57 protein-coding genes (1 of these 57 running past the window's edge) are annotated in these 55,076 nt (G+C 68.5%); 26 read left to right on the top strand and 31 right to left on the bottom strand.

All coding sequences use genetic code 11. The annotated features are described in order from the left end of the window. Window positions 1-122 precede the first annotated feature (122 nt). The 4 genes from C8P69_RS02170 to ndk all read right to left on the bottom strand — a co-directional run bounded on the left by C8P69_RS02170 (window position 123) and on the right by ndk (window position 4,903). Window positions 123-1,556, bottom strand: coding sequence for a S1C family serine protease (locus tag C8P69_RS02170; protein WP_108174210.1), 1,434 nt, complete (start codon window positions 1,554-1,556; stop codon window positions 123-125). Next, window positions 1,544-2,128, bottom strand: coding sequence for a hypothetical protein (locus C8P69_RS02165; RefSeq protein WP_108174209.1), 585 nt, complete (start codon window positions 2,126-2,128; stop codon window positions 1,544-1,546). Before C8P69_RS02165 ends, C8P69_RS02170 begins: the two co-directional genes overlap by 13 nt. A 104-nt stretch (window positions 2,129-2,232) precedes the next feature. After that, window positions 2,233-4,344, bottom strand: a complete 2,112-nt coding sequence (locus C8P69_RS02160) for a molybdopterin-containing oxidoreductase family protein (protein ID WP_108174208.1) — start codon at window positions 4,342-4,344, stop codon at window positions 2,233-2,235. A gap of 133 nt (window positions 4,345-4,477) precedes the next feature. Beyond that, on the bottom strand, window positions 4,478-4,903 hold the full coding sequence (gene ndk, locus C8P69_RS02155; protein WP_108174207.1) for a nucleoside-diphosphate kinase: 426 nt from the start codon (window positions 4,901-4,903) through the stop codon (window positions 4,478-4,480). A 246-nt stretch (window positions 4,904-5,149) separates the two neighbouring features. On the opposite strand from ndk, the gene C8P69_RS02150 reads away from it, so the two are divergent. Continuing rightward, entirely contained in the window at window positions 5,150-5,464 is a 315-nt protein-coding gene (locus C8P69_RS02150) for a hypothetical protein (RefSeq protein ID WP_108174206.1), read from the top strand. A 426-nt stretch (window positions 5,465-5,890) separates the two neighbouring features. Then, window positions 5,891-7,750: an ABC-F family ATP-binding cassette domain-containing protein gene (locus C8P69_RS02145; RefSeq protein ID WP_108174205.1), complete on the top strand. Its 1,860-nt coding sequence runs from the start codon at window positions 5,891-5,893 to the stop codon at window positions 7,748-7,750. Between the two features lies 1 nt (window position 7,751). Here the strand turns inward: C8P69_RS02145 and C8P69_RS02140 are convergent, their stop codons facing one another. The 4 genes from C8P69_RS02140 to C8P69_RS02125 form a co-directional block, all read right to left on the bottom strand. After that, window positions 7,752-8,435, bottom strand: coding sequence for a helix-turn-helix transcriptional regulator (locus C8P69_RS02140; protein WP_108174204.1), 684 nt, complete (start codon window positions 8,433-8,435; stop codon window positions 7,752-7,754). Between the two features lie 63 nt (window positions 8,436-8,498). Continuing rightward, window positions 8,499-9,686, bottom strand: coding sequence for an MFS transporter (locus tag C8P69_RS02135; protein ID WP_108174203.1), 1,188 nt, complete (start codon window positions 9,684-9,686; stop codon window positions 8,499-8,501). Further along, window positions 9,683-10,135: a DNA polymerase III subunit chi gene (locus tag C8P69_RS02130; protein WP_108174202.1), complete on the bottom strand. Its 453-nt coding sequence runs from the start codon at window positions 10,133-10,135 to the stop codon at window positions 9,683-9,685. The genes C8P69_RS02135 and C8P69_RS02130 overlap by 4 nt, the downstream gene beginning before the upstream one ends. A gap of 43 nt (window positions 10,136-10,178) precedes the next feature. Next, complete coding sequence (locus C8P69_RS02125) at window positions 10,179-11,675, bottom strand: leucyl aminopeptidase (protein WP_108174565.1); 1,497 nt, start codon at window positions 11,673-11,675, stop codon at window positions 10,179-10,181. Window positions 11,676-11,878: 203 nt separating this feature from the next. Here C8P69_RS02125 and lptF point away from each other — a divergent pair, with 203 nt between their 5' ends. The 6 genes from lptF (at window position 11,879) to rsmA (ending at window position 19,639) form a co-directional block, all read left to right on the top strand. Then, a complete protein-coding gene (gene lptF, locus C8P69_RS02120) occupies window positions 11,879-13,054 on the top strand; it encodes an LPS export ABC transporter permease LptF (protein WP_108174201.1) in 1,176 nt (391 codons plus the stop codon). Next, entirely contained in the window at window positions 13,054-14,136 is a 1,083-nt protein-coding gene (gene lptG, locus C8P69_RS02115; protein ID WP_108174200.1) for an LPS export ABC transporter permease LptG, read from the top strand. The genes lptF and lptG overlap by 1 nt, the downstream gene beginning before the upstream one ends. Next, entirely contained in the window at window positions 14,136-16,745 is a 2,610-nt protein-coding gene (locus C8P69_RS02110; RefSeq protein ID WP_108174199.1) for an LPS-assembly protein LptD, read from the top strand. The genes lptG and C8P69_RS02110 overlap by 1 nt, the downstream gene beginning before the upstream one ends. A gap of 79 nt (window positions 16,746-16,824) precedes the next feature. After that, a complete protein-coding gene (locus C8P69_RS02105; RefSeq protein ID WP_108174198.1) occupies window positions 16,825-17,790 on the top strand; it encodes a peptidylprolyl isomerase in 966 nt (321 codons plus the stop codon). A 5-nt stretch (window positions 17,791-17,795) separates the two neighbouring features. Further along, a complete protein-coding gene (pdxA, locus tag C8P69_RS02100) occupies window positions 17,796-18,806 on the top strand; it encodes a 4-hydroxythreonine-4-phosphate dehydrogenase PdxA (RefSeq protein ID WP_108174197.1) in 1,011 nt (336 codons plus the stop codon). Then, on the top strand, window positions 18,803-19,639 hold the full coding sequence (gene rsmA / locus C8P69_RS02095; RefSeq protein ID WP_108174196.1) for a 16S rRNA (adenine(1518)-N(6)/adenine(1519)-N(6))-dimethyltransferase RsmA: 837 nt from the start codon (window positions 18,803-18,805) through the stop codon (window positions 19,637-19,639). The genes pdxA and rsmA overlap by 4 nt, the downstream gene beginning before the upstream one ends. On the opposite strand, the gene C8P69_RS02090 is transcribed toward rsmA, so the two are convergent. The 8 genes from C8P69_RS02090 to fabD form a co-directional block, all read right to left on the bottom strand. Next, a complete protein-coding gene (locus tag C8P69_RS02090; RefSeq protein ID WP_108174195.1) occupies window positions 19,640-20,509 on the bottom strand; it encodes a translation factor GTPase family protein in 870 nt (289 codons plus the stop codon). It abuts the gene before it with no gap. 46 nt (window positions 20,510-20,555) lie between these two features. Further along, window positions 20,556-21,227, bottom strand: coding sequence for a guanylate kinase (gmk, locus tag C8P69_RS02085; protein ID WP_108174194.1), 672 nt, complete (start codon window positions 21,225-21,227; stop codon window positions 20,556-20,558). 2 nt (window positions 21,228-21,229) lie between these two features. Beyond that, window positions 21,230-22,117, bottom strand: coding sequence for a YicC/YloC family endoribonuclease (locus tag C8P69_RS02080; RefSeq protein ID WP_108174193.1), 888 nt, complete (start codon window positions 22,115-22,117; stop codon window positions 21,230-21,232). A gap of 71 nt (window positions 22,118-22,188) precedes the next feature. Next, on the bottom strand, window positions 22,189-23,394 hold the full coding sequence (gene mltG / locus C8P69_RS02075) for an endolytic transglycosylase MltG (protein ID WP_245901833.1): 1,206 nt from the start codon (window positions 23,392-23,394) through the stop codon (window positions 22,189-22,191). Window positions 23,395-23,473: 79 nt separating this feature from the next. Beyond that, the gene (fabF, locus tag C8P69_RS02070) at window positions 23,474-24,727 is read right to left on the bottom strand and encodes a beta-ketoacyl-ACP synthase II (RefSeq protein WP_108174563.1); all 1,254 of its coding nucleotides are present in this window, start codon (window positions 24,725-24,727) and stop codon (window positions 23,474-23,476) included. A 101-nt stretch (window positions 24,728-24,828) separates the two neighbouring features. Continuing rightward, window positions 24,829-25,068 carry an acyl carrier protein gene (locus C8P69_RS02065; protein WP_108174192.1) on the bottom strand — a complete coding sequence of 80 codons (240 nt, stop codon included), beginning with the start codon at window positions 25,066-25,068 and terminating at the stop codon, window positions 24,829-24,831. Between the two features lie 199 nt (window positions 25,069-25,267). Next, complete coding sequence (fabG, locus tag C8P69_RS02060; RefSeq protein ID WP_108174191.1) at window positions 25,268-26,005, bottom strand: 3-oxoacyl-[acyl-carrier-protein] reductase; 738 nt, start codon at window positions 26,003-26,005, stop codon at window positions 25,268-25,270. A gap of 23 nt (window positions 26,006-26,028) precedes the next feature. Continuing rightward, window positions 26,029-26,973: an ACP S-malonyltransferase gene (gene fabD / locus C8P69_RS02055; protein ID WP_108174190.1), complete on the bottom strand. Its 945-nt coding sequence runs from the start codon at window positions 26,971-26,973 to the stop codon at window positions 26,029-26,031. A gap of 177 nt (window positions 26,974-27,150) precedes the next feature. Here fabD and zigA point away from each other — a divergent pair, with 177 nt between their 5' ends. Continuing rightward, the gene (gene zigA / locus C8P69_RS02050) at window positions 27,151-28,374 is read left to right on the top strand and encodes a zinc metallochaperone GTPase ZigA (protein ID WP_108174189.1); all 1,224 of its coding nucleotides are present in this window, start codon (window positions 27,151-27,153) and stop codon (window positions 28,372-28,374) included. Window positions 28,375-28,388: 14 nt separating this feature from the next. Here the strand turns inward: zigA and C8P69_RS02045 are convergent, their stop codons facing one another. Further along, window positions 28,389-28,664: a hypothetical protein gene (locus tag C8P69_RS02045; protein WP_108174188.1), complete on the bottom strand. Its 276-nt coding sequence runs from the start codon at window positions 28,662-28,664 to the stop codon at window positions 28,389-28,391. 75 nt (window positions 28,665-28,739) lie between these two features. Further along, window positions 28,740-28,976: a hypothetical protein gene (locus tag C8P69_RS02040; RefSeq protein WP_108174187.1), complete on the bottom strand. Its 237-nt coding sequence runs from the start codon at window positions 28,974-28,976 to the stop codon at window positions 28,740-28,742. A gap of 264 nt (window positions 28,977-29,240) precedes the next feature. Between C8P69_RS02040 and rpsF the strand changes: the two genes are divergently transcribed. The 4 genes from rpsF (at window position 29,241) to rplI (ending at window position 31,641) form a co-directional block, all read left to right on the top strand. Then, window positions 29,241-29,738 (top strand): 30S ribosomal protein S6, encoded by a 498-nt coding sequence (gene rpsF / locus C8P69_RS02035; protein ID WP_108174186.1) that lies wholly within the window; start codon window positions 29,241-29,243, stop codon window positions 29,736-29,738. A 2-nt stretch (window positions 29,739-29,740) separates the two neighbouring features. Then, complete coding sequence (gene rpsR, locus C8P69_RS02030; RefSeq protein ID WP_106747850.1) at window positions 29,741-29,986, top strand: 30S ribosomal protein S18; 246 nt, start codon at window positions 29,741-29,743, stop codon at window positions 29,984-29,986. 133 nt (window positions 29,987-30,119) lie between these two features. After that, window positions 30,120-31,064, top strand: coding sequence for a DUF2232 domain-containing protein (locus C8P69_RS02025; protein WP_108174185.1), 945 nt, complete (start codon window positions 30,120-30,122; stop codon window positions 31,062-31,064). Between the two features lie 28 nt (window positions 31,065-31,092). Then, window positions 31,093-31,641, top strand: coding sequence for a 50S ribosomal protein L9 (gene rplI, locus C8P69_RS02020; RefSeq protein WP_108174184.1), 549 nt, complete (start codon window positions 31,093-31,095; stop codon window positions 31,639-31,641). Window positions 31,642-31,774: 133 nt separating this feature from the next. Here rplI and C8P69_RS02015 read toward each other — a convergent pair whose 3' ends face one another. Next, window positions 31,775-32,647 (bottom strand): outer membrane protein, encoded by an 873-nt coding sequence (locus C8P69_RS02015; RefSeq protein ID WP_170118093.1) that lies wholly within the window; start codon window positions 32,645-32,647, stop codon window positions 31,775-31,777. A 342-nt stretch (window positions 32,648-32,989) separates the two neighbouring features. Between C8P69_RS02015 and C8P69_RS02010 the strand changes: the two genes are divergently transcribed. The 7 genes from C8P69_RS02010 to C8P69_RS01980 all read left to right on the top strand — a co-directional run bounded on the left by C8P69_RS02010 (window position 32,990) and on the right by C8P69_RS01980 (window position 40,842). Further along, the gene (locus C8P69_RS02010) at window positions 32,990-34,483 is read left to right on the top strand and encodes a replicative DNA helicase (protein ID WP_108174182.1); all 1,494 of its coding nucleotides are present in this window, start codon (window positions 32,990-32,992) and stop codon (window positions 34,481-34,483) included. A 4-nt stretch (window positions 34,484-34,487) separates the two neighbouring features. Beyond that, window positions 34,488-35,591, top strand: coding sequence for an alanine racemase (alr, locus tag C8P69_RS02005; protein WP_108174181.1), 1,104 nt, complete (start codon window positions 34,488-34,490; stop codon window positions 35,589-35,591). Window positions 35,592-35,606: 15 nt separating this feature from the next. Next, a complete protein-coding gene (radA, locus tag C8P69_RS02000) occupies window positions 35,607-37,034 on the top strand; it encodes a DNA repair protein RadA (RefSeq protein ID WP_108174180.1) in 1,428 nt (475 codons plus the stop codon). A gap of 14 nt (window positions 37,035-37,048) precedes the next feature. Then, complete coding sequence (locus C8P69_RS01995) at window positions 37,049-37,705, top strand: DUF502 domain-containing protein (protein ID WP_108174179.1); 657 nt, start codon at window positions 37,049-37,051, stop codon at window positions 37,703-37,705. 129 nt (window positions 37,706-37,834) lie between these two features. Beyond that, complete coding sequence (locus C8P69_RS01990) at window positions 37,835-38,437, top strand: CvpA family protein (RefSeq protein WP_108174178.1); 603 nt, start codon at window positions 37,835-37,837, stop codon at window positions 38,435-38,437. Window positions 38,438-38,573: 136 nt separating this feature from the next. Next, the gene (purF, locus tag C8P69_RS01985) at window positions 38,574-40,076 is read left to right on the top strand and encodes an amidophosphoribosyltransferase (RefSeq protein WP_108174177.1); all 1,503 of its coding nucleotides are present in this window, start codon (window positions 38,574-38,576) and stop codon (window positions 40,074-40,076) included. A gap of 19 nt (window positions 40,077-40,095) precedes the next feature. Next, window positions 40,096-40,842 carry an SDR family NAD(P)-dependent oxidoreductase gene (locus C8P69_RS01980; RefSeq protein ID WP_108174176.1) on the top strand — a complete coding sequence of 249 codons (747 nt, stop codon included), beginning with the start codon at window positions 40,096-40,098 and terminating at the stop codon, window positions 40,840-40,842. Window positions 40,843-40,867: 25 nt separating this feature from the next. On the opposite strand, the gene C8P69_RS01975 is transcribed toward C8P69_RS01980, so the two are convergent. Further along, window positions 40,868-41,287, bottom strand: a complete 420-nt coding sequence (locus tag C8P69_RS01975) for a winged helix-turn-helix transcriptional regulator (protein ID WP_108174175.1) — start codon at window positions 41,285-41,287, stop codon at window positions 40,868-40,870. A 102-nt stretch (window positions 41,288-41,389) separates the two neighbouring features. Here C8P69_RS01975 and C8P69_RS01970 point away from each other — a divergent pair, with 102 nt between their 5' ends. After that, entirely contained in the window at window positions 41,390-42,001 is a 612-nt protein-coding gene (locus C8P69_RS01970; RefSeq protein ID WP_108174174.1) for an NAD(P)-dependent oxidoreductase, read from the top strand. A gap of 28 nt (window positions 42,002-42,029) precedes the next feature. Here the strand turns inward: C8P69_RS01970 and der are convergent, their stop codons facing one another. From der to C8P69_RS01955, 3 genes are read right to left on the bottom strand one after another with little or no spacing between them, the layout of a single operon-like run. Further along, on the bottom strand, window positions 42,030-43,433 hold the full coding sequence (gene der, locus C8P69_RS01965; protein WP_108174173.1) for a ribosome biogenesis GTPase Der: 1,404 nt from the start codon (window positions 43,431-43,433) through the stop codon (window positions 42,030-42,032). 10 nt (window positions 43,434-43,443) lie between these two features. Further along, window positions 43,444-43,704: a hypothetical protein gene (locus tag C8P69_RS01960; RefSeq protein WP_108174172.1), complete on the bottom strand. Its 261-nt coding sequence runs from the start codon at window positions 43,702-43,704 to the stop codon at window positions 43,444-43,446. 20 nt (window positions 43,705-43,724) lie between these two features. Next, window positions 43,725-44,372 carry a tetratricopeptide repeat protein gene (locus tag C8P69_RS01955; RefSeq protein WP_108174171.1) on the bottom strand — a complete coding sequence of 216 codons (648 nt, stop codon included), beginning with the start codon at window positions 44,370-44,372 and terminating at the stop codon, window positions 43,725-43,727. Between the two features lie 359 nt (window positions 44,373-44,731). Here C8P69_RS01955 and C8P69_RS01950 point away from each other — a divergent pair, with 359 nt between their 5' ends. Then, window positions 44,732-45,211: a hypothetical protein gene (locus C8P69_RS01950; protein WP_146167265.1), complete on the top strand. Its 480-nt coding sequence runs from the start codon at window positions 44,732-44,734 to the stop codon at window positions 45,209-45,211. A gap of 87 nt (window positions 45,212-45,298) precedes the next feature. After that, window positions 45,299-45,802, top strand: a complete 504-nt coding sequence (locus C8P69_RS01945) for a hypothetical protein (protein ID WP_108174169.1) — start codon at window positions 45,299-45,301, stop codon at window positions 45,800-45,802. Here the strand turns inward: C8P69_RS01945 and C8P69_RS01940 are convergent. The 6 genes from C8P69_RS01940 to C8P69_RS01915 form a co-directional block, all read right to left on the bottom strand. Then, complete coding sequence (locus C8P69_RS01940) at window positions 45,789-46,142, bottom strand: arsenate reductase (protein ID WP_108174168.1); 354 nt, start codon at window positions 46,140-46,142, stop codon at window positions 45,789-45,791. The two genes, C8P69_RS01945 and C8P69_RS01940, sit on opposite strands and share 14 nt — an antisense overlap. A gap of 10 nt (window positions 46,143-46,152) precedes the next feature. Next, entirely contained in the window at window positions 46,153-46,380 is a 228-nt protein-coding gene (locus tag C8P69_RS01935; RefSeq protein WP_108174167.1) for a hypothetical protein, read from the bottom strand. Window positions 46,381-46,402: 22 nt separating this feature from the next. Continuing rightward, the gene (gene guaA, locus C8P69_RS01930) at window positions 46,403-47,956 is read right to left on the bottom strand and encodes a glutamine-hydrolyzing GMP synthase (protein ID WP_108174166.1); all 1,554 of its coding nucleotides are present in this window, start codon (window positions 47,954-47,956) and stop codon (window positions 46,403-46,405) included. Between the two features lie 77 nt (window positions 47,957-48,033). Next, window positions 48,034-48,495 (bottom strand): CAP domain-containing protein, encoded by a 462-nt coding sequence (locus C8P69_RS01925; RefSeq protein ID WP_108174165.1) that lies wholly within the window; start codon window positions 48,493-48,495, stop codon window positions 48,034-48,036. Further along, window positions 48,492-49,796: an RsmB/NOP family class I SAM-dependent RNA methyltransferase gene (locus C8P69_RS01920; RefSeq protein WP_108174164.1), complete on the bottom strand. Its 1,305-nt coding sequence runs from the start codon at window positions 49,794-49,796 to the stop codon at window positions 48,492-48,494. Before C8P69_RS01920 ends, C8P69_RS01925 begins: the two co-directional genes overlap by 4 nt. 80 nt (window positions 49,797-49,876) lie before the next feature. Beyond that, complete coding sequence (locus C8P69_RS01915; RefSeq protein WP_108174163.1) at window positions 49,877-51,124, bottom strand: GGDEF domain-containing protein; 1,248 nt, start codon at window positions 51,122-51,124, stop codon at window positions 49,877-49,879. Between the two features lie 220 nt (window positions 51,125-51,344). Between C8P69_RS01915 and C8P69_RS01910 the strand changes: the two genes are divergently transcribed. Next, a complete protein-coding gene (locus C8P69_RS01910) occupies window positions 51,345-51,692 on the top strand; it encodes a hypothetical protein (protein WP_108174162.1) in 348 nt (115 codons plus the stop codon). A 52-nt stretch (window positions 51,693-51,744) separates the two neighbouring features. On the opposite strand, the gene C8P69_RS01905 is transcribed toward C8P69_RS01910, so the two are convergent. After that, window positions 51,745-52,173: an MAPEG family protein gene (locus C8P69_RS01905; protein WP_170118092.1), complete on the bottom strand. Its 429-nt coding sequence runs from the start codon at window positions 52,171-52,173 to the stop codon at window positions 51,745-51,747. A 183-nt stretch (window positions 52,174-52,356) separates the two neighbouring features. Between C8P69_RS01905 and C8P69_RS01900 the strand changes: the two genes are divergently transcribed. Continuing rightward, the gene (locus C8P69_RS01900; protein WP_108174160.1) at window positions 52,357-52,776 is read left to right on the top strand and encodes a hypothetical protein; all 420 of its coding nucleotides are present in this window, start codon (window positions 52,357-52,359) and stop codon (window positions 52,774-52,776) included. 60 nt (window positions 52,777-52,836) lie between these two features. Here the strand turns inward: C8P69_RS01900 and guaB are convergent, their stop codons facing one another. Continuing rightward, complete coding sequence (gene guaB / locus C8P69_RS01895) at window positions 52,837-54,330, bottom strand: IMP dehydrogenase (protein ID WP_108174159.1); 1,494 nt, start codon at window positions 54,328-54,330, stop codon at window positions 52,837-52,839. A 286-nt stretch (window positions 54,331-54,616) separates the two neighbouring features. Between guaB and C8P69_RS01890 the strand changes: the two genes are divergently transcribed. After that, window positions 54,617-55,076, top strand: partial view of a hypothetical protein gene (locus C8P69_RS01890; protein ID WP_108174158.1) — the 5' portion only. 2 nt of this gene lie beyond the right edge of the window; the window shows 460 of its 462 coding nt (coding positions 1-460); its start codon is at window positions 54,617-54,619; its stop codon straddles the right edge of the window (only 1 of its three bases is visible, at window position 55,076).

The following is a 55,076-nucleotide window of genomic DNA, read 5'->3' as shown; positions in this document are numbered from 1 at the left end:
ATCATACCGTCCGGCTCCCAACGGATGCTTAAGACCCAAATAAAACTTGAGTCGAAGCACCGGATTTCACGTAATCGCTGGTTACCCTAGCGTCATTTTATCCTGTGTTTATTGCCGCAGCGTCAGATCGGCGGCATGGTGGTGAGATGGGCCCCCAGGACCATCGCCGCCCAGAACCGCTTGAACTGGAAATAGCTTGTACAGTTTGGGACCTGCATCATTGCGGGCCCCAGATTGCGGCATTGAAACTCAAGTGTCGGATTCAGCGCATAGTTGTTGACCTCGATGGCACCGAAGGTTTCGCGGCGATGGATCACGGTGCGAAAACTCTCACCGAGGCCCATCGGCGCCGAGACACCTGCATGACGGTAGACTTCGGTACCGTCAGGCCGTGTCCGTGGCGCTGTGTAGGAGAAGGGGACATAAGGGACCCACTGCAGGTGTCGCGGTTGGAAACCCGGTGAGAACCTTTGATAGGCCGTTTGGTTATTGGGCGCACGCCCCACCATGACACGCAGGAAAATGCCTCCGTTGGGCACGAAGCTGGCAGAACAGCCCTGAGGGTCGGGAAACAGGATCGTGTTTTCCGGAACAACCAGCGACAAGCCAGAGCCAGGCTCCACATAGACCGTGAAGCGGAGTTGCTGGAGTTCGTCAGGCGCGTATCCAGCGAACTGGGCGAGATAATTCAAGCCAGCCGGATCATCGTTCGAAGCGACCAACTGGGCCAACGTCGCGGTGTGAGAGCGATAGACCGACAGATCGCCACAGGTCACCTGAGGAAAGCGCTGGTCGGGCGCTGGCGCCCGGAACCCGAAGCTGGTTGCGGCAATAGCCGGGGCGTCTCGACCGGCCAGACCGGACGGCAGCCCGTTCAGGTAACGGGACGATACCGCCCAGCCGACGCCGACCGCACCGGATTGCAGTCCCCCCGACCCTATCCCAACCACTTGCCCGACCCGATTCACGATCGGGCCGCCGGAATGACCGGGAAGAATGTTGCCGTCGATGCGAAGGATTTCGATGTCGAGCGAGGGAATGCCTGCACGCTCAATCTCACCGGCTGCGTCTGCCGGCAGCAAGGATCGTAGCCGTCGGGCGTTCGGAGTGGCGTGCACAATCCGGAGAAACCGGGAATCGGGGGTAGGCACGTTCAGAGGAAAGCCCAGAACGACGACTTCGTCGCCAGCGCTCGGAGAACTTGGCGCAGCGTTCAGCGGCGCCGCCGGGAGGGGAGATGCGAGGCGCAGCATGGCGAGGTCGGCATCGACGAGAACCCGGTCAAGTTGCGCTGGGACGGATCCAGCGCTGGTCCGCACCGACAGCGACTGGCAGTTGGTCACGACGTGGAATGCGGTCACCACAGTCGTCTGGTCGCGCCAGACAAAGCCGCTTCCGGCCTTGGCTCCCTGCGCGCTGGCACATTCGCGCGCTACCACGAGGACGACGCTCGACAGGGCTTGCTGGATGTCCTGCCCCCGAGTTGGCATTGGCAGCAGAACCAGCGCCAGGATGATCGCACGGAGCATGCGTGCCGAGGTCGTCAACGCGAACACGCGACCCTCCGTGCGGCCGAAAGAATTCGCACCTGCGCATCATCGGCCAGCGAAGCGACACTGTCGGCAAGGTCCTTGAACCCGCCGCCCTCGGCGGCGAATAGAGACCTCAGGGCCGTTGCGCCTTCGACGGCGGCCGGATTGGTGCGATCGCACTGTTCTAGCGAGGGGCCAGCGAACAAGAGGGAACTGCTCGGCGAGAGGCGAGGAGCGGCTGCGGCCGTGCGACCCGGCGGAACCAGGCCGAACTGTTGGAAGAGGTAGATGTCACGGGACATCTCCCACGAGCGCTCGTCCTTGCGGGTAAAGAGGCCATTCTCCAGCTTCTCGATCACCGTGCGCGGAGAAGGGCTCAACATGTCATGGGTTCGGACCAGCAAGCCCACCGCTAATGCGACAAGGGCTGCTGCCGAAAACGCGATGATCCTCACGGGGGAGGTGTCAACGATCCGGATGTCCTTGGCGAGGCCGAAGAAGGCCGCCAGCAATGCGACGAGGCCCGTGACAACAGCTCCCACCGCACCCTGCGATGCAAGCGCCACGATGAACCCCGTGAGCAGGCCAAGGGCCACTCCCGCCGTCACATCGGAGGGTGACGCTGATCCTGCCATGCATCCCCCCAATACCGGGTCGGGAGGGACTCAACTGCAGCAACCCATCAGCGTCAACAACAACCTTACGCCGCAGGACTCTTCCGTATCCACACTTTGTTGTCGTGAAATGCCGCGCCGCCGAACGGGGCAACGGCATCGGCGCCGGTGAGCATGTTGATGCCGCGCCCGCCCTCGTGGTCGGCATTGGCCCAGAGCCCCTCGGCAATGAGGGTGCCGGGCCTGGTCTGGTCGGTGACGCGGGCATGGAGGATCACCGTGCCGCGGGGCGAGCCGACCTGGACCTTCGCGCCGTGCTCGATGCCGAGGCGCGTCGCATCGGCGGGATTGATCATGACCTCCGGCCGACCCTCGCGCTTGCGCGACGACGGCGTCTCGGCAAAGGACGAGTTGAGGTAGCTGCGCGCCGGCGAGGTCGCGAGCTTGAACGGATAGGTGGCGTCCGGCTCCTCGGTCACGGCCCAGTGGTCGGGGAGCGAAGGCATGGTGTCCACCGGACCCATCGTGCCGATGCTGGCATAGGGCACGTTGGGCCAGTCCGGCTTGAAGCGGAACTTCCTGTCGCCATAGGCGAAGCCGTTGAGGTAGTGCGCCTCGTCGAATTTCGGCTGAACGTCGCGGAAGTTGGTCACTTCCAGCTCGGCCAGCGTGCCCCAGCCGGACTTCTGCAGGGTCCAGTCGATGATCTCGCGCGGGGTCATGGCGAAGCCGTCATGCTCAGCGCCGAGCCGTCCCGCCAGATCCGTGATGAGCTCGTGGTTGGAGCGGCACTCGCCGGGCGCGTCGACCAGCTTGAGGCCGAGCATGATGTGCTGGTGGCCACCGCCCTGGTAGAGGTCGTCGTGCTCCATGAACATGGTGGCGGGCAGGACGAGATCGGCCATCTTCGCCGTATCGGTCATGAACTGCTCGTGGACCACGGTGAAGAGGTCGTCGCGGGCAAAGCCCTCGATGACCTTGGTCTGGTCCGGGGCGACGTTCACCGGATTGGTGTTCTGGATGAGGAGCGCGGTGACCGGCGCGCCCTCGGACCCATCGGGCCGGCGCAGCGCCCTCGCCTCGCCGGTGAGGATCGCGCCGATGCGGGACTGGTCGAGCATCCTGACGCCCGGATCCTTGGCGTCGAGGCCCTCGATGAGGGACTTGCGCCAATGATAGATCGCGCCGTTGTTGTGGAAGGCGCCGCCCCCCTCGTGCTTCCAGGCGCCGGTGACGGCGGGAATGCAGGAGGCGGCGTGCATGTTCACCGCGCCATTGCGCTGGCGGCCGAAGCCGTAGCCGAGGCGGAAGAAGGTCTTCTTGTGCTCGCCGACAAGCTTGGCGAAGGCCTCGATCTCCTCGACCGTCAGGCCGGTGATGGCGGCGGCCCAGGCCGGCGTGCGGCTCTGCAAATGCGATTCAAGCTCGGCCGGCACGTCCGTGTAGGCATTGAGATAATCGCGGTCGGCATAGCCGTCGCGGAAGAGCACGTGCATGACGGCGCAGGCGAGCGCGCCGTCGGTGCCCGGCTTCACCACGAGGCCGAGATCGGCCTGCTTCACCGTGTCGGTGCGGTAGACGTCGACGACGACAATCTTAGCGCCGCGCTCCTTCCGCGCCTTCATGGCGTGGGTCATGACATTGACCTGGGTCGAGACGGGATTGGTGCCCCAGATCACCACCACGTCGGCCTTGGCCATCTCGCGCGGATCGACGCCGGCGAGGCGTCCCGTTCCGGCGATGAAGCCGGACCAGGCCATGTTGGTGCAGATGGTGGAGTAGAAGCCGGAATATTTCTTCACATGGCGCAGGCGGTTGATGCCGTCGCGCTGCACGAAGCCCATGGTGCCGGCATAGTAATAGGGCCAGACCGTCTCGGCGCCGTAGCGCTTCTCGGCCTCGAGGAACCGCTCGGCCGTCATGGCCAGCGCCTCGTCCCAGGAGATGCGCTGGAAGGTGCCTGAGCCCTTGGGGCCCTTGCGGATCAGCGGATGGAGCAACCGGTCAGGATGGTGGATGCGCTCGGCATAGCGCGCCACCTTGGCGCAGATGACGCCCGCCGTGTAGCTCTGGTCGGGATCGCCATGGACGCGGCCGATCGTCTTGCCGTCGATGACCTCCACCTCCAGCGAGCAGGCCGAGGGGCAGTCGTGCGGGCAGGTCGACTTCAGGCGATCGACGCGCAGCGGTGCGTTCATGCGGGCTCCGGGAGGCTCAGCGGCAGGCTGGAACGACGCCAGACTACAGAATGCGGAGCCAACGAAAAAGGCGGGCCTCAAGCCCGCCTTCCGCATAGCTGTGGACCATCCGGGGGTTGCCCGGACAACCGGATCAGGCCGGCAGGATCTCGTTCTCGGAGAAGAACTGGGCGATCTCGATCTTGGCGTTCTCGACCGAGTCGGAGCCGTGGACCGAGTTCTCGCCGACCGAGACGGCGTAGAGCTTGCGGATGGTGCCCTCGGCGGCCTGGGCCGGGTTGGTGGCGCCCATGATCTCGCGGTACTTGGCGACGGCGTTCTCGCCCTCGAGCACCTGCACGACGACCGGGGCCGAGACCATGAAGTCGACGAGCTCGCCGAAGAAGGGACGCTCCTTGTGGACGGCGTAGAACTTGCGGGCCTCGGGCAGCGACATGCGGATGCGCTTCTGGGCGACGATCTGCAGGCCGGCCTTCTCGATGACGGCATTCACGGCGCCGGTGAGGTTCCGCTTGGTGGCGTCCGGCTTGATGATGGAGAAGGTGCGCTCGATGGCCATGCTGGCTCCTTGGGAACGGGTCGGTGGGATGTGGGCGCGCTCATAGCAGCGGGCCGCTGCGCCCGCAACGGGCGAGCGGTGGCATCGTCGCGGCGGGCGTGGAGGCAGGGCGTCGCAGCTGAACGCTGGATGAAGGGAGGGATCAGAACCGGTTCAGCGGCAACAGGTCACAGTCCGTTCCATGGTCACCGCGGGGACGCCACCGGGCTCCCCGGACCGGGTGATCCGAGCCACTGGAGATGCACCATGCGCCGTCTGGTTCTGTCCGCCCTCGCCGGCCTCGCCGCCCTCGGCGCGGTCGCCGCCACGCCCAACGATGCCAAGGCCCAGGTCTCGATCGGCATCGGCTTCGGTGCCACGCCGGTCCAGTGGGGTGGCCCGCCCCCCTATTGGGGCCGCCCGGGCTGGGATCGCCCGCACTGGCACCGTCCGCCGCCGCCGCCCTACGGCTTCTATCGTCCCTACCGCCCCGCCTATGTGGCGCCGGCCTGCTGGCGGGAGCGCCGCTGGGTCGACACGCCCTGGGGCCCCGAGGTTCGCTGGGTCCGCATCTGCCGCTGACCCGCTTCGAGTAGTCGCGCGGGCCTTCCGACGCCCCACCCAACCCGGCTCGCGCGGGTACGGGCCCGTCACCGAGGATGTATCGGTGGCGGGCCTCGTCCGTTTCAGGGCGCGTCAGGCCTCCAGGATCGTCACGGCTCCAGGATGGTCACGCCTCCAGAATCTTGGCCTTGAACAGGGCGCCGGCCGCTGCCGCCGCGACTACACCTGGCCCCTCCCCCTTCCCTCTCCCCGCCAGCGGGGAGAGGGGGCAAAGGCGTTGCGTGTGCGGCGACCACGTGTGTGCCTGGCATGACGCCTCATGATGTGGCGCGACGTTGTGGCCCCCCTCTCCCCGCGTGCGGGGAGAGGGAAGGGTGAGGGGTCTATTCCCTACCCCGCCGTCTCGCCCTTGCATCGCATGGCCCGCTCGGCCAAAAGCCCTCCATGCTGCAGATCAACGACCTGACCGTGCGGGTGGCCGGCCGCGTGCTCATCGACAATGCCTCGGTGATGCTGCCGCCGGATGCGCGCATCGGCTTCCTCGGCCGCAACGGCACCGGCAAGTCGACGCTGTTCAAGGTCATCCAGGGCGAGCTCGGCGCCGATTCCGGCACGATCAAGCTGCCGTCGCGGGCGCGGATGGGCGGCGTGGCGCAGGAAGCGCCGGGCGGGCCGGATTCCCTTCTGGAGTTCGTGCTGAAGGCCGACAAGGAGCGCGCCGCGCTCCTGAAGGAGGCCGAGACCGCGACCGATCCGCAGCGCATCGCCGAGATCCAGACGCGGCTCGTCGACATCGACGCCCATTCGGCGCCGGCGCGAGCGGCCTCGATCCTCGCCGGCCTCGGCTTCGACACGGCGGCGCAGGCCCGCCCCTGCTCGGATTTCTCCGGCGGATGGCGGATGCGCGTCGCGCTCGCGGCCGTGCTTTTCACCGCGCCGGACCTGCTGCTGCTGGACGAACCGACGAACTATCTCGACCTCGAAGGCACGCTCTGGCTGCAGGACTATCTCGCGCGCTATCCGCACAGCGTCCTGCTCATCAGCCACGACCGTGACCTGCTGGACGCCTCCGTCGAGCACATCCTGCATCTCGACCAGGGCAAGCTGCAGCTCTGGAAGGGCTCCTACACGACCTTCGCCAAGTCCCGCGCCATCGAGATCGCGGTGCGCGAGAAGGCGGCGAAGAAGCAGGAGGACAAGCGCGCCCATCTCCAGAGCTTCGTCGACCGCTTCCGCGCCAAGGCGACCAAGGCACGGCAGGCGCAGTCGCGCCTGAAGATGCTGGAGAAGATGGAGACGGTCACGACCATCGTCGAAACCGACGTGCCGCCCTTCGTCATCCCGGAGCCGCAGCGCAAGGCCTCGCCGCCCATCATCACCATGGAGGGGGCGTCGGTCGGTTATGCCGAGGGACAGCCGATCCTCCGGCGGCTGGACCTGCGCATCGACGACGACGATCGGATCGGTCTGCTCGGCGCCAACGGCAACGGCAAGTCGACCTTCCTCAAGCTCATCTCCGACCGCCTGAAGCCGATGGCCGGGCGGCTGGTCCGCGCCGACAAGCTGAAGATCGCCTATTTCGCCCAGCACCAGCTCGACGAATTGCGCCCGGCCGAAAGCGTCTACCAGCACCTGCGCCGCCTCATGCCGGACGAGCCGGAGGCGAAGGTGCGGGCGGCCTGCGCCCGTGCCGGCTTTTCCGGCGAGCGCTCCGACACGAAGGTCTCGTCGCTCTCGGGTGGCGAGAAGGCGCGCCTGCTCTTCGCCATCGCCGTCTTCGACGGGCCGAACCTGCTCATCCTCGACGAGCCGACGAACCACCTGGACATCGACAGCCGCGCCGCCCTGGTCGAGGCGCTGAACGGCTATGCCGGCGCGGTGATGATCGTTTCGCACGATCGGCACCTGCTGGAGGCAACCGTCGACCGGCTCTGGCTGGTGCGCGACGGCACAGTGCAACCCTTCGACGGCGACCTCGACGACTACCGCAAGATCGTGCTGTCGGGCCCCGCCCCTGCCGGCGACAAGCCCGAGAAACCCGCCGCCCCGAAGCCGCAGGCCACACCGCGCGGCGAGACCAAGGCGCTGGCGAAACGCGTCGCCGAGGTCGAGGCGACGATGGAGAAGCTGCGGGCGGACATCGACAAGATCGACCGCATCCTCGCCCAGCCCGGCTATTTCGAGGCCCATCCCGACAGCGCCGCCCAGGCCGCGAAGACCCGCGGGCTTCGCGAAAAGCAGCTCGCCGAGGCCGAGGAGGCCTGGCTCGAGGCCAGCGCCGCGCTGGAGGCCGCGGGGGGCTGACCTAGTTCTCCTTGATCGTCTTGCGCCACCGGGCCCGGAGCACGCTCGGACGCTCGGGGTAGCGCTCCTCCAGGAAGGTCGCCGAGGCGATGCGGTCGGTGCGGAAGGAGCGGAAGTCGCGGCGCAGCTCGCACCAGGCGATGAGGTGGCGGACGCTGTCGAAATAGCCGACCGCCACCGGCCAGGTGATGCGCTCGGTCGCCCTGCCCTGCTCGTCATTGTAGCCGAGCGCGATCTTCTTGCCCTCGTGGATCCAGCCGCGGACCTTGGCGAGGTCGATGCGGTCCTCGGTCGGCTCCCAGGCCGGCCCGGTGCGGGAGACGGGATCGAGCGCCACGTCGCGCAGCTTTTCCGGCACGATGGCGGCGAGCTTGGCGATGAGATCGGCGGCGGCCCGCGACAAGGCCGGATCGCCGCGCGACTGCACCCAGCGGGCGCCGAGGGCCGCGGCCTCCAGTTCGTCCGATGTCAGCATGAGGGGCGGCAGGTCGAAGCCGCCCTCCAGGATGTAGCCAAGGCCGGCTTCGCCCCGGATCGGCACGCGCTGGCCGATCAGGGTCGAGATGTCGCGATAGATCGTGCGCTTCGATGTCTCGAGCTCGGCAGCGATGGCCTCGGCCGTCAGCGGCCGGCGCGAGCGGCGCAGGATCTGGATGATCTGGAAGAGTCGGTCAGACGGTCTCATGGCGTCAGGTTGCCGCAGGGCTGCTGACATCGTTGTGACAGCAGCCTGTCAGCAGCGCCAGCCCTACCTGCGAAAACGTCGGGACCAGGCGATGGCGAGGAGCGCCGCGAGCCCCAGGCTGGAGACCGACATCGTCACCATGACCGGGACATAGCCGACCTGGGCGATGGCGAGGCTCGCCGGCAGGGCGATGACCGTCATGGCGGCAAAGAAGGTGGCGTTGAACACCGCCATGGGCGTGGCGCGCTGTTCCGGGGGCGTGCCGTCGCAGATCCAGGCGGAAAGCACGGGAAAGCCGATGGAATGGCCGAGGCCGAAGACGAAACCGGCGGCGACGACGCCGGGCAGGCTTGTCGCCAGCGCCACCATGGTCAGTCCCGAGGCGAGGAGGACCGCCCCGCCCGCCACCACCAGCCGGCGGTCGACATTCTCGATGAGGGCGAGTCCGCCGAAGCGCACCGCGAAGATCGACACGGTGAAGGCGGTGAAGAAGGCGCCGACGACAATGCCGCGCTCCACCAGGAACGGGGCGGCATAGGCGCTGATGAAGCCGAACATGTAGCCGTAGACGATGGCGGCAATGAGTGGAGGCCAGATGCGGCGGCTGGCGAGCAGGCCGAGAATGCCGCCGACCGGCCCTTCCGTCTTGTCGACGGCACGAAAGGTCCAGAGCAGCGGCAAGCCGAGGAGCCCTGGCACGGCGCCGGCGAGGAAATAGCCGTAATGGCCGAGCCAGTGGTAGAGGAACTCGGCGAGGATGGGCCCGAAGGCATAGGGCAGCGGCGCCATGGCCGAGAGCAGGCCGAAGAGCCGCACGAAGCGCTCGCGGGTCAGGCGGGTCGAGCCATAGGTCATGACCGGCGCATGGAAGAGCGCGAAGCCGGTACCCTGGATGAGGCGCGAGACGAGCGAGCCGATGACGCTCTCATGGGTCAGGTAGAGGCTGACGAAGCCGAGGACGGTGAGCACCGCGCCGATCCTGACCGTCTGCAGGATGCCGATGCGGTTGGCGAGCGGGCCGGAGAATAGACTCATCGCCACCAGCGGCACGCCATAGATGGCGATGAGCAGGCCGATGTCGCGCGGCGAGAAGCCGACATCCTCCCAGACGACCGCCAGCAGCACCGATTGCTGGTTGGTCATGGCGGTCAGGAAGATCACCGCGGCCAGGCGGGCAAATTCGCTGCGGGCGGCAGCGTCGATGAAACCGGCGGGTGCGTCGGCATCGCCCGGCTTGACCTCGCCGGTCACGCCTTCTTGCTCCAGCGGCCGGTCTCGTCCTGCTGCCAGTAGGTGCAGGCATGACCGCCGGCGCGGGCGACCTTCCAGGCCTCGCGCGCGCGATCGACCGCGTCCGGATCATTGCCGTCGAACATCAGCACGATGCGCTCGTAGGACGCGGCATCCTCGGGGAGCGGCGCGCCGTCCACGAGGAAGCGCACGCTGGCGCCATTGGCGCGGCCGGGACCTGCCGTGATGAGGATGGGCTGCGCCGCGGCATCGGCCTCGCGGTCGGTGCCATGGGCGAGGAAGCTCGCATCGTCATAGGTCCAGAGCAGCGCATCGAGCGCCTCGACCCGCTCGGGCGAGGCGGCCTCGACGGCGACCTTCCAGCCGCGTTCCACCGATTTTTCGAGCAGCACCGGCAAGACCCTTTCGAGCGGCTGGTTCTGCAGATGGTAGAACAGGATGTCGGTCACGAGTCCCCGCGATTATGCATGGCTCACGGCCCGCCGGCCGGTCTCAGCGCTCGTAGCCCTCGGCGATCATCCGGTCGAGCAGACGCACGCCCCAGCCGCCACCCCAGGAGCGGTTGAGATCACCCTTGATCGAGTTCATCGCCGTTCCGGCGACGTCGAGATGGGCCCAGGGCGTGTCGCCGACGAAGCGCTGCAGGAACTGGGCGGCGGTGATGGCGCCGCCGTAGCGGCCCCCGGTGTTCTTCATGTCGGCGAACTGGCTATCGATGAGCTTGTCGTAGTCGGCGTTCAGCGGCATGCGCCAGACCTTCTCGCCGGTGGCAAGGCCGGCGGCGGAAAGCTTGCCGGCAAGGTCGTCGTCATTGGCGAAAAGGCCGGCATGTTCCTGGCCGAGCGCCACCATGATGGCGCCGGTAAGGGTCGCGAGATTGACCATCACCTTCGGCTTGAAGCGGTCCTTCGCGTACCAGAGCACGTCGGCAAGGACGAGGCGGCCCTCCGCGTCGGTGTTGATCATCTCGATGGTCTGGCCGGACATGGAGGTCAGGATGTCGCCGGGGCGGTAGGCATTGCCGTCCGGCATGTTCTCGACCAGGCCGATGAGGCCGACGACATTGACGCGCGCCTTGCGGGCGGCGAGCGCGTGCATGGCGCCGACCACGGCGGCGGCGCCGCCCATGTCGCCCTTCATGTCCTGCATGCCCTCGCCGGGCTTCAACGAAATGCCGCCGGTATCGAAGCAGACGCCCTTGCCGATCAGGCAGACCGGCGCTTCGCCGTCCTTGCCGCCATCCCACCGCATGACCACGACATGGCTTTCGCGCGCCGAGCCCTGGCCGACGGCGAGCAGCGCGCCCATGCCGAGCTTCTTCAATTCCTTCTCGCCGAGGATCTCGACATCGACGCCGAGTTTCGACAGGTCGCCGGCGCGCTTGGCGAAGGCGGTGGGGTAGAGCACGTTCGGCGGCTCGTTGACGAGGTCACGGGCGAGATCGACGCCGTCGGCGATGGCCTCGCGGGCCTTGAAGGCCTTGCGCGCCGCCTTCTCGTCGGCGACGAGGATGGTCACGGTCCGCTTGCGAACGCCCTCATCGCCCTCCTTCTTCTTCGTCTTGTAGCGATCGAAGGCGTAGAAGCGCAGGCGCAGGCCAAGCGCCAGATCGGCGGCCTGATCGGCCGAGAGCGGGCCCGCCGCGGTCTCGGCGATGATGGTTGCCTCGGTCGCCGCATCCGGCAGGCGCCCGCAGATCGCGCCGCCGAGCTTCACCACATCCAGTTCCGACCAGCTCTCGGCCTTGCCGACACCGGCGAAGAGGAGCCGGGGGGCCGCGACCTTCTCGGGTGCCAGGATGTCGAGGAAGCCGCCGGGCTTGCCCTTGAAGCCGTCGGCCTTCGCCGCCCGGTCGACGAGATCGCCCGCCTTGTCGAGAAGGCGCGCGGCATGTGGCGGCACGGCGAGGTCGGCCCCGACAAGGGCGACAACGACACCATCGGTCTCGGCGGAAAGGGAGGCGAACTGGATCTTCAGGCTATCTGGCATGGGCTCGAACTTGCTGATGCGACGAATCGGGCGCAATCCCGTCGCGTTCACACTATCGCGACGTTGTGGCCCAAGGGAGACGCGCGGCAGGGAATCGCCGTCATGCCTTCGGGCGACCTTGCCGGCGCCACGTTCGGGCTCTACTGGCTTTGGGCTTGAGTTCCAGCGGGGTTGGCGGTCCCCCGCGGCAGCATGGGCCGGGTATGGGATCCCTCGAACGCTACATTTTCCGCCAGGCGGCGCTCGCCTTTGTCGGCGGATTGTTCGTCCTGACGCTGGTCGTCTGGATCACCCAGGTGCTGCGCCAGCTCGACCTCGTGACGAACAGCGGCCAGACCATCGCGCTGTTCTTCCTGATGACCAGCCTCGGCATTCCCGTGCTTCTGGCGCTCATCGCGCCGATCTCGCTGTTCATCGCGGTGATGCAGACGCTGAACAAGCTGAACGGCGATTCCGAGCTGATCGTCATGTCGGCGGCGGGCGTGCCGCCCTGGCGGATCGCCAAGCCGCTGCTGATGCTCACGGCCATCGTCATGGTCTTCGTCGGCTCGCTGTCGCTGTGGCTGACCCCCTCCTCCATCCGCTATTTCCGCCTGCTGCTGACCCAGGTCCAGGCCAACATGCTCAGCGCCATCGTGCGGCCGGGCCAGTTCACCCAGGCGGACCGGGGCCTGACCTTCCACATCCGCGACCGCGCCCAGGGCGGCGTGCTGCTCGGCATCGTCGTGTCGGACACGCGCGACCCGCAGGTTCACATGACCTATGTCGCCGAGCGCGGGGTCATCACCGAGCAGCCGCAGGGCACCTTCTTCGTGCTGGAGACCGGCAACCTGCAGCGCCGCGACATGCGCGACGGGGCGACCGCCATCGTCGTCTTCGACCGGTACGCCTTCGACCTGTCGCAGCTCACCCAGGCGGCCGAAACCATTTATAGACCTTCCGAACGCTATACCTCGGAGCTCATGAGCCCGAACCCCGCCGATCCCATGCTGGAGCGGTGGCGGGGACGGTTCCGTCAGGAGCTGCACGACCGTTTCGCCGCGCCGCTCTACCCACTGGCCATGATGTGTATCGCGTTCGCCATGCTGGGACAGGCTCGCACCACGCGGCAAAGCCGCGGTGCCGCGATCGCCGGGGCGATCGCCATCATGGCTGCCGTTCGCGGCGGCGGCTTTGCTGTGTCCGGCCTCGTGGCGGCGCGCCCCGCCGCCGTGCCCTTCGTCTATCTCCTGCCGATGGCGACCATCCTGTTCTTCGGCGCCGTGTCGCTCGGCTGGATCCGCATCCGCACGCCGGAGGCGCTGAGCCGCCTGTCGAGCGAGCTGAGCGACCGCCTCATGCGCCTGGTGACGCCCCGCACGGCCGGGGGCGGCGCCTGATGGTCTCGACCTTCTCCCGCTACATGACCCGGAAGTTCCTCGGCTCGGTGGGCGGGACCTTCCTTGGCACGGCGGGCCTGGTGCTGATCGTCGATTTCGTCGAGCAGCTGCGCCGCGTCGAGGATCCGACGCGGGCGCCAACCCATCTCGTCGCCCTTCTCACCATCTACCGCGTGCCGGCCTTCATCGAGATCGTGCTGCCTTTCGCGGTGCTGGTCGGCGCAATGCTCTGTTTCCTCGGCCTGTCGAGGAAGCTCGAGCTGGTGGTGGCCCGCGCGGCCGGGCTCTCCGCCTGGCAGTTCCTCTCGCCGGCCATCGTCGTGGCGCTGCTGCTCGGCGTCTTCGCCGCCATGGTCTACAACCCCGTCGCCTCCGAGTTCCGGGAGCGCGGGGTGAGGCTCGAGTCGCAGCTCTTCGGCCGCAACCTCGTGTCGGAGCAGCGCACCAATTTCTGGCTCCGCCAGGCGACGCCTAGCGGCCAGGCCGTCATCAATGCCGCCTCGGCCATGGATCGCGGCCAGCGGCTCACCGGCGTCAGCATCCTCGTCTACGACACGGACGGCCATTTCAAGGAGCGCATCGACGCCGATGGCGCCGAACTCGGCGATGGCTACTGGCTGCTCAACCGGGCGCGCGTGACCTCGGTCGGCGCCGAACCGGTCCGGCACGACACCTACCGGCTGGCGACGCGGCTGACCGCCGAGCAGGTGCGGCAGAGCTTCGTGATGCCCGAGCAGGTGTCGTTCTGGGAGCTTCCACAGTTCATTGAGCTCGCCCGCCGATCGGGCCTGCCGGTGGCCCGTTTCGAGCTCCAGTACCAGCTTCTGCTCGCCCGCCCCCTGCTTCTGGTGGCCATGGTGCTGGTGGCTGCCGCAGCGTCCTTGCGGTTCGCGCGGCTCGGCGGATTGGGGCGGACAATTCTCGGTGGCGTGGTCGCCGGATTTTTGCTTTACGTGGGTTCCGAACTCGCGGGCAGTCTGGGGCGCTCGAATCTCGTGCCCCCGGTCCTGGCCGCGTGGTCGCCGGCATTCATCGGTGCGTTGATGGGTTTCATGGTTCTACTGAAGCAGGAGGACGGCTGATGCTTCGATCAGCAAGCCGCCCGAAGGCTTCCACGACCCGAATCGCCCGCTCTGCCCTGACTGCGACCGCCAGCCTGATGGTGCTGGCCGCCGCAGCGGGCGGACTTGCACCCGCGCGCGCCCAGAACGCCGCCGATCCGACCGAGCGCCGGCTGTTCATCCTCGACCCGACGCAGATCCAGAACCAGCCGCAGGTTCGCACGCCGGTGACCCCGGCCGCGGTCGCCCCGGGCGCTGGCCTCGGCTTCACCCGCACCGAGCGTGGCGCGCCCATGCAGGTCAATGCCGGGCAGATGGTCTACGAGGAGCAGAGCGGCCGGGTTTCGGCCCGCGGCAATGTCCAGATCTATTATGACGGCCGCACCATCGAGGCCGACGTTGTCACCTATGACCAGCGGTCGGGCCGCGTGCGCGCCACCGGCAATGTGCGCATCACCGAGCCGTCGGGCATCATCGCCCATGCGCAGGACATGGAGTTCGACCAGCAGTTCACGCAGGGCTTCGTTCGCTCGCTGAACATCGAAACTCCGGACCGCCGCTTCATCGGCGCGGCCGAAGTGACGCGCGAGAACGGCGACACCACCATTTTCGAGCGGGCGACCTACACGGCCTGCGATTCCTGCCGGGCCGACCAGTCGAAGCCGCCGACCTGGACGATCAAGGCCAAGCGCATCATCCACCGGGAATCCGAGCGGACCATCTATTTCGAGGATGGCCGTTTCGAGATGTTCGGCGTCCCGATCGCCTACATGCCGCGCTTCTGGGCGCCGGATCCGACCGTCCGCAAGGCTTCCGGCTTCCTGATGCCCGGCATCTCCGGCTCCAACCGCACCGGCGTCGGCGTCGAGGTCCCCTATTTCTGGAACGTCCAGCCGAACTACGACCTGCTCATCGCGCCGCGCTACTACGCGCGCCAGGGCTTCATGCCGATCGTCGAGTGGCGGCATGGCTTCGAGAGCGGCTACTACACGATCCGCGCCGCCGGCATCCGCCAGAACGATCCGGGCGTCTTCACCTATTCGAACGGCACCAACGAGGTGGGTAACCGCGAATTCCGCGGCATCATCCACACGACCGGCATCTACCGGCTGACCGAGCGCTGGTCGGTGGGCTGGGACCTCAACCTGATGTCCGACACGGCCTTCCTGCGCGACTATTCGCTCATGCTGCCGGGCCAGACCGAGGCGAATTCCAGGCTGTTCCTGCGTGGCCAGGGTCCGCGCAGCTGGTTCGACCTGTCGGCGACGCGCTATGTCGGCATCACCGCGACGGACACCGACAACAAGATCCTGCCGACCACCCATCCGGTGCTCGACTATTTCAAGGTCATGGACCAGTCGGTCGTCGGCGGCGAACTGTCCTGGCGCACCAGCGTGGTCAGCCTGACCCGCGAGGCGGCCGATGTGTCGCGGCGCAATCCACTTCTGGATCCGGGTCTTTTCTGCAACCGCAACGTCCCCGGCAGCGTCACGCCCGCCAACTGCCTGGTGAACGGTATCGACGGCCTCTATTCCCGCGCCTCGGCCGAGGTCGCCTGGCGCCGCCGCATCATCGACGGCATGGGCCAGGTCTGGGAGCCCTTCGTCTCCGCCCGCGGCGACGTGACCTACCATCAGCTGAAGGACAACAGCGCCGTCCTCGGCTCGTTCTCGCGCCTGGCGCAGGACGACCGCGTCTACACGCGCTTCATGCCCACCGTCGGCATCACCTACCGCTATCCGTGGATCGCCGCGAACCCCTATGGCACGACGACGATCGAGCCTGTTGTGCAGTTCATCGCCCGTCCCAACGAGACGAATATCGGCAACATCCCCAACGAGGATGCCCAGAGCCTCGTCTTCGACGACACCAACCTGTTCCAGGTGAACAAGTTCTCGGGCTGGGACCGCGTCGAGGGCGGCGGCCGCATGAACTACGGCCTCAACCTCACCCACCGCTTCACCAACGGTTCGTCGGTGAACGTGCTGTTCGGCCAGTCTCTGCACCTGTTCGGCATCAACTCGTTCAGCTCGGGCGCCATCAACGACATGGCCTCGACCGGCGCCAATTCGGGCCTCGACAAGCCGCGGTCCGATTATGTGGCGCGCATCCAGTACCAGATCGACCGCAACTTCCGCCTCTCGGCGCGCGGCCGCTTCGACGAGCGCACCTTCGCCATGCAGCGCGGTGAGTTCGACGCGACCGGCCGCTTCGGCGACTTCGCGCTGACCGGCACGTTCGGCTATCTCGCGCCCCAGCCGCTGCTCGGCTACCAGGTGGCGCGCAGCTCGGTCGGCGCGGCGATGTCCTATTCGCTCACCCAGACCCTCACGGTCTATGGCGCGGCGCGCTTCGCCTTCCAGCGGCAGAACCTCGCGGCCACCGGCGTGGCGGACCTCGCCGAGAAGAACAAGGTCGAGGGGCTCACCGTCGGCCTGAACTATCTCGACGACGCCATGCAGCTTGGCTTCTACTATTCCCGTGACTTTGCCGCCGAGGTGGTGACGCAGGGCGCCGTCACCTCGACGCGCGACGTCCACCGCTTCATGTTCCGGTTCAACCTGCGCACGATCGGCGAGCTGACGCTGTCGCAGAACGTCTCGAACTGGTTCAATCCCCCCTCGCAATGAGCCGCCTGCCCTGATTGCGCCACCCTCTTGGGCGAGGCAGCAGGCTCGCGACCCGTCAACGTCCAAGGAGGCGCCCGCCATGTCGTCCGTGCGACCCTTGCCTAACCGGCCCCTTGCCCTTGCTGCCCTCGTCCTGGCGCTCGCCGCCGGCCTTGCGGCGCCCTCCCCGGCCCGCGCCCAGGAGGGCCGCGTGATCGCCACGATCGGCGGCATCCCGATCACCAGCTTCGACATTCCCCAGCGCCAGCGGCTCCTGCAGATCCGCGAGGGCCGGCCGCATTCCGCCGAGCAGGCGCTGCAGGACCTCATCAACGACCGCATCAAGTTCGCCGAGGCCCGCCGCTTCCGCGTCGAGGCCAACGAGCAGCAGGTCGACCAGGCCTATGCCCAGGTCGCCCAGCGCTCCGGCATCGATCCGCGCGGCTTCGACGCCGTGCTGCGCTCTCAGGGCATCGAGCCGCGCGTCTACAAGGGCAAGCTGCGCGCCGACCTGTCCTGGTCGAACCTCATCGGCGCCCGCTACGGCCGCACCATCTTCATCACCGACACCCAGCTCGTCGACGCGCTGAACCGTCGCCAGGGCGCGACGCGGCCGGTCAACTACGTGCTGCGGCCGGTCGTCCTGCTGGTGCCGGCCAATGCGCCTGCCGCGGTCGTTCAGCGGCGGATGGGCGAGGCCAACGCCCTGCGCGGACGCTTCTCCAGCTGCGCCACCGACATGGAGCAGGTCTCGCGCATCCCCGACGCGGCGGTGCGCGAGCAGTTCCGCCGCCTCGGCACCGACCTCAGCCCGGCCTTCCGCCAGGTGCTGGACCAGACGGCCGTCGGCAAGCTGACGCCGCCGAGCCGCACCAGCCAGGGCATCGAGATGATCGCCGTCTGCTCCAAGGAAGAGGCCAGCACCTCCGACACCGCCGCCCGCAACCAGGTGCGCGAGGAGATGACGACGGCCGAGATGCGGCGCATCTCCGAGGCCTATCTCGCCCGCCTGCGCCAGAACGCGGTGATCACCTATCGCGACGGCCGCGACGCCGCGAGCCGCTAAGCCCGATGCACCTGCCCCTCGCCATCTCCATGGGGGAGCCGGCCGGCATCGGCCCGGACATCGCCCTCATGGCCTGGCGGGACCGCGCCGACCATCGCCTGCCGCCCTTCTATGTCATCGGTGACGCCGCCCTGATGGAGGCGCGCGCCGCCCGTCTCGGCATCGGCGTGCCCATCGTGCCCTGCCTGCCGGAGGAGACGCGCGACACCTTCGCCTTCGGCCTTCCGGTCCTCGACATCGGCAGCGGCCTCGATGACCGGCCGGGCGAGCCGACGCCGGAGACCGGCGGCGTGGTGATCGAGGCGATCCGCACCGGCGTCGAGCACATCCGCGCGGGGCGCGCGGGCGCCATCGTCACCGCCCCCATCTCGAAGGCCGTCCTCGCTGCTGCGGGCTTCACCCATCCCGGCCACACCGAGTTCCTCGGCGAGCTCGCCCGCGCCTTCCGCGTCGGGCCGGTGCGCCCTGTGATGATGATCTGGAGCGAGACCCTGGCCGTTGTGCCGGTCACCATCCATATCCCGCTGGCGTCCGTGCCGGAGAGGCTGACCACGTCCCTCATCGTCGAGACGGGCGCCATCGTCGCCCATGACCTCGTCACCAAGTTCGGCATCGCGCGCCCGCGCATCGCGGTCTGCGGCCTCAATCCGCACGCCGGGGAAGACGGGCTCATTGGCCGCGAGGACATCGAGGTGGTGGCCCCGGCGGTTGCCGAGCTCAACCGGATCGGTATCGCCGCCACCGGGCCGCATCCCGCCGACACGCTGTTCCACCCGGCTGCGCGGGCGACCTACGACGCGGTGCTCGGCATGTATCACGACCAGGTGCTGGCGCCGGTGAAGACCATCGCCTTCGACGAGGGCGTCAACGTCACGCTCGGCCTGCCCTTCATCCGCACCTCGCCGGACCACGGCACGGCCTATTCCCTCGCCGGAACGGGCACGGCGCGGCCGTCCAGCATGATCGAGGCGATTGCCCTCGCGGGGCGGCTCGCAGCGCGCAAGGCGACCTCTTGAGCGCCATCGACGACCTTCCTCCCTTACGCGAGGTGATCGCCCGCCACGGGCTGATGGCGAAGAAGGCGCTCGGCCAGAACTTCCTGCTCGACCTCAACCTGACGAGCCGCATCGCCAGGGCCTCCGGTCCGCTGGAGGGCGCGACCGTCGTGGAGGTTGGACCGGGTCCCGGCGGCCTCACCCGGGCCCTGCTCGCGGGTGGCGCCCGCGTCATCGCCATTGAGCGCGACGCGCGATGCCTGCCGGCCCTCGCCGAGATCGCGGCCGCCTATCCGGGCCGGCTGGAGGTCATCGAGGGCGATGCGCTGAAGGTCGATTTCGCGGCGCTGGCCGGCGGCGCGCCGGCCCGCATCGTCGCCAACCTGCCCTACAATGTCGGCACCAGCCTGCTCACCGGCTGGCTCACCGGCGAGGCCTGGCCGCCCTGGTACCAGTCGCTGACGCTGATGTTCCAGAAGGAAGTGGCGCAGCGCATCGTCGCTCCGCCGGGCTCGGAGGCCTATGGCCGCCTCGGCGTGCTGGCGGGCTGGCGCACCAGTGCGAAGATGGTCTTCGACGTCGCCCCCTCAGCCTTCGTGCCGCCGCCGAAGATCACCTCGACCGTGGTTCATCTCGTGCCGCGGGCGGAGCCCCTCGCCTGCCCGGTCAAATGGCTGGAGCGCGTCACGCTCGCCGCCTTCGGCCAGCGCCGCAAGATGATCCGCCAGAGCCTCAAGGGCCTCGGGCGGGATCCCATGCCGCTGATCGAGGCGGCGGGGCTCGACCCCACCGAGCGGGCGGAGAACCTCGCCATCGCCGACTTCTGCAGGCTGGCGGAGCTTGCGGCGGCGTGATCACGCGCGCAGCGCCATGGCAGCGACAGGCGGAGGATCATCATCGAGGTGCGGTGGCGCGGGGCGATAGCGAGCGTAGCGCGACGTAAGTGTTGCGAGCCCTCCCGAAATCTCCCGCAAGCTATTGCGATATCCCATGAGATTGATGAGCGGCACATCCGCTTCGACTACGGACGCTGCGCCGTCCTGCCGGCGCACCACATCCTGCCCACGGCGTCTCACCAGATCTGCGACGACCAGCGCAGAGACAGCATCCGGCGCGGTCACCGTGACAGACAGGATGGGCTCGATCAGTACAATGCCACCACGCTCGATGGCCTCGCGCGTTGCGGTCTCAGCAACGCGCCGGACGGCCACGGGATCGCCGAGGGTTTCGGCGGCCAGAACCGTGATCGCCACACCCGCTACGGGCAAGCCCCATCCGGGGCCATTGCCCACCGCATATTCAATTCCCTCGCGCAATGCTACTGCGTCGCCGGCGCCAAGACTTACTGCTTCACCACTGACCGTCACCGACAGGCTCGCTGTCGGCTCCACGCGGATTGTCAGGCTCAACATGCTGTTGCCGACGCGCTGCCGACACTCCACCTCCATCGGCCGCGCGATGGTTTCACGGAAGGCTACAGTCGGCGCGGGACACATCACTTCGACGCCGTGCACCCGACGCAAGGCATCAACTGCCGCGTCCAGGTGATCCTCGCTGACGCCGCCGAGTTGGATCTCGGCAGGAGCTAGGCTCGATATTTGGAGACGTTCGTCCTCGGCCGCGAGAATGCGGAGAGCCGTATGGAGGCGCTCCAACGCGTCCTCAGTCCGCGGGGTGAGGGTCAGATTGATCAGCGGCCACGGAACAGGGTTGGATTCACGCATACCGCGAAATGTGTCAGCTGACACACGTTGCGGCAATCGGCCTGCGTCAGCCCGGCAGCCGGCCGTTCCCTAGAATGACGTCGAGGTCGCGGCCGAGCTCGGCAATCAGCGCCTCGAGCTTCGGCCGGCGGCGCTGCTTCAGCCGCTCGGCATGGAGGATGGCCTTGAGCTCGGTGAAGGCGCGGCCGAGATCGTCATTGACGAGGATGTAGTCGAAATCCGCCCAGTGCTCGATCTCGTCGCGGGCGGTGCGCAGCCGCTTGAGGATGGCCGCATCGTCGTCGCTGGCGCGGCGCTTGAGGCGGGCGATCTGCTCGGCGACCGAGGGCGGCAGCAGGAAGACCGTCGCCATGTCCTCGCGCACCATAGCGGCCAGTTGGCGAACGCCCGCGACGTCGATGTCGAAAAGCACGTCCTTGCCGGCGGAGAGCGCATCCTCCACCGCCTTGCGCGGCGTGCCGTAGCAATTGCCGTGAACCTCGGCCCATTCGAGGAGGTCACCCGCCTCGCGCATCCGCTCGAAGGCCGGGCGGTCGACAAAGTGGTAGTGGACGCCGTCGATCTCGTCCTTGCGGCGGGCGCGCGTCGTCACCGAGACCGACAGGGCGATCTCCGTCTCCTCCTGCAGGAGCTGGCGTGTCAGCGTCGACTTCCCCGCCCCCGAGGGCGAGGTGAGGATGAGCATGAGGCCGCGGCGGGCCGTGACGGGATCGGCCATGGCTACTCCAGGTTCTGGACCTGCTCGCGGAACTGCTCGACCACCGCCTTGAGCGCAAGGCCGGTGGAGGTCAGCGTCACGTCGTTGGACTTCGAGCAGAGCGTATTGGTCTCGCGGTTGAATTCCTGGGCGAGGAAATCGAGCTTGCGGCCGACCGCACCGCCGCCGGCCAGCAGCTTGCGGGCGGCGCTGACATGCGCATCGAGCCGGTCCAGCTCCTCGCGGATATCGGCCTTGGAGGCGACCATCAGCGCCTCCTGATGCAGGCGGTCCGGATCAAAGTTGCGGCCGGGCTCGAGCAGGGCCGCGATCTGCTCGGCGATGCGGGCGCGGATCGTCTCCGGGCGGCGGCAGGGATTGTCCTCGGCCTCGGCCTTGAGGGCGGCGATCTCGTCGAGGCGGGCAACGAGGACCGCCTCCAGCGCCCTGCCCTCCTCGCGGCGCATGGCGACGAGGCGGGCGAGGGCCGTATCGAGACCTGCGAGGATAGCGGCGATGAGCGCGGCGCGCTCCTCTTCCGTCTCCTCGGCCTCGACCACGTCGATGACGCCCTTGATGGCGAGGAGGCCGTCGATGGCGGGGGCACGAGCGTCGAGCTTTTCGGCGACGAGGCGGGCGGCCTCGACGACCTGGGCGAGCACGGCCTCGTTGATCCTGACTTCGCTGGTGGCACCCTCGCGCTTCACGGAGAGCGAGGCGAAGACGGAGCCGCGGGAGACGGCGGCGGCAATGGCCTGGCGGATCTGCGGCTCGGCGGCCTCGAGGCTGCCGGGCAGCCGGAGCTTCACGTCGAGGCCCTTGCTGTTGACCGACTTGATCTCCCAGGCCCAGACGGCCGCACCCGTCACGCCTTCGGCTCGGGCGAAGCCCGTCATGCTGGACAGGGCCATGGAATCCTCTGGCTCAACTGGTCAGCAGGCCGTTACGGGCCGGGCGCGGCGAGGTCAAGCGCCGCGGGTGATCAGCGGGTGGCGCGCGGGGGCGTCGCCGGGGCTGCAGGCGCCGCGTCGGCGGCCGCCGCCGGGGGAGCCGTTCCGCCACCCGTGCTCGCCGCCTCGCCGCGCTCGCGCTCGATCCGGCGCCAGTTGGCGACGTTGCGGTTGTGCTGCTCCAGCGTTTCGGCGAAGGCGTGGCCGCCGGTGCCGTCGGCCACGAAGAAGAGCTCGCGGTGGCGGGCCGGATTGGCGACCGCCTCCATGGCGGCGCGGCCGGGATTGCCGATGGGCGTCGGCGGCAGGCCGTCGATCTGGTAGGTGTTGTAGGGCGTCAGCCGCTGGATGTCGGACTGGCTGATGGGGCGGCCGAGGGCGCCGCGGCCGCCGACGATGCCGTAGATGATCGTCGGGTCGGACTGCAGGCGCATCGGGCGCGGCAGCGTCAGGCGGTTGATGAAGACGCCGGCGACGCGCGGACGCTCCTCGGCCTTGCCGGTCTCCTTCTCGACGATGGAGGCCAGCGTGACGAGCTCCTCAGGGGTGCGCAGCGGCAGGTCGGGCCGGCGGCGCGCCCAGATCTCCTGCAGGCGGCGCTGCTGCTCGCGCGTCATCATGTCGACGATCTGCTGGCGTGTCGTGCCGCGGGTGAAGCGGTAGGTGTCGGGCAAGAGCGAGCCCTCGCGCGGGATCCGCGCGATCTCGCCCGTGAGGACGTCGTTGTCGCGCAAGCGACCGACGATCTGCTCCGATGTCAGGCCCTCCGGCACCGTGATGCGGTACTCGATGGCCTTGCCTTCGAGGACGATGGCGAGGGCCTCGGCGGTGGAAACGCCCTTGGGGAACAGGTACTCGCCCCATTTCAGGTCGTTGCGCACGCCATAGCGCTGGACGGCGGCGGAGAAGATCAGCGCGCTGTTGATGACGCCGTTGCGCTCCAGGGTCTGGGCGATGGTCTCGGCGTTCGAGCCGCGCTCGATGAAGACGGCGCGGTCCTGCTGCAGCGGGCCGGGAGCGGTCAGGGCCTGGTTGAAATAAAGGAAGCCGGCCATGCCGCCGACCAGCACCACCAGGGCAATGGTGATGATGAGGTTGCCGATGACGACCCACTGATTCCGCGCATGGCGCGAGGCCGGCGGCGGCGGCGGGGCCGCTTCCGGCTCAAGGGCCGCCCGGGGCGACTTCATGGCCTGGCGGGGCCCGTTTTGCGGGGCGTTGCCGGGGGTATCGCTCATGTCGCTGCGCTCGGCTCGGGATTTCGCATCACCGGGGTGAGTGATGCGCAGGGAATGTGGCGAAAGGCGGGTTCCCGCCTCAGGCCGCGGCCCGGAAGATGACCGAGGCGTTGGTGCCGCCGAAGCCGAAGGAGTTCGACAGCACGGTCTCGATCGACCGCTTGCGTGCGACGTGCGGCACGAGGTCGATCGCGGTCTCGACGGCGGGGTTGTCGAGGTTCAGCGTCGGCGGGGCCACCTGGTCGCGGATGGCGAGGATCGAGAAGATCGCCTCGACCGCGCCGGCGGCGCCGAGGAGATGGCCGATCGACGACTTGGTCGAGGACATGGAGATCTTCGAGGCGGCATTGCCGACCAGGCGCTCGACGGCGCCGAGCTCGATGCCATCGGCCATGGTCGAGGTGCCGTGGGCGTTGATGTAGTCGATGTCGGAGGCGGTGATGCCGGCGCGCTTGATGGCCGCCGACATGCAGCGGAAGGCGCCGTCGCCGTCCTCGGACGGGGCGGTGATGTGGTAGGCGTCGCCCGACAGGCCGTAGCCGATGACCTCGGCATAGATCTTCGCGCCGCGCGCCTTGGCGTGCTCGTACTCCTCGAGAACGACCATGCCGGCGCCCTCGCCCATGACGAAACCGTCGCGGTCGCGGTCGTAGGGGCGCGAGGCGCGGGTGGGCTCGTCGTTGAAGGCGGTGCACAGCGCCCGGCAGGCGGCGAAGCCGGCCAGCGACAGGCGGCTGATGGGCGATTCGGTGCCGCCGGCCACCATCACGTCGGCATCGCCGAAGGCGACGAGACGGGCGGCGTCGCCGATGGCATGGGCGCCGGTCGAGCAGGCGGTGACCACCGCATGGTTCGGGCCCTTGAGGCCATGGGCGATGGAGACATAGCCGCCGGCGAGGTTGATCAAGCGGCCGGGAATGAAGAAGGGCGAGATGCGGCGCGGGCCCTTGTCGCGCAGGATGAGCGCGGCTTCCGCGATCCCGTCGATGCCGCCAATGCCGGAGCCGATGAGGACGCCGGTGGTGTTCTGCTCGTCGGAGGTCTTGGGATGCCAGCCGGCATCGTCGAGGGCCTGCTTGGCGGCGCACATGGCGAAGACGATGAACTCGTCGACCTTGCGCTGCTCCTTCGGCTCCATCCAGTCGTCGGGGTTGAAGGCGCCGACGCCCTCACGCGGGATCTGGCAGGCGATCTTGGCGGCGATGTCGGAGACGTCGAAACGCTCGACCTTGGAGGCGCCGCTCTCGCCCTTGACGAGCCGCGACCAGGTTTCCTCGACACCGCAGCCGAGCGGGGTCAGGAGCCCCATGCCGGTCACAACCACCCGCCGCATCATCATGCCACCCCGTTTCCGCCCCAGTGAACGAAAAGCCGGAGACGCTCTCAGCTCCCCGGCCCTTCGGTCGTCACAATCGATGTCGACTGTCGCTCAGATCAGGCGCTCGTCGCCTTGTCGAGGAACTTGATCGCGTCGCCGACGGTCAGGATCGTCTCGGCCGCGTCGTCCGGGATCTCGACACCGAACTCCTCCTCGAACGCCATCACGAGCTCGACGGTGTCGAGGCTGTCGGCCCCGAGGTCGTCGATGAAGCTCGCGGTGGGGACGACCTTCTCGGCCTCGACGCCGAGCTGTTCCACGACGATCTTCTTCACGCGTTCAGCGGTATCGCTCATTGAATTATCCTCGTTTCATCCGATGGTGAGCCACCGCTCTCGATCGGATGCGGTGTGCGGCTGTCGTATGGTGTGCAGGTGGCGTGCCGCTCCGCCGTGAATTCCGGATCGTCTGGGAAGCCCCCCTGCCGAACCCAAGGCTCTCTATCACAGGCCCAAAGGTTTTGCCAGCGGGTGCCCAGACTCCCCAAAAGCTCAATCAGATCATGGCCATACCGCCATTCACGTGAAGTGTCTGGCCGGTGACGTAGGCGGCTTCTTCCGAGGCCAGATAGACGGCAGCGGCGGCGATTTCGGCGGCGCGGCCAAGACGGCCTGCGGGCACGCGCGTCAGGATCGTCTCCTTCTGCTTGTCGTTCAGCACGTCGGTCATCGCCGTCTCGATGAAGCCGGGGGCCAGGCAGTTCACGGTGACGTTGCGGCTCGCAACCTCGGCGGCGAGCGACTTCGACATGCCGATCATGCCGGCCTTGGAGGCGGCATAGTTGCCCTGGCCGGGATTGCCGGTCACGCCCACCACCGAGGTGATGGAGATGATGCGGCCCCAGCGCTTGCGCATCATCAGCTTGGCCGCGGCGCGGGTCAGGCGGAAGGTGGCGGTGAGGTTCACCGCGATGACCTGGTCCCACTCCTCGTCCTTCATGCGGATGAAGAGGTTGTCGCGGGTGATGCCGGCATTGTTGACGAGGATGTCGAGCCCGCCCATGGCCTTCTCGGCGGTGGGCACCAGCGCCTCGACCTCCTCGAGCGAGGACAGGTTCGTCGGCACGACATGGGCGCGCTCGCCGAGCTTTGCGGCGAATTCCTCAAGCTTCTCGCGGCGGGTGCCGGACAGGGCGACCGTCGCGCCGCGGGCATGCAGCGCCTCGGCGATGGCGCCGCCGATGCCGCCCGTGGCGCCGGTGACGAGGGCGTTCTTGCCGGTGAGGTCGAACATGGTCCTGGCTCCCTGAAAGGCGGTCAGCCGCGCGCGGCCTTGAAGGCGGCAACGTCGTCGGGCGTGCCGATGGCGGTGCCGGTGGCCCCGTCGGCGATGCGCTTGACGAGGCCGGAGAGCACCTTGCCCGAGCCGATCTCGTAGAAGGTGGTGACGCCGGCGCCGGCCATGGCGGCGACGCATTCGCGCCAGCGCACGGTGCCGGTGACCTGCTCGACGAGGCGGCGGACGATCTCGGCCGGATCGGTGATGGGCGCGGCGAGGACGTTGGCGACGACCGGGACGACCGGCGCGCGGACCGTGACCTTGGACAGCGCCTCGGCCATGGCGTCGGCGGCGGGCTGCATCAGCGCGCAATGGAAGGGGGCGGAGACGGGCAAGGGAATCGCGCGCTTGGCGCCCTTGGACTTGGCGAGCTCGCAGGCGCGCTCGACCGCCGCCTTGTGGCCGGAGATGACGACCTGACCGCCGCCATTGTCGTTGGCGGCCTGGCAGACCTCGCCCTGGGCGGCCTCGGCGGCCACCGCCGCGACCGCATCGAACTCGAGGCCGAGGATGGCGGCCATGGCGCCGGTGCCGACCGGGGTCGCGGCCTGCATGGCATTGCCACGGATGCGCAGGAGACGCGCCGCGTCGGCAATGGAGAAGGTACCGGCCGCGGCAAGCGCCGAATATTCGCCGAGCGAGTGACCGGCCACGAAGGCGGCATCGCGCTTCAGGTCGAGGCCGGCTTCGGCCTCCAGCACGCGGATGGTGGCAAGCGAGACGGCCATCAGCGCCGGCTGAGCGTTCTCGGTGAGGGTGAGGGTCTCGATCGGACCGTCCCACATGATGGCGGACAGCTTCTCGCCGAGGGCGGCGTCGACCTCGTCGAACACGGCGCGGGCTGCAGGAAAGGCTTCGGCAAGCGCCTTGCCCATACCGACGGCCTGGCTGCCCTGACCGGGAAAGGTGAATGCGGCTGTCATGGACCGGACCTCGCGACGCCCTCGGACAAGGTGCGCGGGACTGGCATCGGGGCGCGCCGGAGTCAAGCGACAGGCCCTGTTTCCGCGTCGAACAGCCGTGGAGAACCGGGCGGGGCGCTTGCCAAGAAGGTCGTCGGCACATAATGTTATGTTGTAACATTACTCATGAGATGCCGAATGCCGCGCGAGTCCCGCCTCCCCGTCACCGTCCTCTCCGGCTTCCTGGGCGCCGGCAAGACGACGCTGCTCAACCACATCCTCAACAACCGGGAAGGCCGGCGCGTCGCCGTCATCGTCAATGACATGTCGGAGGTGAATATCGACGCGGACCTCGTGCGCGATGGCGGCGCCAACCTGTCGCGGACGGAGGAAACGCTGGTCGAAATGACCAATGGCTGCATCTGCTGCACGCTCCGCGACGATCTGCTCACAGAGGTGCGGCGGCTCGCCGCCGAGGGGCGATTCGACTACCTGCTGATCGAAGGGACCGGCATTGCCGAGCCGCTGCCGATCGCAGCCACCTTCTCGTTCCGCGACGAGGACGGTCGCGCCCTGGAGGATGTCGCCCGTCTCGACACGATGGTGACGGTCGTCGATGCCATCAACCTGCTGACGGATTTCGGCAGTCGCGATGTGCTGGCGGACCGCGGGGAGACGGCGGGCGACGGCGATACCCGCACGCTCGCCGACCTGCTGACGGACCAGCTCGAGTTCGCCGATGTGGTCGTCGTCAACAAGGTGTCGGACGTCACGGCCGAGCAGCGGGATCTCGTCCTGAAAGTGGTGCGCGCCCTCAACCCGGACTCCCATGTGATCGAGACCGATTTCGCCAGGGTGGATCTCGACGAGGTTCTGGACACCGGCCGCTTCGATCCTGAGAAGGCGGAAACCCACCCGCTCTGGGCCAAGGAGCTCTATGGCTTCAAGGATCACATGCCGGAGACGGAGGAATACGGCATCTCCTCCTTCGTCTACCGGGCCGCGCGGCCTTTCGACCCTCTCGCCTTCGACGCCTTCCTGAAGCGGACCTGGCCGGGCCTCATCCGGGCCAAGGGCCATTTCTGGCTGGCAACGCGGCCGAACTGGTGCGGCGAGCTCTCCATCGCCGGCGCGGTGTGCCGGACCTCGGCCATGGGGTTCTGGTGGGTCGCCGTGCCGAAGGCGCGCTGGCCGCAGTCGGAGGAATGGCGCGCCATGGTGAAGCGCAACTGGCATCCGGTCTATGGCGACCGGCGGCAGGAGCTCGTCTTCATCGGAACGGGGATGGACGAGGGCGCGATGCGCGCTGCGCTCGATTCATGCCTTCTGGGGCGCGCCTCATCGACGAGGTTCGATCCCGCGGAGTTCGCCACGCGTCCGGATCCCTTCCCGGCATGGCGGGCGGAGGCCGACGCCGCCTGAGGGGCGGCGCTGGCTCAGTGACCCGGGCGGTCGGTGATGACGACGACGAGTTCCTCGCCTTCGAAGCAGACGATCTCGGTCGCGCCGGTCACGGGCTCCTCGTCCGGCAGGGCGACATCGCCGCGAGCGATGGCAGCGACGAGTGCGCGGCCGAGCGAGCTGCGGGCGCCCGCATCCTCAGGATAGACGCCGAGTTCCTCGCAGGTCATGTCGAACTTGCGCTTCATCCGCGCGACGTCATCGCCGCTGAAGAGGCAGGCGGGAGTGGCATTGTGGACGACAGGCGACATGGTGACCCTCCCCGTTTCGACGTCAACGCGATCTGTTGCAGAATGTTGCAATGGATCACGGCGAAATTAGGTCACTCATCCGGCCTGACTGTAGCGCTTCACCGGCTTCGGCGGGGCGCCGCGGGTGAGATCCTCCGGCGCCGGACCGGCCTCGAAGGTGCCGCGCCCGCGCTCGTCGCCGCCCTCGCGGTCGCGGCCGGCATTGGCGTTGCGGCTCCGGTCCTCGGGATGGCGGGGGTCCTGGGGCGTCGTGGTTTTCGCTGGCGTCGTCGCGGTTTTCGCTGGCGTCGTCGTGGTTTTCGCTTGCGCCATGGCGTCCTCCCCGTTCCGGTGCAATGACAACGGCGCGCCAGGACAGCGGTTCCGCCGGAATGGGCTTGAATCCTTGGACCTTTCGCGTATAAGGCCGCCTTCGCTTTCGTCGGCCGGTGGCTGAACGGACGGCAGGTTCGCCTGCAGGCGGGTTTCAAGCCCCGCCGTCGTCCGGTGTCTCCGCCTTCGAGAAACTGTCGGGCCTGTCCAGGCTCGGGGGGCTTCGCGCCGCTGAAAGCGTCACTCGAACCGGAGACAGGCCGAATGCCTCTCTATGAACATGTGTTCCTGGCGCGCCAGGACGTGACGTCTCAGCAGGCGGAAGCGCTTGCCGAGCAGTACAAGGGCGTGATCGAAGCCAATGGCGGCTCGGTCGCCAAGGTCGAGCCCTGGGGCCTGAAGTCGATCGCCTTCCGCATCCGGAAGAACCGCAAGGCCCACTACACCCTGATGAACATCAACGCCCCCTCGGCCGCCGTGGTCGAGATGGAGCGCCAGATGGCGATCAACGAGGACATCCTCCGCTTCATGACCGTGAAGGTCGAGGAGCTCGAGGAGGGTCCGTCCGCCATGCTGCAGAAGCGTGACCGCGACGAGCGCGGCGAGCGTGGCTTTGGCGACCGCGGCTTCGGCGGCGGTGGCGGCCGTGACCGCGGCTTCGGCGGCGGCGGCGCGGGTGGTGGTGGCGGTGGCCGTCGCTTCCGCGATCGTGATGGCGGCGACATCGAAGTCGGCGCCGAAGTCGAGCAGACGGAGGAGTGAGCATGTCAGCCGCAGCCGGTGGCGCCCGTCGCCCGTTTTTCCGCCGTCGCAAGACCTGCCCGTTCTCCGGCCCGAACGCGCCGAAGATCGACTACAAGGACGTCCGTCTCCTGCAGCGCTACATTTCCGAGCGCGGCAAGATCGTTCCGTCCCGCATCACCGCCGTTTCGGCCAAGAAGCAGCGCGAGCTCGCCCAGGCGATCAAGCGCGCCCGCTTCCTCGGCCTGCTGCCCTACGTGATCAAGTGATTGCCTTCCGGGGCGGCGGGCCTTCCTGCCGCCCCGGACACTTCTTCTGATGATCGTCGGCCGCGCAGAACTCCTGCGGCGGCTGAAGCTGGGGCCAGGCCCCTAACCCTCACGACGAGCGGGACAGCTGACGATGGGACCGACCCTCGCCATCTCCTTCGGGGCAGGCCTTGCCTCCGCGCTCCTCTTCGCGACGCTCGCGTCGGGGAGCCCGCTCGCGCTTATCCTGTTCTATTTCGCCGCCCTGCCCGTCCTCATCGCCGGCCTCGGCTGGGGTCATTATGCCGGCGCCTTCGCCGCGGCGATCGGTGCGCTCGCCCTGTCGCTGGCGCTGCGCTCGCAGTTCGGCCTGTTCTTCTTCTTCTCGGTCGGCCTCCCCGCCTGGGTCCTGTCCTATGCCGTCCTTGCCTGGCAGCCGGGCGCGGACCCCGAGGATCCCGAGCACGCGGTATGGATCTCGCCCGGGCAGATCCTCTCGCTCATCGGCATCGGCGCCGTCGCCCTCACCCTGTTCGGCATTGTCGCGCTCTACGGCTTCGACTTCGAGGCCTTCCAGGCCGCCATCCGCGAGGCGATCACCCGGACGCTCGCCCAGATGCGCCTCGGCGAGGGTGACCGCGAGGCCTTGATCCGCCTCATGGCCGCCGCCGTGCCGGTGGCGGGCGCGGTGGTCTGGACCTTCGTCACCACCATCAATCTCTATTTCGCCGGCCGCATCGTCCGGGCCTCCGGCAGGCTCGTCCGTCCCTGGCCGGACCTGCCGTCGCTGAAGCTGCCGAAATGGACGGCCGTCGCCCTGCTCGTGGGCTCGATCGGCTCCTTCGCCGGCGGCTTTCCCGGGCAGATCGCGGCGATCATCCTCGCCGTCAGCCTTGCGGTCTATGCGCTTCAGGGCTTTGCCCTGGCCCATGACATCACCCGCGGCTGGGGCATGCGCGGCTTCGCGCTGGGCCTGCTCTACGCCCTCACCTTCGTCATCGGCTGGCCGATGATCTTCGTCGCGCTCGCCGGCCTTGCCGACGTGCTCTTCGACATCCGCGCGCGGCGCCAGCCGCCCGCTCCTCCCACCCCGCTCTGACATTCAACGAACCAACGGAGTATCCACAATGCAGGTCATCCTTCTCGAGCGCGTCGCCAAGCTCGGCTATATGGGCGAAGTCGTCGACGTGAAGCCGGGCTATGCCCGCAACTTCCTGCTGCCCAAGGGCAAGGCGCTGCGCGCCACCGAGGCCAACCGCAAGAAGTACGACGCCATGAAGGCCCAGCTCGAGGCCCGCAACCTCGAGCTCAAGAAGGACGCCGAGGCGGTCGCCGCCGAGCTCGACGGCACCTCCTACACCCTGATCCGCCAGGCTGGCGAAACCGGCCAGCTCTACGGCTCGGTCTCGGCCCGCGACCTGTCGGACGCCATCACCGCCGCCGGCATCACCGTGTCGCGCGCCATGATCCAGCTCGACACCCCGATCAAGGCGATCGGCCTGCACAAGGTCATCGTCTCGCTGCACCCGGAGGTCGAGGCGACCGTCACCGTCAACGTCGCCCGGTCCGCCGGCGAAGCCGAGCGTCAGGCGCATGGTGAGGACCTCACCCAGCGCGCTGACGAGCCGACCTTCGAGACCTTCAACCCGGAAGAGTTCGGCGACGCCGAGGCCTGATCCACGGCCAGGCCGTCCGCCACCTGCGGACGGCCTCCCCTTCCCGCATCGGACGACAAAAAAAGCCCGGTCTCGCGACCGGGCTTTTTGCTGTGCGTGGGGGGTCGAGGCGGGGATGCCCCGCCTTCACCCGTCAGTAGCGGGCGATGACCGGGGCGACCGGCAGGACCGGAGCGCCGAAGAGGTAGCTGACGCCGACGCGGACGGTGTGGGTCTCGACGCGGTTGTTGATGTCCGAGGCGTTGCGGTCGTTCAGCGGGCCGCCGTTGATGGCGCAGCTGTTGTCGGTCGCAAGGCAGGTGCGGGAGCCGTAGTTGGCGTAGCGATACTCGGCACGGATCGACCAGTTGTGGTTAAACTTGTGCTCGATGCCGGCGCCAATGACCCAGCCCCAGCGGGTCGCGGTGTACTTGACCACGTGGCCGGTATAGCCGTTGCAGTTGTCGAGGACCGAGCAGGCGGTCATGCTCGCCGCGGCGACGCCGCCGAGCACGTAGAACATCGACTTGTGGTGGACCCAGCCGGCGCGGCCGACGAGCGAGCCCTGCCAGTTCATGCCGATGCGCTGCTGGTAGACGTTGCCGCCGACGCCGCCGACGGTGAACACCGGCTCGCCGTTGTACCAGGGCGAGTTGATCTTCGCCATCGGGCCGTCAAAGGAGAACTCGGCGCCAAGGACGAAATTGCCGAACAGGCGCTGGATGCCGAGATGAAGACCGTAGTTCATCCGGGCGTTCATGTAATCGTACTGGTAGTCCCAGACCTGGCGGCCGGCGCCGTTGTCACGGGTGGTGCCGGTGGCGTCGCTGTGGAAACCGCTGTTGTGGACGAACTGCGCGCCGACATGGCCGCCGATATAGACACCGCTCCACTTGTCGACGTGATAGTCGGGAGCAACGACCTCCGAGCCACGCAGGGGAGGCGGGCCCAGGTCCGCAGCCCCGGCCATGCCGGTCGTCAGGAGAACCGCGGCAGCGGCCATGGGTATTGCAACACGCTTGAACATGGGAGCGCCCCTTGGAAATGATCGATTCACCGCACTTGCGGATGGGGCTAGGGATCGCATGTTAATCTTAACAGCAGGTTTCCGCAGCGACTGAAGTAAACCAGCGGTTGTCGACTTCTTCTCGACTGGTTCTGCTTTGTGAGGACTGTGGCAGACCGGCCACATGGCGGCGACCGAGGACCCCGCCAGCGCGACGGGCGAGTCAAGCGGAGATCGCGCCGGACGACCTGCTGCCATGGGATTGGTGTGGACAGCGGGACCTTGTCATCATGGCCCGTGATGATTCCCGCCACGGCTGCTAGCCATGGGACACCCCAAGGCCGCGACCGCAAAGAAGCTCCCATGTCCGCCCTGCCCGCCCTGAAGCCCGTCGCATCGAACGACCTGCCGTTCCGCCAGGCCCCGCACAACATCGAGGCCGAGCAGGCCCTGCTGGGCGCCATCCTCGTGAACAACGAGGCCTTCTACCGCGTCTCCGATTTCCTCGAGGCGAAGCATTACTTCGACCCGCTGCACCAGAAGATCCACGAGATCGCGGCCCAGCTCATCCGCGCCGGCAAGATCGCGACGCCGGTGACGCTCAAGACCTTCCTCAACGACCCGACCATCGATGTGGGCGGCATGACGGTGGCGCAATATCTCGCCCGGCTCGCGGCCGAGGCGACCACCATCATCAATGCCGAGGATTACGGCCGCACCATCTACGACCTTGCCATCCGCCGGAACCTCATCGTCATCGGCGAGGGCATGGTCAACGTCGCCTATGACGCGCCGGTGGACATGCCGCCCCGTGCCCAGATCGAGGATGCCGAGAAGAGCCTCTTCGAGCTGGCCGAGACCGGCCGCTACGATGGCGGGTTCCGCCGCTTCACCGATGCCATGGCGCGCGCCCTCGACATGGCGGCGGCGGCCTATCAGCGCGACGGCAAGCTGTCGGGCATCTCGACGGGCCTGCGCGATCTCGACCAGCGCCTCGGCGGCCTGCAGCACTCCGACCTCATCATCCTCGCCGGCCGCCCCGGCATGGGCAAGACGTCGCTGGCCACCAACATCGCCTTCAACGTCGCCAAGGCCTATCGCTTCGAGGTGGAGCCGGACGGCAGCCACAAGACCACCAATGGCGGCATTGTCGGGTTCTTCTCGCTCGAAATGAGCGCCGATCAGCTCGCCACCCGTATCGTCGCCGAGCAGGCGGAGATCCCCTCCTACAAGATCCGTCGCGGCGACCTGCGCGAGGACGAGTTCTACAAGCTCACCCAGGCCGCCCAGGAGATCCAGGCGCTGCCGCTCTACATCGACGATACCGGCGGCCTGTCGATCGTCCAGCTCGCCGCCCGCGCCCGCAGGCTGAAGCGCCAGCGCGGCCTCGACTTCATGGTGGTCGACTATCTCCAGCTGCTGTCGGGCGGTGCGCGCAAGGGCGAGAACCGCGTGCAGGAGCTCACCGAGATCACCACCGGCCTCAAGGCCCTGGCCAAGGAGCTGAACGTGCCGATCATGGCGCTGTCCCAGCTCTCCCGTCAGGTGGAAAACCGCGACGACAAGCGGCCCCAGCTCTCCGACCTTCGCGAATCCGGCTCCATCGAGCAGGACGCCGACGCCGTCATGTTCGTGTTCCGCGAGGAATACTACCTCAAGAACAAGGAGCCGAAGCCCGGCACCGAGGAGCACCTGAAGTGGCAGACCGACATGGCGCAGGTCCATGGCCGCGCCGAGGTCATCATCGGCAAGCAGCGCCACGGCCCGACCGGCACGGTCATGCTGCAGTTCGAGGATTCGGTGACGCGCTTCTCCGATCTCGCCGAGGGCGATGCCCTGCCCGAGCGCTTCGAGTGAGCCGATGAGCATTCCCGTCAGCGAGGCCGGTGCGGTTCTCACCATCGACCTCGGCGCCCTCGCCCGGAACTGGCAGGCGCTGGCTGCCCTCGGCCCCGGCGCGGAATGCGGCGCGGTGGTGAAGGCCGACGCCTATGGGCTCGGCATCGAGCAGGCCGGGCCGGCGCTGGCGAAGGCCGGCTGCCGCACCTTCTTTGTGGCGCATCTGTCGGAGGCGCGCCGGCTGCGGGCGGCGGTGCCTTCAGCGACCATCTACGTGCTGAACGGCCTGTTCGGCGAGGCGCTGGAGACCTATGCGGCGCTGGACATCCGGCCTGTGCTCGGCAGCCGCGAGGATGTCGAGCGCTTCGCCGCCTTCTGCGAGACCATCGGCCGGCGCCTGCCGGCCGCCGTGCATGTCGATACGGGCATGAACCGGCTTGGCCTCGACCTTGCCGAGGCCGCCCTGCTCGCCGAACCGGGGACGGCCGCCCTCGCCTTCGAGCCGGCATTGCTGATGAGCCATTTCGCCTGTGCGGACGAACCGGGCCATCCGCTCACCACCCGCCAGATCGACCGCTTTGCACAGATGCGCGGGCTCTTTCCGGGCGTGCCCGGATCGCTGGCCAACTCGGCCGGCTGCACCCTCGCGTCCGCGCGCCATGACCTGCTCCGCCCGGGCGTGGCGCTCTATGGCGCGCGCTTCGTCGCCGGCCGCGAGCCGCTGGAACCGGTCGTCCGTCTCGAGGCGCCGATCGTCCAGGTGCGCGGCGTGCGCGCCGGCGACACGGTCGGCTATGGCGCCGCCTGGACCGCGCCGCGCCCGAGCCGCATCGCCGTGCTGTCGGTCGGCTATGCCGACGGCTATCTGCGGCAGGCCGGCTCGACCGACCGCAAGACCGGCGCCCCCGTCCGCGTGAACGGCGTGATCTGCCCCCTCGCTGGCCGCGTCTCCATGGACCTGATCGCGGTGGACGTGACCAATGCGGGCGCCGTCGAGGCCGGCGGCATGGCCACCCTCATCGGCGACGGCATCGGCCTCGACGATGTCGCGGAGGCGGCCGGCACGATCGGCTACGAGATCCTCACAAGCCTCGGCCGGCGCTACCACCGCCGCTACGTGGATTAGGCGGCCCCAGGGACCATGGCTCGCGCAACCACCACCTATGTCTGCCAGTCCTGCGGCGCCACCTATGGCCGCTGGCAGGGCAAGTGCGAGAGCTGCGGCGCCTGGAACACCATCGCCGAGGAGAGCGTGGCGGCGACCGGGGTCGGCGGCGCGCCCGTGAAGGGCGGTGCCAAGGCCGGCAAGACGCGCGGCCGGGCCTTCGCGCTGGCCGGGCTCGACGGCGCGAATGACCAGGCCCCCCGCACCGAGACGCAGGTCGGCGAACTCGATCGGGTCTTCGGCGGTGGCCTCGTGAAGGGTTCGGTGATCCTCATTGGCGGCGATCCCGGCATCGGCAAGTCCACCCTGCTCATCCAGGCCTCGGCGCGGCTCGCCCGCATGGGCCACCGGGTCGTCTATATCTCGGGCGAAGAGGCGGTCGGCCAGGTGCGGCTGCGCGCCGAGCGGCTCGGCCTCACCGCCTCGCCGGTGGAGCTCGCCGCCGAGACCAATGTCGAGGACATTGTCGCGACCCTGTCGGAAGGACCGGTGCCGCGCCTCGTCGTCATCGATTCCATCCAGACCATGTGGACGGACACGGTCGAGAGCGCGCCGGGCACTGTGAGCCAGGTGCGGTCGGCGGCGCAGGTGCTGATCCGCTTCGCCAAGAAATCCGGCTCGGCGGTGATCCTGGTCGGCCATGTCACCAAGGACGGGCAGATCGCCGGCCCGCGCGTCGTCGAGCACATGGTCGATGCCGTGATGAGCTTCGAGGGCGAGGGCGGCCATCATTTCCGCATCCTGCGTGCCGTGAAGAACCGCTTCGGCCCGACCGACGAGATCGGCGTCTTTGAGATGACCGGCAAGGGCCTTCGCGAGGTGCCGAACCCCTCGGAACTCTTCCTCGCGGGACGCGACCTCGGGGCTCCCGGCACCGCCGTCTTCGCGGGCATGGAGGGTACGCGGCCGGTGCTGGTGGAGATCCAGGCGCTTGTCGCCCCCTCGACCCTCGGCACGCCGCGGCGCGCGGTGGTCGGCTGGGACCCGGCGCGCCTGTCCATGGTGCTCGCCGTGCTCGACGCCCATTGCGGCGTGCGGCTCGGCGGCCATGACGTCTATCTCAACGTCGCCGGTGGCTTGCGCATCGCCGAGCCCGCTGCGGATCTGGCGGTTGCGGCCGCGCTCGTCTCCTCGCTCAGCGGGGCTGTCCTGCCGGCGGACGCCGCCTATTTCGGCGAGGTGAGCCTGTCAGGCGCGGTGCGGCCGGTGGCGCAGGCGGCCGCCCGCCTCAAGGAAGCCAAGAAGCTCGGCTTCACCAAGGCTGTCGTGCCGGAGATCGCCCGCGGCGAAACGGTCGAGCCCGGCCTGTCGGTGCAGGCCGTGACGAACTTGTCGACCCTCGTGGCCGACATCGCGGCCTCCGGTGTGGCGCGGGGCAAGCCCGGGTCATCCGGCGACGACTGAGGACGGGGGATCGGATGAGGCGGGTTTTTCTGGCAGGCGTGCTGCTGCTCCTGCCACTGGCCGTGACGGCCTTTGTCGTCGGCTGGTCGGTGAGCTTCATCTATGGCTTCGTCGGGCCGGGCACGGTGGTCGGCCGCTTCCTCACCTCGCTCGGCCTCGGCTTCTCGTCGTCATCGCTCGCCGCCTACCTCATCGGCATCCTCATGGTGGTGGCGCTCATCTACCTCCTCGGCCTCATCGCCATCGTGCTGCAGGAGCGCCTGCAGGATGCGCTGGACCGGGTGATGCGGCGCATCCCGCTCATCGGCACTGTCTATGACCTGTCGCGCCGCTTCGTCTCCATGGTCGACCGCAAGGACGCCGACGGGCTGAAGAGCATGAGCCCGGTCTGGTGCTTCTTCGGCGGCGGCCGCGACGGCGCGGCGGTGCTCGCCCTTCTCACCTCGCACGAGCCGGTCATGGTGGGCGAGGCGCGCTATCTCGGCGTCCTCGTGCCCACCGCGCCGGTGCCGATCGGCGGCGGCCTCATCTATGTGCCCGAGGACTGGGTGAGCGATGCCGAGATCGGCATGGACCAGCTCATGAGCATCTATGTCTCCATGGGCGTGACGCCGCCAAAGGCCATCACCGCACAGGCGAGCCGCGCGCCGTCGGCGGCGAGCGACTCATAGCGGTTGATGAGGGTTTGCCGCGATCCCTGACGGGGTGACGCGGGCCCACTGCCTCGCTATAAGCGCGGTGTCGCGCAGCCGGTCACCCGATTCAGGCACGCTCACCGACGCATTCCGGAGCCGAACTCGATGCCGGTCACCTATCTCGACATCGGCCTTGCCGTGATCATGCTGATCTCGGCGCTTCTGGCGATGGTCCGCGGTTTCGTGCGCGAGGTTCTCTCCATCGCATCCTGGGCGCTGGCGGCCCTCTCGACCTGGTACGCCTATCCGCGCCTCCTGCCGATCGCGCAGACCCAGGTGTCGAACGAGCTCATCGCCAAGGCCATCGTCATCGCCGGTGTCTTCCTCACCGTGCTGGTCGTGGTCTCGCTCATCACCATCAAGATTTCCGACGCCATCCTCGACTCGAAGATCGGCGTGCTCGACCGCACCCTCGGCTTCCTCTTCGGCCTCGCCCGAGGCCTCGTGATCGTCGTTGTGGCCTTCGCCTTCTTCACCTGGCTGGTTCCGACCAACGGTCGCCCGGACTGGGTGATCCGCGCCAAGTCCTATGCGCTACTCGAGCAGATCAAGGACGCGCTGATTGCCCAGCTGCCGCAGGACATCGAGGGCTCCGACATCCTGAGGCGACTCAATCGTCCGTCGTCGGGCACGCCGCCGGCGCCAGGGGCCGCACCGGCCACGCCGCCGGCCGCGCCGGCACCGGGAGCGGCGCCCGCGCGGCCCTGAGGCCGAGCTTTCTTCGACCAGCGGATCTTGTATCCGCGCATGGTCGCCGTGCATGGGGTGGATCTATCGTTCCGGCGCATCGGCCCGCATATGAGCGACGGGCTGACGACCTGGGCCTGCCAACGATGAGGATGCGATGACGCGTTCACTCGAGATCCGCCACCACGATGCGGACGGCCAGTTCGACGACGATTTCGGGCTCGATCTCGACAGCGACCGGCTGCACGAGGAATGCGGCGTGTTCGGTGTCTTCGACCACCCGGACGCCGCCGCCCTCACCGCGCTCGGCCTCCACGCCCTGCAGCATCGTGGCCAGGAAGCCGCGGGCATCGTCTCTTTCGACAGTGCGCGCTTCCATTCCGAGCGGCGCATGGGCCTCGTCGGCGACAATTTCTCCCGCCGCGAGGTGATCGAGCGCCTGCCCGGCAACTCGGCCATCGGCCATACCCGCTATTCGACTACCGGCGAGACGATCCTGCGCAACGTCCAGCCGCTCTTCGCCGAGCTGGAGACCGGCGGCTTCGCCGTCTGCCACAACGGCAACCTGACCAACGGCCTGACGCTGCGCCGCCGCCTCATCGCCGATGGCGCCATCTACCAGGCGACGTCGGACACCGAGGTGATCCTGCACCTCGTCGCCCGCTCCCGCCGCAACCGCTTCGTCGACCGTTTCATCGACGCGCTGGGCCAGATCGAGGGCGGCTATGCCTTCGTCGGCATGACCAACAAGAAGATGATCGGCGCCCGCGACCCGCTCGGCATCCGCCCGCTGGTCATCGGCGAGCTCAACGGCAAGTTCATCCTCACCTCCGAGACGGTGGCGCTCGACATCATCGGCGCCCGCTTCGTGCGCGAGGTGGAGAACGGCGAGATCGTCGTCATCGACGACAAGGGCCTGGAATCGATCAAGCCCTTCCCGCCGCGCCGCAAGCGGCCGTGCATCTTCGAGTATGTCTATTTCGCCCGGCCCGACTCCATCGTCGACGGGCAGAACGTCTATGGCCTGCGCAAGAAGATCGGCTCGATCCTCGCCGAGGAGAGCCATGTCGATGCCGACGTCATCGTGCCGGTGCCGGATTCCGGCGTGCCGGCCGCCATCGGCTATGCCCAGGCCTCCGGCATCCCCTACGAGCTCGGCATCATCCGCAACCACTATGTCGGCCGCACCTTCATCCAGCCGACCCAGTCGGTGCGCGAGCTCGGCGTGCGGCTGAAGCACTCCGCCAACCGCGCGGTGATCGAGGGCAAGCGCCTCGTGCTCGTCGATGATTCCATCGTGCGCGGCACCACCTCGCGCAAGATCGTGCAGATGATGCGGGATGCCGGCGCCCGCGAGGTACATTTCCGCATCGCCTCGCCGCCGATCAAGTTCCCGGATTATTACGGCATCGACATGCCCGACCAGGACAAGCTGCTCGCGGCGCGGATGAGCATCGAGGAGATGCGCGCCTATCTCGGCGTCGATTCCCTCGCCTTCATCTCCATCGACGGCCTCTACCGGGCCCTCGGTGAGCCCGGCCGCGATGCGGCACAGCCGCAATACACCGACCATTACTTCACCGGCGACTATCCGACGGCCATCACCGACCTGGTCGGCGAAGGCGCCAAGCAGCTCTCGCTGCTGGCGGAAGCCAGCTGACGCGAACGGACCGACACCCATGACCGACAAGCCTTTCGCCGGGCGCATCGCCTGCGTCACCGGTGCCTCGCGCGGCATCGGCCGCGCCACTGCTCTGGCGCTCGCCGCCGGCGGAGCACAGGTGGTGGCCGTGGCGCGCACGCAGGGCGGCCTGGAGTCGCTCGACGATGCCATCCGCCAGGCCGGCGGACTGCCCGCGACGCTGGTCCCGCTCGACATACGTGACGGCGACGGGATCGACCGGCTCGGCCATGCCATCCACGAGCGCTGGGGCAAGCTCGACGTGCTGGTGGCGAACGGCGCCATTCTTGGCCCCATCTCGCCGCTCGGCCATGTCGCGCCGAAGGAATGGGACCAGATCGTCGCGGTGAACCTCACGGCGCAGTGGCGGCTCATCCGCTCCTTCGATCCGCTGCTGCAGGTGTCGGATGCCGGCCGCGCCGTCTTCGTGACGTCGGGCGCTGCGACCAAGTGCCGGCCGTACTGGGGACCCTACTCCACCACCAAGGCGGCGCTCGATGCCCTCGCCCGCACCTATGCGGCCGAGAACGAGACGACGAAGGTCCGGGTGAACCTGTTCAATCCCGGTCCCATCCGCACGACCATGCGGGCGCAGGCCATGCCGGGCGAGGATCCGCAGACGCTGGAGCCGCCGGAGGCGCCCGCCGCCGCCATCGTGGCGATGTGCCGGGCCGACGTGACCGAGAACGGCCAGCTCTTTGATTATCCGGCGCGCGCCTGGAAGAGCTTCCGCGACCCGGCGTGAGTGAGCGCGGGCGCGAACCCGCGCCCTATCCGCGCTGCCCGGCTTCCGCGTCGTAGCGTGCCTGTGCCGCCTCGACCGCGGCGATATGCGTCTCCGCCCAAATCCGCAGCGGATCGACGGCGGCGTGCAGCGTCCGCCCCAGCGGCGTGATCGAATACTCGACCGTCACCGGCACGGTCGGGATCACCTTGCGCGACACCAGCCCGTCCCGCTCGAGGCTCTTCAGCGTCTGCGACAGCATCTTCTGCGAGACGCCGCCGATCATCCGCTTCAGCGCGTTGAACCGCTTGGTGCCATCCGCCAGCAGGATCAGGATGAGCACCGCCCATTTGTCCGCGACGCGATCGAGGACGCGGCGCGTCGGACACTCGGCCGCGAAGACATTGGGTGTCAGGTCCTTCGGCAAGGGCCGCGGCGGCAGTTCGATGATGCGGGGCTCGCCCATGGTTCCCTCCGCGTGACCACGTGACCGAAAAGTGCCTTCTTTCGCCCGTGATCACCAAAAGCTATCTGGTCACCATTGGTTACTACCACAAGGAGACCACCCATGAAAGTCGCCCTGCTCGGCGCCTCCGGCATGATCGGATCGCGCATCCTCGCCGAACTGTCCTCCCGTGGCCATCAGGTCACCGCCCTCGCCCGCGACACCGCCAAGATCGCCCCCCTTCCCGGCGTCACGGCCAAGGCCGTCGATGCCTTCGACGGCAAGGCGCTGGCCGCAGCCTATGCCGGCCATGACGCCGCGATCTCGTCGGTGCATTACCTCGCCTCCGACGCCGACACGCTGATCGGTGCCGCCAAGGCCTCGGGCGTTCCGCGCTATCTGGTGGTGGGTGGCGCAGGTTCGCTGGAGGTGGCCCCTGGCGTGAGGCTCTTCGACACGCCGCAGTTCCCGGCGATCTATCTCGGCGAGGCCAAGGCCGGCGGCGCCTTCCTGGACAAGCTGAAGGCCGAGCCGACGCTCAACTGGACCTTCCTGTCGCCAGCGGCCCTTATCCAGCCGGGCGAGCGCACCGGCCGGTTCCGTCTTGGCGGCGACCAATTCTTCGTCGATGCGGCGGGCAACAGCGCCATCTCGGCGGAGGACTATGCCATCGCGCTGGTGGACGAGCTCGAAACCCCGAAGCACAGCCGCAAGCGCTTCTCGGTCGCCTATTGACCGCGGTGGGGGCGCTGCGGCGCCCCCGTCAGCGGATCTTGCGGCCCGTCTCGGCGTAGGGGTTGTCCGTCTTCTTCAGGTGGAAGCGGATCGGCGTCCCCTGCAGGTCGAAGCTCTCGCGCAGCCCGTTGACGAGATAGCGCAGGTAGCTTTCCGGCAGCGCCTCGGGACGCGAGCAGAAGGTGACGAAGGTCGGCGGGCGGACCTTGGCCTGGGTCATATAGCGCAGCTTGATGCGGCGGCCGGACACGGCCGGCGGCGGATGGTGGTCCACCGTCTCCTGCAGCCAGCGCACCAGCGTGTTGGTGGAGATGCGCTTCTGCCACGGCACGCGGGCGTCGATGATCGCCTGCATCACCCGGTCGAGGCCCTGGCCGGTGGCGGCCGAATTGGCGACGACGGGGCAGCCCTTGATCTGCGGCAGCCAGTGGTCCGCCTCCTCGCGGAGCTTCGCCGCCTTGCCGCCCTTGTGGGGCACGAGGTCCCATTTGGTGAAGGCGAGGACGACGGCCCTGCCCTCCTTGGCCGCGAGATCGGCAATGCGCAGGTCCTGGTCCTCGAAGGGCTTCTCGGCGTCCATGCAGACGACGACCACTTCGGCGAAGCGGATGGCGCGCAGCGCGTCGGCCACCGACAGCTTCTCAAGCTTGTCCTCGATGCGGGCGCGCTTGCGCAGGCCCGCCGTGTCGACGAGGCGAAACTTGCGGCCGCCCCATTCCCAGTCCACGGCGATGGCATCGCGGGTGATGCCCGCCTCGGGGCCGGTGAGCAGGCGGTCCTCGCCGATCAGGGCGTTGACCAGCGTCGACTTGCCGGCGTTCGGCCGCCCGACGATGGCGACGGGAATGGGCTTCGAGAGGTCCTCCGGCGGCGCCTCCTGGTCGCCGGCGGGGATGCTGTCATCCTCGTCGTCCTCCGGCTCGTCGTCATGGACGGGCGGGGGCATGAGGGCGGCCAGCGCCTCGTAGAGCTCGTTCAGGCCTTCGCCATGCTCGGCCGAGAGCGGTACGGGATCGCCGAGGCCGAGGGAGAAGGCCTCATAGGCGCCGGCCATGCCGACCTTCCCCTCGCTCTTGTTGGCGGCGAGGATCACCGGCTTGCCGGACTTGCGCACCATCTCGGCGAAGGTCTGGTCGTCCGGGGTCAGGCCGATACGGGCATCGACCATGAACAGGATCGCGTCGGCGAGGCGGATGGCCTCCTCCGTCTGCGCGCGCATGCGGCTCTCGAGGCTGCCCTCGCGGCTGTCCTCGAGGCCTGCCGTGTCGATGATCGTGAAGGCAAGGTCGCCGAGGCTGGCATCGCCCTCGCGACGGTCGCGAGTCACGCCCGGCCGGTCGTCGACCAGGGCGATGCGCTGGCCCACGAGACGGTTGAACAGCGTCGACTTGCCGACATTGGGCCGGCCGACGATAGCGAGCGTGAAGGACATGGGATGGCGATCAGCGACCGCGAGCCGGCGGCTGGGCCGGCGGGGGCTCGGCCGGCGCGGAGCTGGGCGAATTCGCGGGCTGCTGGATGCCGCGATCGATGCCGGGCACGCCTTCCGGGAAGACCGGGCGGCGCTCGCCCGGCAGCGGCGGCTGGCGGCGCTCGAACATCGAGGGAATGTCCTGCAGGGACTCGCAGCCGGCCAGCATGAGGCCGAGCCCGCCGAGGGCGGCGGTGCGCAGGACGAGGCGGCGGTCGGGGCGGAGGGTCATCGCAAGGTTCCGTTGATCGCTCAGCTGCCACTGGCAGGGAAGACGGTGGACATGAGGTCGGCGCGGCCGCGCACGCCCTGCGGCGTCTCGCGGTCATCCTGGATCGCCTTGATCCAGCGCTCGGCCCCGGCCCGGTCGCCGGCCTTGAGGGCGGCCAGCGCGAGGATTTCGCGCGCCGAATGACGGAAGGCGCCGTCGGCGGCGGCCAGCGGCTCGGCGCGGCGGACGAGATCGGCCGCAGGCGCGGTGTCGACGAGGAGATAGGCGGCGCGCAGGCGCGCAAGGTCCTGCATCAGCGGGCCGATGCCGGCATCGGCAGCGAGCGCGTCATAGGCGGCGACGGCTGCGGCCTTGTCGCGGGTCGCAAGTTCGGTCGCCTGGCGGAATCGGGCGAGGATGCGATAGCCGCCCGGCGCCTCGGCGGCGAGGCTGGAGAACTGGGCAGTCGCATCGGCGCTGTTCTCGCGCGACAGGCGCAAGGCGGCCTCGAACCGCGCACCGGCCGCAGCCGAACGCTCGGCCTGGAGATGGTCGTAGTAGCGCCAGCCGCCGACGACGAGCACGACGGCCGCGGCGCTGCCGACGATCACGGTCCAGTACTTTTGCCAAAAGGCCTCGAACCGCGCCCGGCGCAGGTCCTCTTCAACTTCGTCGAAAATATCGGCCATGGTCTCAATCCAGCTCCGCGCCCAAGGGATCGCGCGAGCCCCCGTCAGAAGCGGCGGAACCTATCAACTCCCCCTGTCCGACGCAAACGCGGCGGGGGTGAGGCGAAGGTCTCCGGCGCGGCGAGCCGTCGGCCGCCGGGTCCATCCACAGGCTGCGGGACAATTTGCCTCGGCTCCGCATCTGCGCCACATTTGGCGCGCATAGGATCAAGGGACTTCATCGCCATAGCCGCTTGCCCGGACACGTGCCGGATCGGGTGGCCCCATTCGCATCGCGTGCCATTGGTCGAATGAATCAGGTTCAAGCAGCCCAACCCGCCGCCGAGACCGCCGCTTCAGCCGGCGATGCGATGCTCGGCATGTCCTATGATCCCGCGACCGAGCGCGCCGTGGCGCGCCGCCTGCGCGGGGCACGATGGCGACGCCTGGCCTTCTTCGTCTCCGCGATAGCCGTTGCTGCTGCCGCCGCCGCTGCCTTCACCCACGCCCATCGCGACACGGTCGCGGCCCTGGTGCCGCCCCCGGCCCCGCCGGCCCCCGTCGCCTCCCCCGCTCCGGCCCCGACCGCTCCCTCACTCGCCTCGAGCACCTCGCGCCCCGTGACGCTCCCGGGCGACACGGCCGATCCGAACAAGGTCCAGGCCCGCATCGTCGTTCCGGCCGACCCCGAACCCGCCGCCGCACCGATCCAGATGCAGGCTCCGCCCGCCACGGCGCGGATGATCCCGCTGTCGCCGGCCGCGCCGGTCGAACAGGCCCGTGTCGAAGAGACTGCGCCGCCTGCCGGCGCGCTCGGCTTTGCGCCGCTGCCGCCGCCGCGCCCGTCCCGCGCGCCCTGACGGCCGGAAACATCGCGCCCTCCGCGGCGCAGCCACCCTGCAACGCCCCGCCCCTAACGATGCCTCCCAGTTACAGGGAGCATCGGCATGCGCGCCTTCACATGGGCGGTGATCTGGGGACTGATCGGCCTCGTCGGCGGCTATGTCGCGACGGTCGCCATCGGCCTCGTGCTCTTCGACATCTTCCGGGTCTCGCAGCGCGAAGGCGCTGCCGCCATGGGCCTCGCCTTCGTCATAGGCCCCTTCGTGGCGTGCCTCATCGCGCTGGTCGCGGCGACGGTGGCCGCCATCATGGTGTCACGGCGCGATCGGGCGCGGGCCGAAGGACAGCTCCCGCCGGCGCAGCCCTGGGGGCGCGGCCCCCGCGCCGTCTTCGGCGCCATCCTGGGAGCGGTCGGCGGCTACGTGCTGGCGGTCGCCCTGCTCGCCCTGTTCTACGCCCTGCGCGGGTCGCCCTATTTCTCGAGCTATGCCTGGGCCTACGCCGCGGCCTGGACACCGTTCATCGCGGCGATCGCAGGCGGCGGCCTCGGCATCTGGGTCGCGATGCGCCGCGGCGCGCCGGGATCGGACGGGATCAGCCGGGACTGAGCGCCTTGGCGTAGATCTCGGGCTTGAACCCCACCAGCACCTCGGCCCCGGTCTCCAGGACCGGGCGCTTGACCAGCGTCGGGTTGGCGAGGATCAGCGCTGCCGCCTTGGCGCGGTCGAGGCCCGCCTTGTCGGCGTCCGGCAGGGCGCGGAACGAGGTCCCGGCCTTGTTCAGCACAGCCTCCCAGCCCACCACATCGAGCCACTGGCCGAGCGTCTTCGCGTCGAGCCCGTCCTTGCGGAAGTCGTGGAAGCGATAGGCGACGCCCTTCCCATCGAGCCAGGCGCGGGCCTTGCGGACGGTGTCGCAGGTGGTGATGCCGTAGATCGTGACCGTCATCGTGCTCGTCTCACTCCAAGGCGTCGAGATAGGCCTCGACCTCGTCGAGATCGGCCGAGAAGAGATAGCCCTTGTCGCCGAGCACGATGGCCATGGTCTCGGCATCGCGGAGCATGTAGCCGCCATGGGCGAGCACCTGTTTCGACGACTTCTGCGCCGTCATCAGATGCAGGCCGTAGCGGACGCAGATGCGCTTGATGCGGCGCTCGCGCGAGGGGACCGATCCCTTCTGGCTCATCGAGGCGCGCCCAACCGCTCCGTCACTCCCACTCGATCGTGCCCGGCGGCTTCGACGTGACGTCGTAGACGACACGGTTGATGCCGCGCACCTCGTTGATGATGCGGGTGGCGGCGCGGCCGAGGAAGTTCATGTCGAAGGGATAGAAGTCCGCCGTCATGCCGTCGACCGAGGTGACGGCGCGGAGCGCGCAGACATGGTCGTAGGTGCGCCCGTCGCCCATGACGCCGACGGTGCGGACCGGCAGCAGCACGGCAAAGGCCTGCCAGATGATGTCGTAGAGGCCGGCCTTGCGGATCTCGTCGAGGTAGATGGCGTCGGCCTTCCTCAGGATGTCCAGCTTCTCGCGGGTGATCTCGCCGGGGATGCGGATGGCAAGGCCAGGCCCCGGGAAGGGATGGCGGCCGACGAAGCTGTCGGGAAGGCCGAGTTCGCGGCCGAGCGCCCGGACCTCGTCCTTGAACAGCTCGCGCAGCGGCTCGACGAGCTTCATGTTCATCCGCTCGGGCAGGCCGCCGACATTGTGGTGGCTCTTGATGGTGACGGAGGGGCCGCCGGTGAAGGAGACGCTCTCGATGACGTCGGGATAGAGCGTGCCCTGGGCGAGGAACTCCGCTCCGCCGATGGCCTTGGCCTCCTTCTCGAAGACCTCGATGAAGAGGCGGCCGATGGTCTTGCGCTTGGTCTCGGGGTCGGTGACGCCGGCGAGCTGGCCGAGGAACAGGTCGGACGCGTCCACGTGGACGAGCGGGATGTTGTAGTGGCCGCGGAAGAGGTCGACGACCTCGGTCGCCTCGTTCTGGCGCATCAGGCCATGGTCGACGAAGACGCAGGTGAGCTGGTCGCCGATGGCCTCGTGGATGAGCACCGCCGCGACGGAGGAATCGACGCCGCCGGACAGGCCGCAGATCACCTTGCCCCGGCCGACCTGGGCGCGGATCTTGGCGATCATTTCCTGGCGATAGGCCGACATGGTCCAGTCGGACTTAGCGCCGGCGATCTTGTGGACGAAGTTCTGGATCAGCTTCGCCCCGTCCGGCGTATGGACGACCTCGGGGTGGAACTGGACGGCGTAGTAGTTGCGGCTCTCGTCGGCGATGGCGGCATAAGGCGCATTGTCGGAGGTCGCCACCACCTCGAAGCCCTCGGGCAGCCGCGTGACGCGGTCGCCATGGCTCATCCAGACCTGATGGCGGGTGCCGGGCTCCCAGACGCCGTCGAAGAGCTTGGTGGGCTTCTGCACCTCGAGGAAGGCGCGGCCGAACTCGCGGTGATGGCCCGCCTCGACCTTGCCGCCGAGCTGCTCGGCCATGGTCTGCTCGCCATAGCAGATGCCGAAGATCGGCAGCTTCTCGTCGAAGATGAGCTGCGGCGCGCGGGGCGAGAAATCCTCGGTGACGGAGGCCGGGCCGCCGGAGAGGATGACGCCCTTCGGCTTCATCTTGCGATAGGCGGCCTCCGCCGACTGGAAGGGGTGGATCTCGCAATAGACGCCCGCCTCGCGGACGCGCCGCGCGATGAGCTGGGTCACCTGCGAGCCGAAGTCGATGATCAGGATGGAGTCGTGCTGGGTCATCGCCTTGCGTTACGACCATGCCGCAAACGGCGCAAGTCCGGGATTTCAGCCGTCAACACGGGAATGGCAGCAGGACGTCAGGGGGCGAGGACGAGAGCCCAGTAGGGGCGCATGCCCGGCGCCACCGCGCGGGCGAGGCCCATGCGGCCATGCGGCTTCACGAGATTGGCGTCGTGGGCCGGCGAGGCGCGCCAGGCCGCAACGGTCTCGGCAACCGTCTCATAGCCCCAGCCGATGTTTTCCGAGGCGGTCGGAAGGCCATGGCGCCGCATCCGCGCCGCGTAGCCTCCTCCGATATCGTGGGAGAGCAGGTTGACCCCCGCCATGGCGCGGGCATGCTCGGCGGCGACCGCATTGAGGCGGGCATCGACCCGCAGCGCGGCGAGGCCGCGGCTGGCGCGGTAGGCGTTGATGAGGCGGGCCGCGGTGGCGGCCTCGCGGGTCGATACCCGCGCGGCGGGCTGGGCCTCAGCGATGGCGGGCGCGAGGCCGAGCGCCGCCGCCAGGATCATGCGGCGAGAGACCTGAGGGCGGCTCATCGGGAGCGTTCCAGCACGGCGCAATAGAAGCCGTCCGTGCCGGTCCTCAGCGGCGAGAGCTGCAGGCCGAGGCCAGCGGGCGAGATGAGATCGTCGCGCTCGGACAGCGTGTCCGGGGCGAGCGCCAGAAGCTCTCCGGGGTCGACGCTTACAAAGCCGGGATGGCGCTCGAGGAAGGCGGCGACGCGCGCATCGTTCTCGCGCGGCAGGACCGAGCAGGTGATGTAGCCGATGCGGCCGCCCTTCTTCACCAGCTTCGCCGCGCGGTCGAGCACGAGGTCCTGTTCCTTCATGCGCTCGTCCAGCGCGCCGGGCCGAACCCGCCACTTGGTGTCGGGATTGCGCCGCCAGGTGCCGATGCCGGTGCAGGGCGCATCGACGAGGACGAGGTCGATCTTGCCGGTGAGATCGGCCAGCGGCTCGTCCCCCCTGCCCTTTGGGGTGCGGACCTGCACGTTGCGGACGCCCGCGCGCGTCAGCCGGTCATGGATGGGAGCGAGACGCCGCACATCGGCGTCGGTGGCGAAGACCTGGCCGGAATTGTCCATGAGCGCGGCGAGCTCGAGCGTCTTGCCGCCGCCCCCGGCGCAAAGGTCGACGACCTGCATGCCCGGCGCGACACCGACCAGCGCGGCGACGACCTGCGAACCCTCGTCCTGGATCTCGAACAGGCCCTTGAGGAATTCCGGCGTCACCTGGAGCGTCGGTCCACGGCCGTCCTCGCCGGCGGAGAAGCGCAGGCCCGTCGGCGCATGGTGCGTCGGCTCGGGGTTGAGATGGGCGAGCAGCGGCTGCAGGCGGGCGCGCTCGGTCTTCAGGGTATTGGTGCGGATGTCGATGGGCGCGCGCGCGGCGAGCGCCTGCATCTCCTCCACGAGCCGATCGCCGAAGGCGGCCGACAGGTCCTCGGCGAGCCAGTCCGGGAAATCGCCGGCAATCGCGGCCGGCGCATCCGAGAGGTCGGGATCGGCGAGGCGGCGCGCCTCCTCGGCCGACAGGGGTTCCGGTGCGAAACGCTCGCCGGTGCACAGGGCAGCGATGGCGGCGGCATCAAGCCCGCGGGCGAGGACGAGGCTGCCGAGCAGGACGGCGCGCGGGCTTCCCTCGCCCATGATGTAGGCGGCCGAGGCCCGGCGGCGCAGCGCATCATAGACGAGGCTGGCAATGGCGGCGCGGTCCTTCGACCCGGCGAAGCGATGGGCGAGGCCCCAGTCCTTCAGCGCATCGGGAGCCGGGCGGCGGCGGGCCTCGATGTCGGCGAGAACCTCGATGGCGGCGGACAGGCGAGCGGAGGGGGTCACGGCGTCTCCAGGACGGGACCGGGCCCGCCAAGGCCCGTGCTGTTAGACCGGCAGGCGCCCATCAAGCAAGCGCGCTGCGATCAGGCGGCGTCCGATGCGGGGCGGGAGCGCCGCCCCGCGGTGTCCGTCGAGGGCACGTCCCCGGCGGCATGGACCCGGTTGCGTCCGGCCTGTTTGGCGACATAGAGCGCCGCATCGGCCGCGGCCACCAGGGGCGAGAACATGTCAGCAGACAGGCCGTCGGCGGCGGCCAGGCCAATGCTCACCGTGACCATGCCGGTCTCGGCGGCCGCATGCGGCAGGGCCAGGGCCTCCACGGCGCGGCGGATGCGCTCCGCCGCCGGCACGGCTTCGGCCAGCGTTGCGCCGGGCAAGAGGACGAGGAACTCCTCGCCGCCATAGCGCCCGGCGACATCGACGCCGCCGCGGACCGAGTCGCGAATGGCCCGGGCGACGGCGGCAAGGCATTTGTCGCCCTCGGGATGCCCGTAATGGTCGTTGAAGGGCTTGAACCGGTCGACGTCGATCATCAGCACGGCGAAGGGACCGCCATCGGCGCCGCCGGTGAAGGCCGCGGCGCGGGCGTCGATGCCCCGGCGATTGGCGAGGCCGGTCAGCGGATCGACCAGCGTAATCCGGTGGAGATCGGCGGCGGCTTGCTCAAGGTCGCTGGCGACGAGGCTCTCCGACAGGCGCCTGAGGTAGAGCCGGCGCAGGTCGCGCTCCATGGCCGCGTTCGTGGAAAGCGAGACGTAGCTTGCGACCACGAGGCAGGCGCTCGCCGAGACCGCGACGACCGGTGGGATGACCGGATGCAGGGCCAGGGCGACGCCGTGCGCGACCACCGTCACCGCGGAAATGATCAGGGCGAGCGTGATGCTCGGGCGCAAAACCGCGTTGCCATAGAGCAGCGCGACAATGACGAAGTACTGGTAGTGCTCGGCCAGCGGCGATCGGGAGGCGGAGAACACCGCGAGGACGCCGACGATGATGGAGAGCGGGAGGCTGGCGACAAGCAGGTCGCGCCAGAAGCGCGAGGTCATGCGCGGCAGCATCACGATGGCTGCGATGATCCAGGGCGTGACCATCGCGAAATGGACGATCAAGGACACCGCCATGGCGTCGGGCGTCAGCAGATAATCGCCGACCAGGAAGGCGTTGTAGATGAGCAGGGTGCGCGGCAGGATCCGGCGCATCGCGCGGGCCCGGCGCTCGTCCATTTCGGCGGTAAAGTGCGTCTCGACCGGCTCCGGAAAGGTCAAGTTCCAGCGCCGGGCTGTCATGGCCCGGTTGACATCGTCCAGGGTGATGGCCGGTTGCTGCCTCATCGGTCCCGGTCTGCTGCAATAGGAAGGACTTTAGGGAACGAGGCTAAAGGTCCGCTTAATTCAACCGGATCGATTTGCGCTATGGCGACTGCCTCACCGCGAAGACGGGTCGGAGGCGACGACAGGCCGCAGCAGGCGCGTTGAACCTTTTCCATCGGCCGGGCGACCCATGAGCGAAGGGGCGAATTCCTCACTCCTCCAACGCTCAAGGAACGCAGCCATGACCTCCCTCAAGGCCCTTGCCCTCGCCGGTATCGCCGTTGCCGGTCTCTCGCTCTACGCCTCCACCGATGCGGAAGCCCGCGGCTTCCGCGGCGGTGGCGGTGGCTTCCGCTCCGGCGGTGTCCATCTCGGCGGCGCCCGCCATTTCGGCGGCGTCCGTCACATCGGTGGCCCGCGTCTCGGCTTCCATGGCCCTCGCCACGGGCATCGCCACGGCTTCTGGCGCCATGGCGTCTGGGTCGGCGGGCTCGGCATCGCGACGGTGGGCGCCAGCTGCTACCGCTACCGCTGGATCGACACGCCCTACGGCCTCGAGCGCCGGCTCGTGAACGTCTGCGTCTACTGAGGCGTCCGGCAGAGGGGCCGTCCCGGTCGCAGGACCGGGGCGGCCCTTGCCGTCAGACCGACGCGATGAAGACGCCGACGAGCATGCCGAGGATGGCGATGCAGCCGACGAGGAAGGCCAGCGGCCGGATCATCATGTTGTTCGAGCCGATATGGATCATGGCATGGACGATGCGGCTCGCCACGAACAGCCAGGCGAGCGAGACCATGACCCAGCCCGTCGCCCCGACATGAATGGCGAGGATCGCCAGGACGTAGAAGAGGACGGGCGTCTCGAACTGGTTGGTGAAGTTGTTGGCGGCCTGCTGCGGCTTGGAGGGCCAGGCATCCTTCTTCAGTGCGATTTCGCTGATCTTGACCTCGCGGGCCATCATGGCCTTGCGCCGGAAGATGCCCATCACCACGAGCACGACGAGCGTCAGAAGGATCTGCGCCAGCACCGGCCAGACCAGCGAATTCATGCCGGCATTCATCAAACCCATGGAATTCATCCTTCTTGGAAAGACATCCGTGTGATTCCGCTTCCGTTAGGTCGCGGAACCGACCATGCTGATCATACGTTGGTCAAGGAAAGGCCACCCCTGGCCCATACCTTCGGCACACGTCGCGACCTTACTGATCGCGATCGGGCGGGGTGGAACCCGCCGAACTCGGGGAGAACAGTCATGCGTTCCATGTCCGTCAGGGGCCTTGCCCTGTCCACCGCCGCCGGCCTGATGGCCCTCGGCTTCACCACGCTGATGCCCTCGACCGCCTCTGCCGCTTCGGCCGAGCGGGCCGCCATCGGCTCCACCATCGATACCAGCCAGCCCGTCGAGATGCAGCGTCGCGGCGGCGGCTTCCGCGGCGGTCCGCGCTTCGCCGGGCCGCGTCCTGGCTTCCGTCCGGGTCCGGGTCCCTATCGTGGCCGCGGCTGGCGCGGTCCGGGTCCGTGGGTCGGCGCCGGTGCGGCGGCCCTGATCATCGGTGGCGCCGCGGCTGCGGCTGCCGCCAATGGCCCCTATTATCGCGAGTGCTGGATCGAGCGCCGCTGGGTCGACACCTATTACGGCCCGGAGCTGCGCCGCGTCCGCGTCTGCAACTGACGCGACACGCCAACCTTTCGAAGAAGGCGGCCACCCGGCCGCCTTTTTCATGTCCGGGCCTCAGACGCGACCGCCATTGGGATAGTTCGGGCTCTCGCGGGTGATGGTCACGTCGTGGACGTGGCTCTCGCGCAGGCCGGCGCCCGAGATCCGCACGAACTCGGTCTGGGTGCGGAAATCGGAGAGCGTGCGGGCGCCGGTATAGCCCATGGCGGCGCGCAGGCCGCCGACGAGCTGGTGCACCACGGTCGAGACGGGGCCCTTGTAGGGCACCTGGCCCTCGATGCCCTCGGGGACGAGCTTCAGCGCGTCCTTCACCTCGGCCTGGAAGTAGCGGTCGGCCGAGCCGCGGGCCATGGCGCCTACCGAGCCCATGCCGCGGTAGCTCTTGTAGGAGCGTCCCTGCCACAGATAGACCTCGCCTGGCGCCTCGTCCGTGCCGGCCAGAAGCCCGCCGATCATGGCAACCTCGGCGCCAGCCGCCAGCGCCTTGGCGAGATCGCCGGAGAACTTGATGCCGCCGTCGGCAATGACCGGCGTGCCGGTGGCCTGGGCCGCCTCGACGCTCTCCATGATGGCGGTCAGCTGCGGGACGCCGACGCCCGCGACGATGCGGGTGGTGCAGATCGAACCGGGGCCGATGCCGACCTTGATGGCGTCAGCGCCGGCGTCGATCAGCGCCTTGGTGGCGGCGCCCGTCGCGACATTGCCGGCGACGACCTGGACCTTGTTCGACAGCCGCTTGATGCGGGCGACCTGGTCGAGGACCTTCTGCGAGTGGCCATGGGCGGTGTCGACGACGACGAGGTCGACGCCGGCATCGATCAGCATCTCGGTGCGCTCGTAGCCCTGCTCGCCCACGGTGGTGGCGGCGGCGACGCGCAGCCGTCCCTGCTCGTCCTTGCAGGCGTTGGGATTGGCCACCTGCTTCTCGATGTCCTTCACGGTGACGAGGCCGGTGCAGCGGTAGTGCTCGTCGACCACGATCAGCTTCTCGATGCGGAACTGGTGCAGGAGCCGCTTGGCCTCTTCCTGGCTGACGCCCTCGCCCACCGTGATGAGCCGGTCCTTGGTCATCAGCTCGGAGACCGGCTGGTCGGGACGGGTGGCGAAGCGCACGTCGCGATTGGTGAGGATGCCGACGAGCTTGCCGCCCTTGCCATTCGGGCCACGCTCGACGACCGGGAAGCCGGAAAAGCCGTGCTTCTTCATCAGGGCGAGAGCATCGGCCAGCGTCTCGTCGGGGTGGATGGTGATGGGGTTCAGCACCATGCCGCTCTCGAAGCGCTTCACCTGCCGCACGTGATCCGCCTGCACGTCGGGGTCGAGATTACGGTGGATGACGCCGATGCCGCCGGCCTGGGCCATGGCGATGGCCATGCGATACTCGGTCACCGTGTCCATGGCCGAGGACATCAGCGGGATGTTGAGATTGATGGTGCGGGTGATGCGCGTCCTGACGTCGACATCGCCGGGCATCACGTCGGACAGGCCCGGCCGCAGCAGCACGTCGTCGAAGGTGAGGGCTTCCTCGATGGACTTGATGACGGCCATTGCCAACTCCGCTGCGGAAAAAGCCGGTCCCGGCCTTTCGATTCAGCGAAAGGAAATGGGGCGGCTCCTTGAAGGGTTGGCGAAGCCTGCTACCACGACTCGGTGACGGCTCCAACACGCGATCCGCTGCCAACCGCACGATTTTTACCGGCCAGCCATGCAGCGGCGCCGGCCTATCGCGAACGTGAACGACGCGGGCGTGCATTTAGGAGCAGCGGCGCCCATCTGCGCGTCGAACCATTTGGAGCGTGACCGCGACATACGGATGCAACATCCGGAGCCGCACATGCATTTCGACACCCGAACCCTGGCTACGCTCACCATGATCGCCGCCCCCACCCTGATGTTCCTGGCCGCCAGCGCCGCGCTGGTGCTGGTCACCGGACCGAGCAAGGCGCAGGACGCGGGCCCGCGGCATATCGAGATCCGTGGCGGCGAGACGGTCGAGGTTCCCGGTCCCGGCGGCCGCATGCTGAAGCTGAAGTTCACCCGGGTCATCGCCGACGGCCGCTGCGCCACGGCGCGCTGCGAGCGTGCCGGCGCCCCGGTGGTCGAGGTTCAGGCCATCGGCGCCACCACGCCGTCCTTCCGCCTGTCGCCCGCCGCCCATCTCGGCGCCCCCTTCGTGCCGGTCATGGGGCGCTTCGTCTCCTTCGGCGAACTCTCCGCTCCGCCGCGCGAGCTCACCACCGGCGGCCGCCCCGTGCCGCTGGACGCCTATGTGCTGAAGCTGACCGTGACCCCCT

Origin of the sequence: Phreatobacter oligotrophus, from assembly GCF_003046185.1 — a bacterium.
Classification (GTDB): Bacteria; Pseudomonadota; Alphaproteobacteria; order Rhizobiales; family Phreatobacteraceae; genus Phreatobacter; species Phreatobacter oligotrophus.
This window is presented reverse-complemented; position numbering and strand designations above follow the sequence as displayed.

Coding starts and splice junctions, on each gene's coding strand:
- C8P69_RS02160 (WP_108174208.1), bottom strand. CDS start 4,344: ATGAACGCACCGCTGCGCGTCGATCGCCTGAAGTCGACCTGCCCGCAC.
- ndk (WP_108174207.1), bottom strand. CDS start 4,903: ATGGCCATCGAGCGCACCTTCTCCATCATCAAGCCGGACGCCACCAAG.
- C8P69_RS02150 (WP_108174206.1), top strand. CDS start 5,150: ATGCGCCGTCTGGTTCTGTCCGCCCTCGCCGGCCTCGCCGCCCTCGGC.
- C8P69_RS02145 (WP_108174205.1), top strand. CDS start 5,891: ATGCTGCAGATCAACGACCTGACCGTGCGGGTGGCCGGCCGCGTGCTC.
- C8P69_RS02140 (WP_108174204.1), bottom strand. CDS start 8,435: ATGAGACCGTCTGACCGACTCTTCCAGATCATCCAGATCCTGCGCCGC.
- C8P69_RS02125 (WP_108174565.1), bottom strand. CDS start 11,675: ATGCCAGATAGCCTGAAGATCCAGTTCGCCTCCCTTTCCGCCGAGACC.
- lptF (WP_108174201.1), top strand. CDS start 11,879: ATGGGATCCCTCGAACGCTACATTTTCCGCCAGGCGGCGCTCGCCTTT.
- lptG (WP_108174200.1), top strand. CDS start 13,054: ATGGTCTCGACCTTCTCCCGCTACATGACCCGGAAGTTCCTCGGCTCG.
- C8P69_RS02110 (WP_108174199.1), top strand. CDS start 14,136: ATGCTTCGATCAGCAAGCCGCCCGAAGGCTTCCACGACCCGAATCGCC.
- C8P69_RS02105 (WP_108174198.1), top strand. CDS start 16,825: ATGTCGTCCGTGCGACCCTTGCCTAACCGGCCCCTTGCCCTTGCTGCC.
- pdxA (WP_108174197.1), top strand. CDS start 17,796: ATGCACCTGCCCCTCGCCATCTCCATGGGGGAGCCGGCCGGCATCGGC.
- C8P69_RS02090 (WP_108174195.1), bottom strand. CDS start 20,509: ATGCGTGAATCCAACCCTGTTCCGTGGCCGCTGATCAATCTGACCCTC.
- gmk (WP_108174194.1), bottom strand. CDS start 21,227: ATGGCCGATCCCGTCACGGCCCGCCGCGGCCTCATGCTCATCCTCACC.
- C8P69_RS02080 (WP_108174193.1), bottom strand. CDS start 22,117: ATGGCCCTGTCCAGCATGACGGGCTTCGCCCGAGCCGAAGGCGTGACG.
- mltG (WP_245901833.1), bottom strand. CDS start 23,394: ATGAGCGATACCCCCGGCAACGCCCCGCAAAACGGGCCCCGCCAGGCC.
- fabF (WP_108174563.1), bottom strand. CDS start 24,727: ATGCGGCGGGTGGTTGTGACCGGCATGGGGCTCCTGACCCCGCTCGGC.
- C8P69_RS02065 (WP_108174192.1), bottom strand. CDS start 25,068: ATGAGCGATACCGCTGAACGCGTGAAGAAGATCGTCGTGGAACAGCTC.
- fabG (WP_108174191.1), bottom strand. CDS start 26,005: ATGTTCGACCTCACCGGCAAGAACGCCCTCGTCACCGGCGCCACGGGC.
- fabD (WP_108174190.1), bottom strand. CDS start 26,973: ATGACAGCCGCATTCACCTTTCCCGGTCAGGGCAGCCAGGCCGTCGGT.
- zigA (WP_108174189.1), top strand. CDS start 27,151: ATGCCGCGCGAGTCCCGCCTCCCCGTCACCGTCCTCTCCGGCTTCCTG.
- C8P69_RS02045 (WP_108174188.1), bottom strand. CDS start 28,664: ATGTCGCCTGTCGTCCACAATGCCACTCCCGCCTGCCTCTTCAGCGGC.
- C8P69_RS02040 (WP_108174187.1), bottom strand. CDS start 28,976: ATGGCGCAAGCGAAAACCACGACGACGCCAGCGAAAACCGCGACGACG.
- rpsF (WP_108174186.1), top strand. CDS start 29,241: ATGCCTCTCTATGAACATGTGTTCCTGGCGCGCCAGGACGTGACGTCT.
- rpsR (WP_106747850.1), top strand. CDS start 29,741: ATGTCAGCCGCAGCCGGTGGCGCCCGTCGCCCGTTTTTCCGCCGTCGC.
- C8P69_RS02025 (WP_108174185.1), top strand. CDS start 30,120: ATGGGACCGACCCTCGCCATCTCCTTCGGGGCAGGCCTTGCCTCCGCG.
- rplI (WP_108174184.1), top strand. CDS start 31,093: ATGCAGGTCATCCTTCTCGAGCGCGTCGCCAAGCTCGGCTATATGGGC.
- C8P69_RS02015 (WP_170118093.1), bottom strand. CDS start 32,647: ATGTTCAAGCGTGTTGCAATACCCATGGCCGCTGCCGCGGTTCTCCTG.
- C8P69_RS02010 (WP_108174182.1), top strand. CDS start 32,990: ATGTCCGCCCTGCCCGCCCTGAAGCCCGTCGCATCGAACGACCTGCCG.
- alr (WP_108174181.1), top strand. CDS start 34,488: ATGAGCATTCCCGTCAGCGAGGCCGGTGCGGTTCTCACCATCGACCTC.
- radA (WP_108174180.1), top strand. CDS start 35,607: ATGGCTCGCGCAACCACCACCTATGTCTGCCAGTCCTGCGGCGCCACC.
- C8P69_RS01995 (WP_108174179.1), top strand. CDS start 37,049: ATGAGGCGGGTTTTTCTGGCAGGCGTGCTGCTGCTCCTGCCACTGGCC.
- C8P69_RS01990 (WP_108174178.1), top strand. CDS start 37,835: ATGCCGGTCACCTATCTCGACATCGGCCTTGCCGTGATCATGCTGATC.
- purF (WP_108174177.1), top strand. CDS start 38,574: ATGACGCGTTCACTCGAGATCCGCCACCACGATGCGGACGGCCAGTTC.
- C8P69_RS01980 (WP_108174176.1), top strand. CDS start 40,096: ATGACCGACAAGCCTTTCGCCGGGCGCATCGCCTGCGTCACCGGTGCC.
- C8P69_RS01975 (WP_108174175.1), bottom strand. CDS start 41,287: ATGGGCGAGCCCCGCATCATCGAACTGCCGCCGCGGCCCTTGCCGAAG.
- C8P69_RS01970 (WP_108174174.1), top strand. CDS start 41,390: ATGAAAGTCGCCCTGCTCGGCGCCTCCGGCATGATCGGATCGCGCATC.
- der (WP_108174173.1), bottom strand. CDS start 43,433: ATGTCCTTCACGCTCGCTATCGTCGGCCGGCCCAATGTCGGCAAGTCG.
- C8P69_RS01960 (WP_108174172.1), bottom strand. CDS start 43,704: ATGACCCTCCGCCCCGACCGCCGCCTCGTCCTGCGCACCGCCGCCCTC.
- C8P69_RS01955 (WP_108174171.1), bottom strand. CDS start 44,372: ATGGCCGATATTTTCGACGAAGTTGAAGAGGACCTGCGCCGGGCGCGG.
- C8P69_RS01950 (WP_146167265.1), top strand. CDS start 44,732: ATGTCCTATGATCCCGCGACCGAGCGCGCCGTGGCGCGCCGCCTGCGC.
- C8P69_RS01945 (WP_108174169.1), top strand. CDS start 45,299: ATGCGCGCCTTCACATGGGCGGTGATCTGGGGACTGATCGGCCTCGTC.
- C8P69_RS01940 (WP_108174168.1), bottom strand. CDS start 46,142: ATGACGGTCACGATCTACGGCATCACCACCTGCGACACCGTCCGCAAG.
- C8P69_RS01935 (WP_108174167.1), bottom strand. CDS start 46,380: ATGAGCCAGAAGGGATCGGTCCCCTCGCGCGAGCGCCGCATCAAGCGC.
- guaA (WP_108174166.1), bottom strand. CDS start 47,956: ATGACCCAGCACGACTCCATCCTGATCATCGACTTCGGCTCGCAGGTG.
- C8P69_RS01925 (WP_108174165.1), bottom strand. CDS start 48,495: ATGAGCCGCCCTCAGGTCTCTCGCCGCATGATCCTGGCGGCGGCGCTC.
- C8P69_RS01915 (WP_108174163.1), bottom strand. CDS start 51,124: ATGAGGCAGCAACCGGCCATCACCCTGGACGATGTCAACCGGGCCATG.
- C8P69_RS01910 (WP_108174162.1), top strand. CDS start 51,345: ATGACCTCCCTCAAGGCCCTTGCCCTCGCCGGTATCGCCGTTGCCGGT.
- C8P69_RS01905 (WP_170118092.1), bottom strand. CDS start 52,173: ATGGGTTTGATGAATGCCGGCATGAATTCGCTGGTCTGGCCGGTGCTG.
- C8P69_RS01900 (WP_108174160.1), top strand. CDS start 52,357: ATGCGTTCCATGTCCGTCAGGGGCCTTGCCCTGTCCACCGCCGCCGGC.
- guaB (WP_108174159.1), bottom strand. CDS start 54,330: ATGGCCGTCATCAAGTCCATCGAGGAAGCCCTCACCTTCGACGACGTG.